At 38.9% G+C, this 57,671-nt stretch carries 45 protein-coding genes, 1 pseudogene and 1 riboswitch (1 of these 47 running past the window's edge); of the genes and pseudogenes, 11 read left to right on the top strand and 35 right to left on the bottom strand.

The annotated features are described in order from the left end of the window. The 10 genes from guaA to AC1ECF_RS15430 all read right to left on the bottom strand — a co-directional run. Positions 1 to 1,140: the 5' portion of a glutamine-hydrolyzing GMP synthase gene (gene guaA / locus AC1ECF_RS15475; protein ID WP_480390327.1), read on the bottom strand. 414 nt of this gene lie to the left of the window's left edge; only the first 1,140 of its 1,554 coding nucleotides appear in the window; it begins with the start codon at positions 1,138 to 1,140; its stop codon lies off the left edge, out of view. Positions 1,141 to 1,264: 124 nt separating this feature from the next. Beyond that, positions 1,265 to 1,366: riboswitch (purine riboswitch) on the bottom strand. A 35-nt stretch (positions 1,367 to 1,401) separates the two neighbouring features. Beyond that, the gene (locus tag AC1ECF_RS15470) at positions 1,402 to 3,600 is read right to left on the bottom strand and encodes a transglutaminase-like domain-containing protein (protein WP_480390326.1); all 2,199 of its coding nucleotides are present in this window, start codon (positions 3,598 to 3,600) and stop codon (positions 1,402 to 1,404) included. Further along, a complete protein-coding gene (locus AC1ECF_RS15465; protein ID WP_480390325.1) occupies positions 3,601 to 4,803 on the bottom strand; it encodes a DUF58 domain-containing protein in 1,203 nt (400 codons plus the stop codon). Next, positions 4,804 to 5,733 (bottom strand): AAA family ATPase, encoded by a 930-nt coding sequence (locus AC1ECF_RS15460; protein ID WP_480390339.1) that lies wholly within the window; start codon positions 5,731 to 5,733, stop codon positions 4,804 to 4,806. 138 nt (positions 5,734 to 5,871) lie between these two features. Further along, positions 5,872 to 6,699: an ammonia-dependent NAD(+) synthetase gene (gene nadE / locus AC1ECF_RS15455; RefSeq protein WP_480390324.1), complete on the bottom strand. Its 828-nt coding sequence runs from the start codon at positions 6,697 to 6,699 to the stop codon at positions 5,872 to 5,874. After that, on the bottom strand, positions 6,699 to 8,183 hold the full coding sequence (locus tag AC1ECF_RS15450; protein WP_480390323.1) for a nicotinate phosphoribosyltransferase: 1,485 nt from the start codon (positions 8,181 to 8,183) through the stop codon (positions 6,699 to 6,701). Before AC1ECF_RS15450 ends, nadE begins: the two co-directional genes overlap by 1 nt. A 384-nt stretch (positions 8,184 to 8,567) precedes the next feature. After that, entirely contained in the window at positions 8,568 to 9,848 is a 1,281-nt protein-coding gene (locus tag AC1ECF_RS15445) for an aminotransferase class I/II-fold pyridoxal phosphate-dependent enzyme (RefSeq protein ID WP_480390322.1), read from the bottom strand. 106 nt (positions 9,849 to 9,954) lie between these two features. Then, entirely contained in the window at positions 9,955 to 10,713 is a 759-nt protein-coding gene (locus AC1ECF_RS15440) for an exodeoxyribonuclease III (protein WP_480390321.1), read from the bottom strand. Positions 10,714 to 10,887: 174 nt separating this feature from the next. Next, on the bottom strand, positions 10,888 to 11,820 hold the full coding sequence (locus tag AC1ECF_RS15435) for an ATP-grasp domain-containing protein (RefSeq protein WP_480390320.1): 933 nt from the start codon (positions 11,818 to 11,820) through the stop codon (positions 10,888 to 10,890). Positions 11,821 to 12,324: 504 nt separating this feature from the next. Continuing rightward, positions 12,325 to 12,882 (bottom strand): hypothetical protein, encoded by a 558-nt coding sequence (locus AC1ECF_RS15430; RefSeq protein ID WP_480390319.1) that lies wholly within the window; start codon positions 12,880 to 12,882, stop codon positions 12,325 to 12,327. 205 nt (positions 12,883 to 13,087) lie between these two features. Here AC1ECF_RS15430 and tatA point away from each other — a divergent pair, with 205 nt between their 5' ends. Beyond that, entirely contained in the window at positions 13,088 to 13,285 is a 198-nt protein-coding gene (tatA, locus tag AC1ECF_RS15425) for a twin-arginine translocase TatA/TatE family subunit (protein WP_480390338.1), read from the top strand. Positions 13,286 to 13,423: 138 nt separating this feature from the next. Here the strand turns inward: tatA and AC1ECF_RS15420 are convergent, their stop codons facing one another. From AC1ECF_RS15420 to AC1ECF_RS15360, 13 genes are all read right to left on the bottom strand, one after another. Continuing rightward, positions 13,424 to 14,812, bottom strand: a complete 1,389-nt coding sequence (locus tag AC1ECF_RS15420; protein ID WP_480390318.1) for a protoporphyrinogen oxidase — start codon at positions 14,810 to 14,812, stop codon at positions 13,424 to 13,426. 283 nt (positions 14,813 to 15,095) lie between these two features. After that, positions 15,096 to 15,719, bottom strand: a complete 624-nt coding sequence (gene kynB, locus AC1ECF_RS15415) for an arylformamidase (protein ID WP_480390317.1) — start codon at positions 15,717 to 15,719, stop codon at positions 15,096 to 15,098. A gap of 9 nt (positions 15,720 to 15,728) precedes the next feature. Then, positions 15,729 to 16,571, bottom strand: a complete 843-nt coding sequence (gene kynA, locus AC1ECF_RS15410; RefSeq protein ID WP_480390316.1) for a tryptophan 2,3-dioxygenase — start codon at positions 16,569 to 16,571, stop codon at positions 15,729 to 15,731. Positions 16,572 to 16,582: 11 nt separating this feature from the next. Next, the gene (gene kynU, locus AC1ECF_RS15405) at positions 16,583 to 17,851 is read right to left on the bottom strand and encodes a kynureninase (protein WP_480390337.1); all 1,269 of its coding nucleotides are present in this window, start codon (positions 17,849 to 17,851) and stop codon (positions 16,583 to 16,585) included. Between the two features lie 135 nt (positions 17,852 to 17,986). Continuing rightward, positions 17,987 to 19,609, bottom strand: coding sequence for an S-layer homology domain-containing protein (locus AC1ECF_RS15400; protein ID WP_480390315.1), 1,623 nt, complete (start codon positions 19,607 to 19,609; stop codon positions 17,987 to 17,989). A 126-nt stretch (positions 19,610 to 19,735) separates the two neighbouring features. Then, positions 19,736 to 19,978, bottom strand: a complete 243-nt coding sequence (locus AC1ECF_RS15395; RefSeq protein ID WP_480390314.1) for a transcriptional regulator — start codon at positions 19,976 to 19,978, stop codon at positions 19,736 to 19,738. 210 nt (positions 19,979 to 20,188) lie between these two features. Further along, positions 20,189 to 20,473 carry a DUF1292 domain-containing protein gene (locus AC1ECF_RS15390; protein ID WP_480390313.1) on the bottom strand — a complete coding sequence of 95 codons (285 nt, stop codon included), beginning with the start codon at positions 20,471 to 20,473 and terminating at the stop codon, positions 20,189 to 20,191. 61 nt (positions 20,474 to 20,534) lie between these two features. Continuing rightward, positions 20,535 to 22,235, bottom strand: a complete 1,701-nt coding sequence (ptsP, locus tag AC1ECF_RS15385; RefSeq protein WP_480390312.1) for a phosphoenolpyruvate--protein phosphotransferase — start codon at positions 22,233 to 22,235, stop codon at positions 20,535 to 20,537. Then, positions 22,223 to 22,498 carry an HPr family phosphocarrier protein gene (locus AC1ECF_RS15380; protein WP_480390311.1) on the bottom strand — a complete coding sequence of 92 codons (276 nt, stop codon included), beginning with the start codon at positions 22,496 to 22,498 and terminating at the stop codon, positions 22,223 to 22,225. Before AC1ECF_RS15380 ends, ptsP begins: the two co-directional genes overlap by 13 nt. A 183-nt stretch (positions 22,499 to 22,681) precedes the next feature. Further along, positions 22,682 to 24,115 (bottom strand): N-acetylglucosamine-specific PTS transporter subunit IIBC, encoded by a 1,434-nt coding sequence (gene nagE, locus AC1ECF_RS15375; protein ID WP_480390310.1) that lies wholly within the window; start codon positions 24,113 to 24,115, stop codon positions 22,682 to 22,684. Positions 24,116 to 24,281: 166 nt separating this feature from the next. After that, positions 24,282 to 24,761, bottom strand: coding sequence for a PTS sugar transporter subunit IIA (locus AC1ECF_RS15370; protein ID WP_480390309.1), 480 nt, complete (start codon positions 24,759 to 24,761; stop codon positions 24,282 to 24,284). A gap of 235 nt (positions 24,762 to 24,996) precedes the next feature. After that, a complete protein-coding gene (locus AC1ECF_RS15365) occupies positions 24,997 to 27,225 on the bottom strand; it encodes a YcdB/YcdC domain-containing protein (protein WP_480390308.1) in 2,229 nt (742 codons plus the stop codon). Between the two features lie 675 nt (positions 27,226 to 27,900). After that, positions 27,901 to 28,296 carry a hypothetical protein gene (locus tag AC1ECF_RS15360; RefSeq protein WP_480390307.1) on the bottom strand — a complete coding sequence of 132 codons (396 nt, stop codon included), beginning with the start codon at positions 28,294 to 28,296 and terminating at the stop codon, positions 27,901 to 27,903. Between the two features lie 161 nt (positions 28,297 to 28,457). Between AC1ECF_RS15360 and nhaC the strand changes: the two genes are divergently transcribed. From nhaC to AC1ECF_RS15345, 3 genes are all read left to right on the top strand, one after another. Further along, entirely contained in the window at positions 28,458 to 29,897 is a 1,440-nt protein-coding gene (nhaC, locus tag AC1ECF_RS15355; protein WP_480390306.1) for a Na+/H+ antiporter NhaC, read from the top strand. 246 nt (positions 29,898 to 30,143) lie between these two features. Then, positions 30,144 to 30,962 carry an SDR family NAD(P)-dependent oxidoreductase gene (locus AC1ECF_RS15350; RefSeq protein ID WP_480390305.1) on the top strand — a complete coding sequence of 273 codons (819 nt, stop codon included), beginning with the start codon at positions 30,144 to 30,146 and terminating at the stop codon, positions 30,960 to 30,962. A gap of 22 nt (positions 30,963 to 30,984) precedes the next feature. Further along, entirely contained in the window at positions 30,985 to 32,499 is a 1,515-nt protein-coding gene (locus tag AC1ECF_RS15345) for an AMP-binding protein (RefSeq protein ID WP_480390304.1), read from the top strand. A 47-nt stretch (positions 32,500 to 32,546) separates the two neighbouring features. Here AC1ECF_RS15345 and AC1ECF_RS15340 read toward each other — a convergent pair whose 3' ends face one another. Further along, positions 32,547 to 32,993, bottom strand: coding sequence for a DUF2512 family protein (locus AC1ECF_RS15340; protein WP_480390303.1), 447 nt, complete (start codon positions 32,991 to 32,993; stop codon positions 32,547 to 32,549). A gap of 140 nt (positions 32,994 to 33,133) precedes the next feature. Then, positions 33,134 to 34,627, bottom strand: a complete 1,494-nt coding sequence (locus AC1ECF_RS15335) for a DHA2 family efflux MFS transporter permease subunit (RefSeq protein WP_480390302.1) — start codon at positions 34,625 to 34,627, stop codon at positions 33,134 to 33,136. Between the two features lie 165 nt (positions 34,628 to 34,792). Here AC1ECF_RS15335 and AC1ECF_RS15330 point away from each other — a divergent pair, with 165 nt between their 5' ends. Beyond that, complete coding sequence (locus AC1ECF_RS15330) at positions 34,793 to 35,665, top strand: TetR/AcrR family transcriptional regulator (RefSeq protein WP_480390301.1); 873 nt, start codon at positions 34,793 to 34,795, stop codon at positions 35,663 to 35,665. A 394-nt stretch (positions 35,666 to 36,059) separates the two neighbouring features. Here the strand turns inward: AC1ECF_RS15330 and AC1ECF_RS15325 are convergent, their stop codons facing one another. The 3 genes and pseudogenes from AC1ECF_RS15325 to AC1ECF_RS15315 form a co-directional block, all read right to left on the bottom strand. After that, the gene (locus AC1ECF_RS15325; protein WP_480390336.1) at positions 36,060 to 36,908 is read right to left on the bottom strand and encodes a transglutaminase family protein; all 849 of its coding nucleotides are present in this window, start codon (positions 36,906 to 36,908) and stop codon (positions 36,060 to 36,062) included. A gap of 147 nt (positions 36,909 to 37,055) precedes the next feature. Continuing rightward, positions 37,056 to 37,904 (bottom strand): annotated as a pseudogene (locus tag AC1ECF_RS15320) (alpha-E domain-containing protein); the annotation flags it as partial. A 26-nt stretch (positions 37,905 to 37,930) separates the two neighbouring features. Beyond that, positions 37,931 to 39,382, bottom strand: a complete 1,452-nt coding sequence (locus AC1ECF_RS15315) for a circularly permuted type 2 ATP-grasp protein (RefSeq protein ID WP_480390335.1) — start codon at positions 39,380 to 39,382, stop codon at positions 37,931 to 37,933. Between the two features lie 628 nt (positions 39,383 to 40,010). On the opposite strand from AC1ECF_RS15315, the gene AC1ECF_RS15310 reads away from it, so the two are divergent. Then, positions 40,011 to 40,934 (top strand): DUF1672 family protein, encoded by a 924-nt coding sequence (locus AC1ECF_RS15310; protein WP_480390300.1) that lies wholly within the window; start codon positions 40,011 to 40,013, stop codon positions 40,932 to 40,934. Between the two features lie 12 nt (positions 40,935 to 40,946). After that, entirely contained in the window at positions 40,947 to 43,037 is a 2,091-nt protein-coding gene (locus AC1ECF_RS15305; RefSeq protein WP_480390299.1) for an SA1320 family protein, read from the top strand. A 78-nt stretch (positions 43,038 to 43,115) separates the two neighbouring features. Here the strand turns inward: AC1ECF_RS15305 and AC1ECF_RS15300 are convergent, their stop codons facing one another. After that, positions 43,116 to 43,952: a hypothetical protein gene (locus AC1ECF_RS15300; protein WP_480390298.1), complete on the bottom strand. Its 837-nt coding sequence runs from the start codon at positions 43,950 to 43,952 to the stop codon at positions 43,116 to 43,118. A gap of 238 nt (positions 43,953 to 44,190) precedes the next feature. Here AC1ECF_RS15300 and AC1ECF_RS15295 point away from each other — a divergent pair, with 238 nt between their 5' ends. Further along, the gene (locus AC1ECF_RS15295; RefSeq protein WP_480390297.1) at positions 44,191 to 45,588 is read left to right on the top strand and encodes a helix-turn-helix transcriptional regulator; all 1,398 of its coding nucleotides are present in this window, start codon (positions 44,191 to 44,193) and stop codon (positions 45,586 to 45,588) included. Positions 45,589 to 45,795: 207 nt separating this feature from the next. Beyond that, positions 45,796 to 46,566, top strand: a complete 771-nt coding sequence (locus AC1ECF_RS15290; RefSeq protein ID WP_480390296.1) for a Cna B-type domain-containing protein — start codon at positions 45,796 to 45,798, stop codon at positions 46,564 to 46,566. 591 nt (positions 46,567 to 47,157) lie between these two features. Here the strand turns inward: AC1ECF_RS15290 and AC1ECF_RS15285 are convergent. The 5 genes from AC1ECF_RS15285 to groES all read right to left on the bottom strand — a co-directional run bounded on the left by AC1ECF_RS15285 (position 47,158) and on the right by groES (position 53,818). Continuing rightward, the gene (locus tag AC1ECF_RS15285) at positions 47,158 to 47,481 is read right to left on the bottom strand and encodes an ATPase (RefSeq protein WP_480390295.1); all 324 of its coding nucleotides are present in this window, start codon (positions 47,479 to 47,481) and stop codon (positions 47,158 to 47,160) included. Positions 47,482 to 47,491: 10 nt separating this feature from the next. Next, complete coding sequence (locus AC1ECF_RS15280; RefSeq protein WP_480390294.1) at positions 47,492 to 47,815, bottom strand: hypothetical protein; 324 nt, start codon at positions 47,813 to 47,815, stop codon at positions 47,492 to 47,494. A 310-nt stretch (positions 47,816 to 48,125) separates the two neighbouring features. Then, positions 48,126 to 51,002 carry an endo-1,4-beta-xylanase gene (locus tag AC1ECF_RS15275; RefSeq protein ID WP_480390293.1) on the bottom strand — a complete coding sequence of 959 codons (2,877 nt, stop codon included), beginning with the start codon at positions 51,000 to 51,002 and terminating at the stop codon, positions 48,126 to 48,128. Positions 51,003 to 51,877: 875 nt separating this feature from the next. Next, positions 51,878 to 53,503, bottom strand: coding sequence for a chaperonin GroEL (gene groL / locus AC1ECF_RS15270; protein ID WP_480390292.1), 1,626 nt, complete (start codon positions 53,501 to 53,503; stop codon positions 51,878 to 51,880). A gap of 30 nt (positions 53,504 to 53,533) precedes the next feature. Then, complete coding sequence (gene groES, locus AC1ECF_RS15265) at positions 53,534 to 53,818, bottom strand: co-chaperone GroES (RefSeq protein ID WP_480390291.1); 285 nt, start codon at positions 53,816 to 53,818, stop codon at positions 53,534 to 53,536. A 201-nt stretch (positions 53,819 to 54,019) separates the two neighbouring features. On the opposite strand from groES, the gene AC1ECF_RS15260 reads away from it, so the two are divergent. Beyond that, a complete protein-coding gene (locus tag AC1ECF_RS15260; RefSeq protein WP_480390290.1) occupies positions 54,020 to 54,733 on the top strand; it encodes a CPBP family intramembrane glutamic endopeptidase in 714 nt (237 codons plus the stop codon). A gap of 132 nt (positions 54,734 to 54,865) precedes the next feature. On the opposite strand, the gene AC1ECF_RS15255 is transcribed toward AC1ECF_RS15260, so the two are convergent. After that, the gene (locus AC1ECF_RS15255; protein ID WP_480390289.1) at positions 54,866 to 55,507 is read right to left on the bottom strand and encodes a redox-sensing transcriptional repressor Rex; all 642 of its coding nucleotides are present in this window, start codon (positions 55,505 to 55,507) and stop codon (positions 54,866 to 54,868) included. Between the two features lie 119 nt (positions 55,508 to 55,626). Here AC1ECF_RS15255 and AC1ECF_RS15250 point away from each other — a divergent pair, with 119 nt between their 5' ends. Continuing rightward, positions 55,627 to 57,561, top strand: coding sequence for an ABC-F family ATP-binding cassette domain-containing protein (locus AC1ECF_RS15250; protein WP_480390288.1), 1,935 nt, complete (start codon positions 55,627 to 55,629; stop codon positions 57,559 to 57,561). The last annotated feature ends 110 nt before the right edge of the window (positions 57,562 to 57,671 follow it).

Raw genomic sequence — 57,671 nt, 5'->3', positions numbered from 1 at the left:
ACCAAGCTCGCGAACCTCGTCCTTGAATAATGTTTTTAGCGGTTCGATCAGCTTAAACTGCATGTCCTCTGGTAGTCCGCCAACGTTATGGTGAGATTTGATTGTTTGCGCTGTCGCAGTACCACTTTCAATGATATCTGTGTAAAGTGTTCCTTGTGCCAAGAAGTCCATGCCCTCTAGCTTGGAAGCTTCATCGTCAAATACATAGATGAATTCGTTACCGATGATTTTGCGTTTCTTCTCCGGATCAGAAACTCCAGCTAGCTTGCTCATGAAGCGTTCGCGAGCATCGATTTTAATCACGTTCATATGGAAGCCTTCAGAGAAGGTTTTCATCACGCTCTCTGCTTCGCCTTTACGAAGTAAGTTGTGATCGACAAACATACAAGTCAATTGGTCACCAATTGCTTTATGTATTAATACAGCAACAACAGAAGAGTCAACTCCTCCGCTTAGTGCGCATAATACTTTTTTATCTCCTACTACTTCACGAATTTTTTCGATTTCCATTTCAATGAAGCTTTCCATTGTCCAGTCGCCTTTTGCTTTACATACATCGAATACAAATTGACGAAGTAATTCGATTCCGTAGATAGAGTGACGTACCTCTGGGTGAAACTGAACTGCATAAAGACCCTTTTCTACATTTGCCATTGCAGCCACTTCACAGGATGGGCTCGTCGCGATTACCTCGAAGCCTTCAGGTGCAGCTGTCACATGGTCTCCGTGACTCATCCATACGACATGGTTTTTCGGAAGATCGCCGAATAGCGCTGTTGGATTCTTTACATCGATTTCTGCTTTCCCATATTCACGGAAAGATGCTTTTTCTACTTTTCCGCCATAGAAGTGAGCCATTAATTGCATTCCATAGCAAATTCCTAGGATTGGAATATTTAATTCAAAAATAGCTGGGTCGATGTGAAAAGCATTTTTATCATACACAGAATTTGGACCACCTGAAAAAATGATACCGGTAGCATTCATTTTCTTCACATCTTCAGCAGTTACTGTGTGTGGGTGAAGCTCACTATATACGCCAAATTCACGGATACGGCGAGTGATTAGCTGATTGTACTGACTTCCGAAATCTAGAACAACAATCTTTTCTTGCTCTTTCAACAAAGGAGTTGAAGACATTTTATCCACCTCTTCTAAATAGTTTCCAAACCGTACCGTATAATAAAAACGCGTACGAAAGTATTTCCTCTTTCTACGCGTTTATGATCTCTACTGGAAAAAGGCGAATGCACCGCAAAAAATGCATGGGAGCATTCACCTTCATAGTCAAGTCATTTTCGGTAACTTGGTAGAGACATCCGAACCATATTATCGGACATATACGAGGGCAACTTTGGTCAATTTAATTTCCTTCAAGTTTACAGGTACTTAGATGTAAAATCAACTGCCTAACTGATTGATTAAATTTTCCCAACTTTCTCTCAACAATTGAAAGTTTAACTCGTTTTTATTATTACCATAGAAGCCTTTTTGATATTCTTTCGTTAATCGTTTCATATGGTTTTCACCAAAACTCTCATCTACTGACTTTGCAAAGTCCATGAGAGTTTGTCCTTGGCTTCTCTTATAGCCGTAACTCGCCAGTTGCTTCAATAGCTGATGATACATCTTTTCAAAGGTTTTCCAATCCTTTGCTCTTATACGATAAGAAGGAATCAATATCTTTGCGATCCACTTTCTTCGATAATGATAGAAGATCAAGGCTAACAGAATTAATCCAACGATTGACCAGATAACAGCAGCCTTATGATTATCTATCCAATCTACTACACTTTCCATGCGCTCTGTGAAAGTCTTAGAAGTGGCTTTTTGCTGATTAGTAGCTTCTTCTGGTCTTTCCGGTGCTTGTTCCGGCTTTTCCATAACAGGAGAAGTTACTTCTGTTTGTCTTTCCACATCATAATCGATATTTGCATAGTTCGTAAATCCGATTGTTGGCTCAAATGGCATCCAACCGATTCCTGGTAGATACGCCTCTACCCATGAATGGGCATTGTTATTTGTAACCTGATAAACAGTCATGTCTCCTGTTTTTTCAAAGTCCTCTCCAGGAGCAAAGCCTTTTACCCATCTTGCTGGCACTCCGATAGACCGGAGCATTACAACCATAGAAGTAGAGAAGTTATCACAATAACCAATCTTTGTATCAAAAAGGAATTGGTCTACATAATCAATGTCACCAGTCGGGATAGCTGCTTCGTTTTGATTGTAAGAGAAGCCATTTTGTCTGAAGTATCGCTCAATACGCTTAGCTCTCTCATACAGATTATCCTCTGTAGAAGTTACTTGCTCTGCAAGATCTCTCACTCGCTGTGGCAGAGTATCAGGCAATTGAAGATAGCGATCTAGGTCTTCCCCTAATTCCTCCATCCCATCTAAAGTGGTAGCTCGCAATTCAGTTAAGCTGTATTCCGGCTCACTAAATTCAATTTCATATTGCTTTGGTAAGGAAGTAGCTCGTCCATCCTCAGGACCTATTTGCTGATTAAATGCTGTCAGACTATAATACGCTTCAGACCCGGTATGAATTTTGCTGATACCATATGGCTGAACAACATGAGAAAAGTCTCGAATCATATTAATAGAGGCAATCTCTGTTTTTTCTATTGGACCTGGAGTTACATCTTGAATAAAAGAAGATCCTGCTGGAATAGTAATGGAATCATACGGAGGCTCTTCAGAATTTATCCATCCCTTTGATGTATAAGTATCCTTTGTCTCTACCTTCCAATATTGTCTAGAAGAAGACACTGCCTGAAATACTAATGTGTCATCACTTGCAAATGCCCCACCTAGCTTTTCATCATTATCTCCATACCCTACCTTTCTAAGTGTTCCACCATTCCCTCCTCTTCCAACTGCATCTAAATTAGAGGATGTAAAGAAGGGCACTGGATCAGGCCATACAGGTGCTGCCTTAGGTAAGAGGTAAGCTACCCCTCCACTGAGCCCCAATACCAGAAAGAGGCTTGTAACAACAGAAAAGAGAAATTTCCCCTTATTCTCTAGACCATGCTCTTCCATAAGCTTTTTGGCATATAGCAATCCCATGATCATAAAACCAGAGGTCAATGTAATAATTATTCCCGTTTTTCCATTGTAAGGACTAAAGGTATCCAGGATTGTTACGAATAAAACAGTTAGCACAAAAAACAATAACAGGCTTTTTCGAATCATAATCCAATAGTTAATCAGATAAGCTGCCATCCAGAGAAGTACATAAAAAAGTGCAGTCCGAAAAGGATCCGTGATAGCTGTCCATTCTCCCCTCATGACAGCTTCTATGTTCTTCATGAATACTTGTCCCAAAAAGCTCCAGCCTTCTCTAGAAAAAAAGGATACATCGGCATATATATAGACAACAATCCAGCCTATCAGCAGCATCTTAATCGGAATACCTATTTTCCAGCTGAGGCCAATAAAATAAAATAAAAAGGATATCCCTATAAATAGTAGAAATAGTCCCATATAATTCGTGTCAGTCAGCACAATGACCGGCTTCAGCCACTCTCTTAATAACATAAAGACAAATACGTAGATGATAAATGTTAGTAATCTATTTTGATTAGACGCAGACATTTAGCGTTTCACCTCCATAAAGGCTTGAGCAAATCGATCCTTTGAAATTGTATGAACATGAATGCCTCTGCTCCTTGCATACTGATAAATAGAAGTTTCCTCTTTTGATAATTTTTCATCTTTACTTTTTACCACGAAGCATCTACATGCCCTCATACCACCTGCAGCCTTTTGAATACTATCAATCCATTCATAAGTTAGGGAACTCGTGATATATAAAATAGAGGTTGCCTGCGCAATGGCAGGATCCCCTACTACCACCTGCTCCATCGGCTTTGTTAAGTCCGGCTGAACCCTGGTCAAGTGATACAGCGATTGCTGCAATTGTCCTTCGTTTTCTACTGATTGGAAAAACACACGATCTTCTCCTATAGAAAGAAAGGCGCTAGAGGCTTGATGGCGTACAACTGACTGGAGAATAGAAGCCGTAAAATCTACAACATCCTCAAACAACGGAGAGGGAGATCTGTCCATTAGGATAAATAAATCCTGAGATTGCCTGTCTTCAAATTCCTTTGTCTTCAATGTCTGTGTTCTAGCAAAAGATTTCCAGTGAATCCAAGAAACACGATCTCCTGGCTGATAAGATCTTACCCCAGTTGCCATAGTTGTATCTTTATTTACCTGAATCCTAGACGCAGCTGCTCCTTGGTCATACCTAGTTTCTATTGGTATATACACCATATCCGTTAAATTAGGAAAGACTAATATTTTCTTTTTATTAGCGATAAATTTCTCTTTTTTTACCCAACCAAATAAATCGCTAACTTGGATTGTTACTCCGTTAAACTCATGCTCCCCACGTGGGATACGATCTATTTCATATTTCCAAGTGAACTCCTTTTTCATTCCCCAAAATACGAGCTGCCTTCTCGGTAATCTGTTTTTTAGTGAGGAGCTAACCTCCTCTTGAAACCATACAAATAGAAGAGGAAAACCATTCTCCCTTGTTACTTTCACAGTAGCCGCAAATTTCCCTCCACTATGAACCTTTCCCGTCTCAATCGTCCGTTCTACCTCTAGGTTGGATAAAGGATATAAAAATAGTAGTAGGGAATACAAAGAAAGCGGAACTACCAGATAAAAAAGAAACCAACTGACAAATCCCCCCTGGAACATCGCATACACAAATGCTACAACCAGGAGAAATAACACTCCCATAAATCCCTTCCATTTTTTCATTCCAACTAATCTTGCAAGCATCTAATTGACCTTCCTTTTAATAGGAACAGGAGCCCTCTTCACGATTCTTCCTAACACTTCTTCTGATGAGATACCGTCATACCTTGCCTCTGGACGAAGAATCACCCGATGTCCAAAAACAAATGGAAGAAGGTATTGAACGTCATCAGGCAACACATAGTCTCTTCCATTTAATAAAGCAATCGACTGGGAAGCTCTCATGAGTGCTATAGAGGCACGTGGACTAACGCCTAAATAAATATAAGTGTCATTTCTTGTACGAGCTGCCAAGTCTACGATATATGCTTTAAGAGTAGCGTCTACGTTTACTTCACGCGCTTTCCTTTGTAAAGCAACCAGCTCTTCAAGAGTAATGACAGGCTCTAAGGTCTCAAGCGGAGAATCATGCTCTAAGCGATTTAATATTTCTATTTCCTCTGTTGCGCTAGGATAACCCATTCTTACCTTCATCAAGAAGCGGTCTAACTGTGCCTCTGGAAGCGGGTAGGTCCCTTCATGCTCAATCGGATTTTGGGTTGCCATTACAAAGAATGGTTTTGGAAGGGGCATCGTCACACCATCGATTGTTACCGATGCTTCCTCCATCCCTTCTAGCAGGGCAGACTGTGTTTTAGGAGATGTTCTATTGATCTCATCCGCTAAAACAATGTTCCCTAATATAGGTCCTGGGCGAAACTCAAATTCTAGTTCCTTAGGGTTATAGATAGAAACCCCTAGCACGTCCGATGGTAATAAGTCTGGGGTAAATTGAATTCTTTTAAAATCTGCACCGATCGACTTTGCTAATGCACGTACCATCATTGTTTTCCCTACCCCTGGCACATCCTCTAGGAGAATATGACCTTCTGCTAGTAATGCTACCACTGCAAGCTCGGCAATGTCTCTTTTCCCAATCATCACCTTTTCTATATTTGAAATAATTAATTGCATTTTATTGTAATCTACCACTAATGTTTCCCCCCTGCTTTCTATTAATTGACTAATCTGATAATTCGATGTGCAATGAGACTAAAAAAAATTAACCCACATACTCTTTATTATAGAGTTTGTGGGTCTAGTTGAATATATTTATTTCCAAAATTCATCAAATATAGTAATTGGCATATGACGTTTATGCATAGAACGATTGTAAAATCCTTCTATTTTTTCCTGTACCTCTGGTGATACTTGTTTACCTTCTAGATAATCGTCGATATTATCGTAAGTCACTCCCAGTGCTACCTCATCTGGTAAGGCTGGGCGTTCCTCTTCTAAATCTGCAGTCGGAACCTTGGTATACAAATGCTCAGGTGCACCTAGATACTTTAGGAGCTGCTTCCCTTGTCTCTTGTTTAGTCGGAATATAGGAGTTAAATCGACACCGCCATCTCCATATTTCGTATAAAATCCTGTCACTGCCTCTGCTGCATGATCTGTTCCCAGGACGATACCATTATTCATAGCGGCTATGGAATATTGTGCCTTCATACGTTCTCTAGCCTTTTCATTCCCTTTCGCAAAGTCGCTCAAAGTGATTCCAGCTTCCACTAAGGCACGAGCACTTGCATCTACCGCTTCTTTAATATTAATCGTTAGACGTTTACTTGGCTGTATAAAGTCTAACGCGTCTTGGCGATCATGCTCATCGAATTGTACACCATAAGGAAGGCTTACCGCGATAAAGGAATACTTATTCTCACCTAGCTCCTCATTTAATTCATTTACCGCTAGTTGAGCTAGTTTTCCTACTAAAGTAGAATCCTGACCACCAGATATGCCTAGTACCATGCTTTCTAAAAAAGGATGTTTCTTTAAATACGCCTTCAGAAAGTCAATGCTTAATCGAACCTCTTCTTCCACGTCAATGACTGGTTTTACCTTTAATGCTTCAATAATTTCTCTTTGTTTATCAGACATTAATAAGCCCCTCCATTTTGTGCAATAAATTGTTGTTCCATTTCCTTCGTTTCTTGAATGTTACGCATTTTGTTATCCCAGCATTTTTGGCTTAAATCAACTGGATATTCCTCTGGATTTAAAGAGCGTTTATATTCATCCCATAGAAGTTCAAGATTCTCCTCTGCATAACGACGAATCTCTTCTAAGGACGGATTGTTATAGATAATCTGGCCATTTTCTATAACCTTTACATGCAAATCCTTCGCTTCAAAGTTTGTAACAAACTTCGAAACAAATGTATGAATTGGATGGAACATCTTCAATCTTTCCTCTTGTGATGGGTCCTCATCATGCATGGTGATATAGTCACCCTGAGATTTTCTATTCCCTTTATCAATAATTCGATAAAGTTTCTTTTGCCCAGGGGTAGTAACTTTTTCTGCAGTGGAGGAGATTTTAATCGTATCTTCCATTTCTCCTTGCTCGTTTTCGATGGAGACAATTTTATATACTGCTCCAAGTGCTGGTTGGTCATAGGCTGTGATCAGCTTTGTTCCGATTCCCCAGCTATCCACTCTTGCTCCTTGGGCTTTAAGGTTCAGTATCGTATATTCATCCAAATCATTCGAAACAATTATTTTTGCATCATGGAAGCCTGCAGCATCTAGCATCTTCCTTGCTTCCTTAGACAAGAAGGCGATATCCCCAGAATCTAAGCGAATGCCAATGAAGTTAATTTTATCCCCTAGCTCCTTCGCCACTTTAATAGCAGTTGGTACTCCAGTTTTCAACGTATTGTAAGTATCAACAAGGAACACACAATCCCTATGTCTCTTTGCATATGAATGAAAAGCTTCGTATTCGTTCTTATAAGCTTGAACAAGTGAATGAGCATGGGTTCCTGCTACCGGGATTCCAAAAAGCTTTCCTGCTCGTACGTTACTTGTAGCTTCAAAGCCACCGATAAATGCAGCTCTTGTTCCCCATATAGCCGCATCCATTTCCTGTGCTCGTCTGGAACCAAACTCCATCGCCACCTCTTCTTTTACTACTTGTTTAATACGAGAGGCCTTTGTAGCGATAAGTGTTTGATAATTAACGATATTTAGCAGTGCAGTTTCTACCAGCTGCGCTTCTGCCAACTTTGCTTCTATACGGATAATTGGTTCGTTTGGAAACACTAATTCCCCTTCAACCATCGAGTAAACATCTCCAGTAAATCGAAGTGTACGTAAATAATCTACAAAGTCTTCTCGGTAGCCGAGATCATGTTGCAGGTATTCTAAATCACTTTCGCTAAAACGAAAATCTCGTAAGTAATCAAGACACCTCTCTAATCCAGCAAAGACAGCATAGCCATTTCCAAAGGGAAGCTTCCGAAAAAAGAGTTCAAACACTGCTTTTCTCTCGTGCATATTGTCTGCCCAATACGCCTCCGCCATATTTATTTGATAAAGATCTGTATGTAACATTAAACTGTCATCTGGATAATTTTTTTTCATTAGAATAAAATCTCCTTCTCGTCACTATTAGACTAATTATACACCATTTACCCTTTTACTTTGCAATTAATCCGTCACCACTATACACGCAGACATCTGTCTTAAATGGAAAGAGGAGACGAGCGAATACCAGGCGGGAAGAATAATTATTCTTTTGTCCGAAGATGTCTAACTGTGCAATTCTCTTTTCGACAAAATAAAACCAGCCACCCTAAAGAGCGACTGGTAAAGATTGGTTACCCATATAATATATTTACTCAAAGATATAAAAATCGTCAAGAAAAATAAGTAAATTACTGAATGTTATTTTAATAAAACACCTTTAACAAAACGCTTAATCGAAAACATACCAGCTTAACTGTACATTTATCATAATCGCTATTTTTATTTAGATAAGTCTACACAGCCCTGATAGATTAACTCAAATAATTCTTCAATATCCTCTTCCTCCACGCAAGAAAACGCTACACGAATGTCGGTTGAATTACTCGCGATGACTCCAACCCCATATTCATCTAACAAATGAAGACGAAGAGTTTCTGCATCAAGCTCCTTTAACTTCAAACACATAAAATAACCTGAATTAAACGGGTAGTATGTCCAATAAGCATTGAATTTTTCGTTAGCAAGCACTTCTTTTGTTTTTATTGCACGGCCCTGCATAATTTCAAGTTTTTCCTTTTTCTCCACTTGGAATTCAGGAGATGTTAAGGACTCTAAAATAATTGTCTGAGAAACGTGAGAACCACTAGAGATTGTTCCTCTAATAAGTCCCTTCGTTTTTTGCTCTAAAGCATCCAGTACATCTGCTCCAGCTGCATATGTGATAAAGCCAACTCGAAGTCCCCACACATAGTTTTCCTTCGTTGCCCCATCTACCTTTACAGGTAAAATATTTGGGTGAATGCCAGCAAGCAAGCCGAAAAGAGATTCCTTAATAGAATCCTCGTAGAATAAACCGAAATACGCGTCATCTAGTACTACTACTAAATTAAGTCCTTTATCTGCAGCTTCCTTTAAAGCAAGCACAATTTCTTCTGCTTCTTTTACGGACGGAGTATACCCGGTTGGATTGTTCGGGAAGTTCAACAGAACGATTGCCTTGCCTGTTTGTTTTTGAAGCGTTTCACGGAAAGAATCTATATGGAATCCACCTGCTTCATTGAACAGAGAGAAGGTTTCCACTTTACCTCCTCTTCTAATTTGAAACACTGTATTATAATTTCCCCAGTATTGGTCAGGGGTGATAATTACATCACCAGCATTCACAAACAAATCTGCCACTATACTTAGACCGTGAGTTAGAGCATTCGTCACTATTGGCTTCCCAAAGGATTTATCTCTCATAGAAGGATTGTCTTCCAGAATTTTTTCTCTCCAAGCAGTTCTTAGCTCTTCTTTCCCTTGAGGTGGTGCATATGGATAAATATCCTTTGGGCTATAGCCTAACTTTTCTTGGATGTGTTGAAAGTGCATCGGCAATCCATTTTCTGTTGCTATCCCAATGGTAGCGTTAAAACGATGAGCTTTTTTACTAGCCTCTGCACTTTGGCTTAAAATTCCCTTTGGATAATAAAGGCTAAGTCCTAAATCCGATAACATATGAAAGATTGCTGGATTTTCGTTTTTTATCTTATCATTTAATTGTACAGCCAAAGCATTCATCTATTGGACCCTCCAGAATTTCTATTTTGTACATATTGTACTTCATTTCATTACAGGTTTGTATCCTTTACCGCAATATATTGACTACCGTACAGATTGGACACGACTATTCTGCCAATAGCTCTAAGGTGATCGGACAATGGTCGCTCCCCATAACATGCGCATCGATAGAAGCATCCTTTAGCTTGGGAGCAAGCCTTTCGGAAGCGATAAAGTAGTCAATTCTCCATCCGATATTTCGCTCACGAACCTTACTCATATAGCTCCACCAAGTGTAAGCACCCTCTTGGTCGGGATAAAAATAGCGAAATGTATCAATAAAACCCTCTTCTAGCAAAGCTGTCATTTTACCACATTCCTCTAGGGTAAAGCCAGAATTTCCTCTATTCGATTTGGCATTCCGTAAATCTATGGGACGATGAGAAACGTTTAAATCCCCACACATGATAACTGGTTTCACCTGATCCAATTGCTTCAAGTACTCCCGCATTTCATCCTCCCATTCAAGTCGATAAGCGAGCCTCGAAAGATCTCGTTTGGCATTGGGAGTATAAACATTCACTAAATAGAAATCTTCGAATTCTAACGTAATAATGCGTCCCTCCTCTTCCATTTCCTTATCTCCAACTCCATAGCGTACAGAGAGTGGCTTGATTCTAGTGAAAACAGCTGTACCGGAATACCCTTTCTTCTGCGCATAATTCCAATACTGCTCATACCCATCCAGCTGTAAATCTATCTGACCGGCTTGCAGCTTTGTTTCCTGCAAACAAATAATATCTGCATCCTTTTCATGAAAATATTCTAAAAACCCCTTCTGCACACAGGCTCTTAGCCCATTTACATTCCAAGAAACTAACTTCATTTTATTTCCCCCTCATAAAAAAAGGCTGTCTAATGCACGTGTAGCCATCTATGTATCTATTCATTATATCACGTAAGTTTAGGCATATAGGGTAGTCCATCTCCTGCATGCTTGCAGTTTGTCATACACAATAAAAAACTACCTCCATTGTATCAAGAGATAGTCTGATCACACTTATTTTTCTAGAGCAGCTCCTAAAAACTTTGCAAGCTCCAGCATGCCATATTTCCCTGCCTTCGCTTCTGCATCTGCGTTGTAATTCGTATTCGTGTTCACATCGTACGTATAAACTTCTCCATTCGCATCTTGAATAAACTCGATCCCCGCAACATCAATATGACTAGCCTTTAGAAATGCTTCATAACGAGAAATCAATTCCTCACTTAAGTCTTCTGTAATCTCAAACTTGGGTCGCTGAATCGGCTCCTCCCCAACAGGGCAGTAGGCATCCCCGATTTGACATGCATCAGCAGGACACAATTCGAATCCCTCCGATGTGTCCACTCTTACCGCATAGACATACTTGCCTCCTATAAACTCTGCTCTTGTAATATACGACTCTGGGGATTGGATGTATGCTTGAATCAATGTAATGCCATCTACTGGCTCTTCAAATGTTGGACCGTAAACGTATTCCTTTAATGCATCTATCGTTTGAAACAGCTGTACTCCCAATCCTTTTCCAGCTCTATTATGCTTCGTAATAAACGGAGTAGCTCCTAGCTTTTCTGCAGCTAGTAAAATCTCTTCCTTCCCGACCGCAGCAATTGTTTTTGGCGTTCGAATCCCATTTGCAGATAATGCTGTATATTGGTTGATTTTGCTAAGCTCCAAACTGAGCGCCTTTGTCCCATTAAACACTGTACGACCGTGAAGCTCTAGCCAAGAAAGCACACCACCAGCAAGCTCAGGAGCATACCGATGTCCACGCGTATGAGAGGAAGCGCTCATCCGATTATAAAATACTCCCTCTGGCGGAGTAGCTGTAAGATCCACTATTCCCTTATCAAGATGCCAAGACTCATATGGCAACTGTAACTCTTCAAGACGCTTCGTTAAATGAACTGTCCACTCATCATTTTCATGGATTATATAAATCTTTCGCATCGCGTATTCTCCTTTTAATCCCTATTATTCTTATTGGTATTATTATTCTATAAAGCCCAACAGAAAACAATAGATTTGTTTCGAAGAATAAAGAGAAGCCATCCATTAAGAATACCCAAGCCTATCCCCAGCGGTCGCTGGCCATGCCCTCCCCCCATTCCTAACCGAGAGTAAAGTTGGGCTATCCAAGAATAAATCCCGACCGAACGAGAGTAAATCGGCTAAATGAGAATAAAGTTGGGCTATCCGAGAGAGAATCCCAGCTATCCGAGAGTAAGCTCTCATTGAACGAAAATAAATTCCCCTCGAACGAGAGTAAAGCACCCACCTATCCCAAGTGGACTTGGACCATGCCCTTCCACCATTCTAACCGAGAGTAAAATTTGGCTATCCGAGAGTAAAGCCCCCAATCAGGATTACGACCCTGGCGATAGTTACTTCTATCCCTCGTTTTGTCAGCTAGAACGAAGATCGACCACCTCTACCAATGAAAATCAGGATATTCTACATCTGGATAATAACCCCCTCCGGTAGACCGTACCATTCATTCGTATACTGTTGTAAACTTCCAGTATAAATAAGCTGGAGTCCTTCAATCTGTGCAAGATCGGCTGGGGTAGTTAAGCAAGGCTCCTTCTCTATTCTCAATTCTTTCGATTCTAATAAAATGGTTGAGACAAATTGAGAGCAAAACAATTTAGATTTTCTTTCCCATCGTTTATTGAAAAGAACACCAAATAATCCAAGGAAGTTATAGGAATATGACTCACATTCTTTTCTTATTTCCAGAGCTCTATCTCTCATTTTTCCGTAGCTGCTTAATGAAACCTCACATTTATATATTTCACAGCTCGCCTCTTTAAATAGACCTCCCCGAGCATCCTCCATAACAAAACCACCGATAAATGGATTTCGTTTATGCTTCCTTCCAAAGCTATACATTTCCCTCAGGTCTTCATCAAAAGCAATTGACACATGATTATATTCTTCCTTCGTAAACATTTTTATAAGCTTGGAAAGCCATGTGCCCGTATCACTAAATACTAGATAAATTTCCTTCAACTTAACCACCTCTACATATGACAATCGTTCACCTTTTCTTTTATTATCGTCGCAACAATTGTATAGAAGGAGTGTCTCAAGATTGATTCTCCCTAAGGCTTAAGCCGTATTTATCAAAAAAATCTGTAAAACACCTCCAATTTATTAACTTTTAGGCGTTGGTATGTTATAGTAATCGTGAAATGGTTTCCTAAAAGGAGGGAATATAATGCAAAGTATAGGCATTCCTGGCTTAATACTTATCTTAATAATTGCCCTAGTCATTTTTGGTCCTTCTAAGCTCCCTCAATTGGGAAAAGCGGTCGGGCAAACTCTAAGAGAATTCAAAAGCTCTGCGCGTGAGAGTGTAATAGATGATGAGAAAAAAATCGAAACGACAAATGATTCAGATACAAAAAAATAAGCGCTTATGTCTGCCCTGCAAACATATGGAGGACATCAAGTTGGAACTTGACCACCATTTGACCTCAAGGGACGCAGCGCTGAAACCGAACAAATAAAAAAAGCGGAAAAGGAGGCTATCTCCTATTTCCGCTTTTTTCTATTTCACCGCTTTTGCAATTTTCTCCGCAGTTTCTTTTCCATTTTTGATACAAGGCCCAATGCCAACCCCATAATAATAGCATCCTGCTAGAAAAACATTCGGATGACTTTCTTTCATTTTATCGGTTAAGGATTGAATTGCCTTGGCATGTTCTAGTGTATAAACGGGCATCAAATCATTCCACTTGGTTACCTCGACAACCTTAGGATTTCCTTGGAGATGTAAGCTTTTTTGAATATCCGCAAGCGCAACCTCTAACAATTCACTTTCTGTCATATCCTTCATGCTTTCAAAATGAGGATTCGAATTTTTATAAAACATTCTAACGAGTAGCTGACTGTTCTTGGAGGTATGTTTCCACTTTCGACTTGTCCAAGTACATGCATTACATTTCACCTCTGAGTTTTCAGAAACAATGTACCCTGTTCCTTCAGCCGGAAGCTTGTTATCTGGGATATCGAACCCGAGATAGATACTAATAAGAGAGGAATTTTTCAATTTGTTGAAGTCCTCATTCAGTTCCTTGTTTTGAAGTATCTGTTGAGTCACCTGATGCGGCGTACTTAAAACCACATAATCTGCCTCTACTACCTCTCCATTTGAAAGAGATAACACATACCCATTTGCTGTTTTTTCTAAGCCTGTTGTTTGGACGCCCTTTAAGATTGAATGCTCGCTAAGCTCCTTCTCGATTCCGTCTATCAACGTAGATAGTCCTTCATCAAAGGAAATGAATTTTTTATTGGCCGCTTTTTGGAATTGCTCTTTATTCTCTCCAAGACCTTTGATAATACTACCGTAATTATTTTTATAGTCAATTAAGTAAGGTAGCGTAGATGCTAGAGTGAGCTTATCAAGACTTCCTGAATATACACCAGATAGGACAGGTGCTACCTGCTTTTCTACTAGTTCTTTTCCTAAAAAATATTCAAGAAATTCTCCAATGGAGCTTTCCTTTGTAAAACGATCATTTGGCAGCTCAAAATCTCTTAATGCTTCCTTTTTTCCTTGTTCGGAAACCAACGTACTGCTGTTCAAGGATTCTATACTAGTAGGTATTCCAAACACTGCATCTGCTGGAATGGCATGCAATTCGTTGTTTGTATATAAATAAGAAATTCCTGTAGCATTATAGACCAGCTTTTCTTCAAGCCCCAGCTCTTTCACGAGAGGCATGACTGATTCATGACGGGCAACGATAGAATCTGCTCCTACCTCCATAATAAAATCATCCTTTTGTACAGAATGAATTTTACCTCCTAAATAGTCATTGGCTTCTACAAGCGACAGCTGTACATCTAAGGAATGCTCTTCTTTTAGTCTGTGCAAGTAGTGCATTGCGGAAAGCCCCGTAATCCCTCCACCTATTACAATTACTTTTTTCATCACGTTCACTCCTAATATTCCTAAAGTTCCATCATTAGTATAACCTCTCTAAATAACATCGAATATGATTTCTATCACTCTCATTACTAGTTTACACGCTTTGTTTACAGGATTGTCAAAATTATCAGCGGATATCCAAAAAAGCGAAAACTCTCTCGCGTTTCTCCAAACAAGCAATGAAGAGCGTATTCATTATAGCCGAATCCCATTGACATTAAGGAGCAAGGCGTGGAGCTGGAAATCAAAGAACCCCCCTATCTATCTTTAGGAGGGTACTGCGTCTTTATATTTTTCTTATGACGGCACGAACTGGACTTCCATCCGCCCCTTCAATTCGCAAAGGTAGCGCAATCAGATCATACTCTCCTTCTTCGACGTTATCCAATAAAAGATTCTCTAGAATATATACGCCATGCTGGTAGAGAGTGTGGTGGATAGGGAGCTCCTTGCTAGTTATTTGATCCACTGATGGGATATCAAGGCCAAGTAAAAAGATCCCCTTCTCCTTTAGAAATGAACCGATATCTTCTCTGAGCAATGGAATCTCCTTCGGAAATTCCAAAATATTCGATTGGTTCTTCGTCTTCAATAGGAGTCTTTCTGCTCCATCAAGGTCATAGGATTGCAGCTCTTCTCCCCCTATATATTCACGACCCGTCACATCTATTATTCTTGCTCTTCCTATATATATATTGACATCAAGCTGGTCGATTGTAGCAGCACCGCTATTAAAATGAAAGGGAGCGTCTACATGTGTGCCAGTATGAACGCTAGCGGTTAATTTCCCAATATTCACAGAGCCAGTCTGTTCCTTTGTACTTGCAAGCTCAAACTGAAAAGGGGTGTCTCCTGGCCAAACAGCTATTTTATTGGACAAAGGGTTTGTAATATCAATCCATTTATTCATATTTCACCTCTATAAAGTTGTTCGCAAATCCCATAGCTCAGGGAAAAAACGATGATCTAATACGTTCCGTAAATATTGTACACCAGCAGAGCCTCCGGTTCCCGTTTTGAAGCCTATTATTCTCTCTACCGTCTTCATATGACGGAAACGCCACTGCTGAAGACAATCTTCAATATCTATCAGCTTTTCAGCAAGCTGATAGAGCTCCCAATGCTTATTAACATCTAAATATATTTCCTTCCAGGCAGCTGCCACAGTTGGATCGCCTTTATATGTTATCGAAAAATCACGATTCAGTAGCTCAGGATTTATTGGGAATCCGGCTCTATGCAACGCCCTGATGGAAGCATCATAGATGCTAGGAGCGGAAGAGGCAATGGTCAGCTTCTCGTGAAGCTCCTTGTCTTTTTCGTATATTTTTAGAATATGCTTTGTCTTATAGCCTAATAAGAATTCTATTTGCCGATATTGGAACGATTGAAAGCCTGATGATTTACCAAGCTGATCACGAAATTCTAAGTACTCAGCTGGGGTTAACGTAGAGAGAACATCCCAGGCCTGAATAAGCTGAGACTGTATTTTCGTCACTCTTGCTAGCATCTTAAAGGATTCCTGTAGGCGATCCTCTTCAATTGCTTGGATGGCACTTCCTAGTTCATGAAGAATAAGCTTCATCCAAAGCTCATTTACCTGGTGAATAATGATAAACAAAAGCTCATCATGGTGACTAGTAAGCTGCTTTTGACTAGCTAATACAGTATCAAGCGATAAATAATCTCCATACGTCATGTCCTCTTGAAAATCCGTATGAATCCCCTTTTCCTCTGGAAAACCTTCTTCTACTCTTGTCAAACAGACACCTCCTAGGCAATTACCTCTCTTTTATTCTCATATTTCATGTATTCATGTTGAAGCATAATTTCCTTTAGGCAATTGATAGCTATCCAAACATCCTCGAAGCTATTATATAAAGCCACTGGTGCTAACCGAATACCATTAGGCGCACGAAAATCTGGAATCACCTTTCTCTCCTTCAATGCTTTACATATCCTTGCTGCTTCTTCATGAACAATAAAAACATGTCCTCCACGCTCAGTTGCTTCCCTTGGGCTCACAATTGAAAAAGAAAACTGGCTTAGCTCTTCGTCTATTAAATCCATCATATAATCAGTTAGCTGAAGAGATTTTTGACGAATTCGTTCCATTCCTGCTTCTTGAAACATTTCTAGTGAACCATAAAGAGGAGCAGCACTTAAAATATGAGGGGTACCAATCTGAAAGGCTCCTGCAGTTAATGCTGGAGTCATATAAATATCCAAATCGAATTGCTTTTCTTTATTTGATCCAAACCATCCAGCCAGACCCGGCTTTTTGGAAAGATGTCTTTCATGAACAAACAAGCCTGCCACAGAACCAGGTCCCCCATTCAAGTGCTTATATGTACACCAGAAGGCAAAGTCTACATCCCACTCCTTTAGTTTGTGAGGAATTGCCCCAATGGAATGACATAAGTCAAAGCCGATCAGAATATTTCGTTCCCGGGCTGCTCTTGTTAACTCTTCCATAGCTAAAATTTGGCCACTTCGATAAAGTACGCCCGGCAAAATAATTACCGCCACATCGTCTGACATAGCTTCGATAATATCTTCCTTTTCTAATGTGTGTCCGTTTCTACTTTTGACAATCTTCATATGCTCATCCGTTATTCCATGAAGTGCTAGGTGACTTCTCACAGCATATAAATCGGAAGGAAAGTTTAATTCGTCTACTAAGATTTTCGTTTTCTTTTCAGTAGGTTTATAAAAGGTGGATAGCAGCTGATGAAGATTGGAGGTGGTTGAGCCAGTAATCATGACTTCCTCCTTTGACGCTCCCACTAAATGTGCGCACATTTCTCCCAGCTTTTCCGATAAGTAGTACCAAGGCTGCTCTCCTTGAGTCCATCCATCTATCCCTTGGTTTTTCCACATTCCTAAAACAGTTAATAATGATTGCTCCGCTCTTTTAGATAAGATACCGAGCGAATTACCATCCATGTAAACTGTCTGAGGTATTAGGTAAAACTCATCTCGGTAGGCACGCAATATATCTTTTCTATCCATTTCCTTCGCATATTCTAACGAATTATTCATCAATTCATTTACACCCCTTCCGCCTAACAGAATTTTCTATCTATTCAAAGCATATCCTACTATTTTTATTCATGTCAAAAATCTTTCACTTTATAATAAAGGAGAGATTGCCGTAAAGGGCCTCTCTCCTTCCCATTATTTTAATAGTTGTAATGCCTTTACAAACATCTTCGCTGCCTGTGCACGAGTGGCAGTGTCATTTGGCATAAATCTTCCGTCTTTTCCTACTGCAATATCAAATGTATATACCATGTTGATAGCATTTTTTGTTTCTTGGTGATATTGGCTGATATCTGTAAATGGTGATGCTTGTGTCGGGATGTATGATTTTTGTGTCGCAAGCTCGTAGGAACGCATAAGCATAAGAGCTAGCTGCCCTCTAGTAACAGGCTTACCTGGATTAAATAGCCCCTTATCTCCTTTGACAATCCCAAATTGGTATGCAGTCGCAATAGCTTCTTGTGTTTCTTTTGAATAACCTTGTATATCAGTAAATGGTGCTGTTTGTGTCGCATTCAAGTCTAGTGCTTTCACGATAATGGAAGCTGCTTGTGCACGAGTTAGATCGTTATTTGGCTTAAATGTCCCGTCCTCATATCCACCAACTATCCCTGCCATCGCTGCTTGTTCAATAAATTCCCTTGAGCCATGTTTTTCAATATCTTTAAACGTAAGGCTCGAACTAGTCGACACGGTTACAGATGGAGCATCTTTACTGACATTTCCTTCTTCATCTATAGCCTTAAGAGAAAATATGAAAGATTCATTGAAACCTATATTTTTTACTTGGTAAGATGTTATATCCCCTGCAACCTCTGCAATCTTCGAAGCTCCGTTATACAGCGTGTAACCAGTTACTTTTTTGTCATCGACAGCGGGCTTCCATGTTAAGGTTGCCACTGAATTTTGTACTCTGGCTTTCAATATATCCGTAGCTATCCAAGGCTGATCCTTAAAAATTTGCTCCTTAAAGAGGCTTGCTACCACTTTATATCCGGATTCACTTAAATGGATATTCTGTGGGTTAGGCAAATAATCGGTAGCTTTTTCTGCTATTTGATTTTGCGTAGAAATATACGTTGCCGATGACCCAGCCATAGCTTTTTGAATCGTACCGTTTAAATTAGCAAGTAATTGTTCGGCTTGTTTCTGATGTTCACTAGATAAAAAAGGAAAAGGATTATAATACCCCATCACATAAACTTTCACATCAGGATTAAGAGCATATATCTCTTTTAGTATTGCTTGTGTGTTAGTCCCCACCTGTTGGAGACCAGCACCAATTTTAAATAGATCATAAGAAAGAGCCCCCGTTGAGCTATCAACTTTAATAGCAGGAAGAACATCGTTTGCTCCAGCTGAAAGTGTAATAATGTCGGCTTCTTTAATAGAGGTTTTTAATGAAGCAGTCTTTGTCGTATTGCCAGCTCCAACTATAGGCTTCGTGATGTCATTCTTAATGTCATCCAACAAATTTTGTGTAGTATATCCCGGATATGTAAATCCTTTAGTAAATAATTGTAATACCCCTTCCCCCTTAAGCTCAGCTGCAATAAAATCCGTGTAGCCATTTCCAAGCTCATTTTGTGGGGTAACCCCCGCTGCTAAAGAATCCCCTAGCGCTAAATAATTTACCGGGCTAGCCCATGATGGTCTTCCCTCTTCAGAATCTGCAAGCGTATAAAAAGGGTATCCAACCACTTGAAACAGTAATGCCAAAACGAAAAGTAATCGAGCTCTTTTCCATAAACGTTTCATTTCTTTCCTCCTATCATCCCTATGTTATTTTTGAACAAACACATTTATTCCAACAACAGAATAAAAAAAGAGACCTGGCATTTACATATCTGCAAGGTCTCGGTAGTTGTGTTTGTTGGATTGATTTTAGCATACTTTCCCATATAAATACTGAGAATTTTTTGAGGATTGTTTTTGAGGTGAGAGAGCAAGAACGTTCGTTATAGCGAATGTCCTTTTACTTTTCCGAAGAAAGCAGTATGCCAGAAACGTTGTAGGACTGACATGTAAAATTTCCACGGTTCGCTTACTTATTTCTCCATTGTCTTTCATATAAATCATTTCGGCAATTTGAGCATGCTTCCATACTTTTAGAATCTGTTCACGCACGTTCGTTCCCCCTTTTTCTCTATTATACAGAACAAACGTTCGTGATTCTACTAATATTTTTCTGGAAAACAAACAAAATTCTGCTCACTACCGGTGACCTTGTTTTACCAATTAACATGGATTTGACGCAGCCTCTTCCATCAACGCTTCTACTAAAGAACTAAACTTACTTACAAAAAAGAGCTATCCATGGGGATAGCTCAAGGAATATTATTCTACTGCTTCTTCTGCCTCCATAAATGCAGAGGAAACCTTGTCAAACTCTTCATCACTTTCTATAATGGAGAATTCTTCTCCTTCTTCTACTCGTAAAAAGAAGACGTCCATTTCTTCCTCAGAATCTTCGTCTTGCGTATCCTCTGCAAATCCTACTGCAGCATAATCTACGCCGTCGATGGTCAAGAGACCTAGTACTTCAATTTCTTGTTCCTGGTCATCTTCTCCAAGTAATGCGAAGATGTCCCCAACCTCAATCTTTCCTTTGTTCTCTTCCATTTCTAATTCCTCCTTTTAACGAGTACTTGTTACTCCTCCATTATCTCCTAGCAATCTACTTTTAGCAAAGAATACGAGAGGTTAGATACCCCTTTACTTCCTCAGAGGAAGCTAATGATAATAAATGATTGATATGAGCCTTCCATTCCTCACCTGACAATTCATGTAGGAGATACTTTGCTTCTGGAATAAATCCTGCATGAACAGATATCTCATCAATTTGTAATCCTACCATTAGAGGTAATGCTAGAGGGTCTGAAGCCATTTCTCCACAAATACCTACCCATTTGTTATGCTTATGTGCAGCAGCTACAACCATTTGAATTTGCTTGAGAATTACCGGGTGATAAGGCTGATACAAGTAAGAGACATGCTCGTTCATACGATCAGCTGCAAAAGTGTACTGCACTAAATCATTCGTACCAATTGAGAAAAAGTCGACGGCTTTTGCAAAGACCTCAGCATGCATAGCGGCAGCAGGAGTTTCTACCATCATGCCCACCTCTATTTTACCGACCATAATCCCCTCATCTAACAGCTTTTCTTTTTCTTCAAGAAGCACGGCCTTTGCCTGCTGTAGCTCCTCCATCATGCAAATCATCGGGAACATAATTTTTAAGTGTCCAAAAGCACTCGCTCTTAACAGGGCACGAAGCTGCGTACGAAACGTTTCTTGTGAGCTCAAACATAAACGAATAGCACGTTTTCCCAAAAAAGGGTTTTCCTCTTGCTCTAGGTTTAGATACGGAACGTTTTTATCACCGCCAATATCAATTGTACGAATAACGACGGGCTTATCACCAAATAATTCAAGGATTCTTTTATAGAAATGGAACTGCTCCTCCTCGGAAGGCGCACTCTCTCTATTTACATATAAAAATTCTGTTCTAAATAACCCTATTCCTTCCCCACCAGATCCTCGAACACGTTCAGCATCCTCTATACTGCCAATATTACCGAATACTTTTATCTGTTGCCGATCTTTCGTATAAGTAGGCATATCGTTGTACACATTTAGTTGCCTTTCATTCATCTGTACAATTTTTTGATGATACATTTGCAAAACATCTTCTGAAGGTTCTAATAAAACCTTTCCACTTGTTCCATCCATAATAATTACTTCATTTTTTATCTCAGTAGAGGCGTTCTTTACTCCTACTATTGCAGGGATACCCATAGCTCTTGCCAGAATCGCTGCATGAGAGGTTACACTTCCCTTGTAGAGAATGATTCCTTTTATCCATCGGCGGTCTAATTGAATAGTGAGAGAAGGAGAAAGATCCTCTGCGACAAGAATTACCTCCTGTTGAAGAGAAGAGAGCTCTTCTTCCTTGCCATGTACCAGTTCTCTAATCAGTCTTTCTGTTACATCCCGGATATCCGCAGCTCTTTCCTTCATATATTCATTTGATAGTTCTTCAAACATCTTTATATAAATGGCAGCAACTTCTCGTACAGCAAACTCTGCATTTACGCCATCTTCAATCTTGTTACAAATAGCCGACAAGAGTACTGGATCCTCTAGGACTAGCAGATGTGCTGCAAAGACCTCACCCTGCTCTTGTCCTAATTGATTACCTGCTTTTTCTCTTAACAGCTGAAGCTTCTCTTTTACTTTCTCGATAGCCATCTTAAAACGGCTTATTTCTCCTTCAATTTCCTCTGTGATAATTTTTTCAATTACTGTAGGGGAAGCCTTGTAATGAAAGGCATTTCCTATCACAATTCCTGGAGATACAGCTAACCCTACTATTTCTCGCATATTTCACCTAGATCCTGCTCGATAAGGAATTGCTCTAAATACTTCAACGCTGCCTCCGCATCATCTCCACTCGCACATAGCTCAATGGAAGCCTTTGAAGGAATGGAAAGCGCCATTACAGAAAGAATAGATTTTAAGTTTGCTTCTTGTCCCTCATAAGAAATGATTATGTCAGAATTGAAGCTGACTGCCGCGTTTACCAAAAGAGCAGCTGGTCTTGCATGAATACCATCAGGGGCTGTGATAATAAAGGTTTTCTTCATTTTAAACACCTTCCTTTATTTAAATAGAGAAAAGGGGCCGTCTGAAAAGTCATTTTGAAAGGGCCCCTTTGCGACGAGGATGGTGGCATTTTTAATGCGACCACCGCAGGAGCAATGCTTCATAGCAGATAGGAATGGGTGTCCCATAAGTTTTCTACTTATGGGACACCCCCTCTAAACCGACTACCTCAGTTTATCTATTTCATCTGCTACAAACTGTACACTCGTTCCTACAATTACGTGAATGTGATTTGCCCCTATAACATTGAGACCCAAGACACCGGTTCCCTTTATCTTTTGTTGATCTACTTTCTCCATATCACGCACATCCACTCTCAATCTCGTTGCACAGTACTCTAAAGATGCCACGTTCTCTTTACCGCCAAGTCCATCCAATATATTTTGAGCAAGTCTCTTAAATGGAGTATCTGTAGAACTAGTTTCGACCTCTTCTACTTGCTCATCATCTTCTCTACCAGGTGTTTTCAGGTTAAATTTAACGATGAGGAAGCGGAATAAGAAGTAATAAATTACTCCAAAAACGAGTCCCTGTACTAGTAGCATGTACTGGTTGTTCGCCATGGGCAGTCTGCTACTTAAGAAGAAATCAACAAAGCCTGCACTGAAAGTAAAGCCTGCCGTCCATTGGAAACTAGCTGCAATGAATAAGCTGAGCCCCGTCAAGGCTGCATGAACTACATATAAAGCAGGTGCTAAAAACATAAATGCAAATTCTAACGGCTCTGTGATCCCAGTAAAGAAGGAAGCAAAGCTCGCAGCAATCATAAGAGAAGCTGCCTGTTTTTTACGCTTTGTTTTTGCAGTATGATACATTGCAAGCCCTGCAGCTGGTAGCCCAAACATCATAATCGGGAAGAACCCAGCTAAATACATACCAGTGACCCCTTTAACGCCAGATCCATCCCAAAACTTTCCGATGTCATCAATCCCAATAGTGTCGAACCAAAATACTGCATTTAAAGCATGATGGAGTCCTGTGGGAATAAGCAAGCGATTAAAGAATCCAAATAATCCTGCTCCTGCAGCTCCTAGTTCACTCAGCATTTCCCCAAAGTTGAACAATGCTCCATAAATTATTGGCCAGATGAAAAATAATAAAGCAGAGACCACTAACATAACTACAGAAGTAATAATCGGCACTAACCGTTTACCGCTAAAAAAGGCTAGAAAATCTGGAAGCTTCACATGACTAAATCGATTATAGAGATATGCTGCAATTCCTCCAGATAGAATTCCTATAAATGCGTTTGCAATTTTTTCGAAAGACGGATCTACTTCAGCTACATCGACTCCTTGAAGCAATGCAACCGTTTTTGTAGAAAGCATGGTTGTTGCAACTAAGTAAGCTACTAAACCACTTAAAGCAGCTGAGCCATCTCGATCCTTCGCCAGTCCTACCGCTACCCCTACAGCGAATAAGATGGGAAGATTATCAATGATTGATCCCCCTGCCTTGATGAAGAAAGCTGCAATTGCATTTCCTGCCGCCCCGTTTGGATCAATCCAATGCCCAATACCCATTAATACCGCAGCTGCTGGGAGTACTGCTACCGGCAGCATTAATGAACGACCGAGTCGTTGTATACGTCTCATCATGTAATCCATACTCCTATCATTTTTTATTAACATCAAAACCCTATGCTTGCCGAATTAGAGGGAAGGACGGAAGGCAACCCCTTCTCCTCAACCGGACTTCTAATCTCATAAAATAGAAATGATTGCAAAATCCATAATTGCCTTCCTTACTTTCCTGTTCACCTCCTTATTTCTTGGTAACGATCATAATGACCGTTTTTCCAGCCGTACAGTTGGTAATCTTCTTAGGAGTTATCTCTCGGACAGCGCTATTGGTGATAACAATAGGAGTGATTATGCTTTTGGCATTCTCTCCTACATAATCCAAATCTACTTCTACTAAAATATGGCCTGCTTTGACATCCATACCTTGCTTGACGAAGTGGCGAAATCCTCTCCCTTTTAGAGAAACTGTTTCAAGGCCGATATGAATTAGCAACTCTGTACCATCGCGTGTTCGGAGCCCAATCGCATGCTTCGTTGCAGGTAAATAAGTAATTTCTGCATCCACCGGCGAATAGATTTTTCCTTCCGTTGGCATAATGGCGATTCCTTCTCCTAACATTTTTTTACTGAAAGCTGGATCAGGCACTTCCTCTAAAGAGATCAATTGACCCGTGACAGGGGCGATAACCTGTAATTTTCTTTTTAAAAGTTTACCTAGCAAATCCAAACTCCTTTCCAACAAAATTACTCGTTAGTCATGTATACTGTTTAGACGAGTATTAAAGAACATAAAAAGGGACCGTCTGAAAAGTCATTTTGAGATGGTCCCTTTGCGACAAGGATGGTGACATTTTACAATCTTATTAGGCAAATAAAAAATTTCGCATTAAATGATTGAATGAAAATATATATATCCAATAAAAAAACCTTTCGCACTTAGCGAAAGGCTGCTCATCTTAATAATACATATTAATCCCTTTATTTTTCTGAGAAACAGCATGAGCTAATTTAATAGTAGAAACAGCAATTTCTGCATAAGTCACTTCTTTTGTTGGATTGAATTGTCCTTTTTCTGCAGTTAGCAATCCTAATGAATCTGCTAATGCTACGTATCCTGTATATTCGGGTTTAATGTTCGCTGCATCTGTAAACTCGTTTTTATAAATCTTGCTATTTTTAGCTGCTGCATCTAATCCCATTGCCTTGATGGACCAAGCTGCTAATTCCTCTCTTGTCACTTTTCCATCTACGTCAAACGTTTTAGAATCAACTGAAATAATACCAGTCTCCACTGCACGCTGAACTACTTGATAGAGTGGATGCTTAGAATTGATATTTTCAAAAGCTTGATTAGGATTTTCTTCTCCATAATACCCTCCATAAATAGAAGTAAGTGAGTTGATCATTGTCTTTAATGCTTCTCCTTTTGAGACAGCAGCATCCCCATTAAATTTCTTGGCATCTTTTACTTCTAGGGTACCTGTGCTAATTAAATAATTTAACTCTTCCTCAGCCCAACTATGTGTTACCTGAGTTGTATTTTCATCTCCATAGTAGCTAATCCATTTACCTGTCTGCGCATTCAATGTATTGTAAGAGTTATCATTATAAACTGGTGTATATAATAAATCATAGTGCTTCTTCTCACTAGAATACTGTTTCATATAAACAAGCTTCACATCTAACGCTTTCGTGTATATTTCTTTTGCTTCCTTGGCAGTGATCACTTGCTTAATAGATGGCCATTCACTTATTTGCTGATGGCTAGTATAAAGACTATATAATTTGCCGTCTGCTGAAATACTTACACTTATTTGATCACCGGATACCTTAAGCCCGTTCACTATTCGAGGGAAGTTAAAATGATATGTCCCAGATTGTTCGTCATGGTAAGCATCTTCTGATGGCTTTGCAAAATCATGTAGAATAGATGGTGTCCACTCCTTTAAATACGCCATCGCTTTCGTTAACGCATCTTTCTCCGTAATAGGCTTCTTCACCTCTACCTTTTCCCCAAGCTCTTGAAGAATATGTGGGAGCCCACTAGAGAAGCTAACTAGCTCGCCTGTTTGTTTATCAATTTCAAAGGAACTGCCGTACCCATTTCTACCATTTTTCGTGGTGTAGGAATAAGAAATACTAATAACACTTCTTCCGTTGTAATTTTCTATTTCATCGACAGATTGAATATTAAAAGTAACTTTATCACTATTTGGCTTCAGCATCTTTTCCGCTATTTTTTTCGCCTGCTCCACTGTAATCCCCTTTTGCTTGGCAGGCAGTGCCTTCTCTACGATTTTTTCTAGCTTCTTCGCTTTTGGATAAGTATTTAGGAATTCCTGGCCATCATACCATTTTCCGTTTAATGCATGATTACCAACCAGATTAGGGTTTGGTTGATACACCAAGTTTACCTTTGGCTTTCCAGTTCTATAATCGTAATCAATTCTATATTGTAGCTCGACTGAAAGATTCTCCTTCCAGCTTTTTAAAATAGCGTTTTTGTCCTTCACATTCTTCACTGAATCAAATGTATGCTTTTCTACTTTGGTAGGATAACGGTATAAGCTAGTGACATCCCCATTTCCTAAAATACTTACATCCACTCGCTGATCAGAAAGTGGGATGCCATTCTCTGTCTTAGAGAACGAAAATGAATAAGAAATAGGCTCTGTTAGAATTCTTGTTGGGTAATAATTGTATTGATTTGTATCTAGCTGATAATTTTCATTCTTAAAGAATTTCTTTACAAAATCAACCGCTTTTTGCTGTGCTTCCTCTTTTGAATATTTAGCTGGGAATAATGAGTCAGCAGTAGTTGGCGGAGAATAGGAAAAATGCTCAATTTCTAGATCCGAACCGTAGAAGCTTACGTTTCCATGATATCTCTTTCCATCAATCGTTTGAGTAAAAGAGAGATTATACCTGGTAATACCATCCTCCGGATAATAGGTTCCACTATGCATAGTAAATTCACTTTCTTTTACCGATGCAAAATCTGGGAAAAGAGAGCGGAACTTTTTAATGAGGTCCGCCTTCGAAAACGTCGATTGGGCAACAGCCACTTGATTAAGTACTTTTTCCGATTGTCCTAGTACCGAAGTTGCGCTTGCTGGTGTCATAAACATTCCAATAGATAATGCTGAGGCCGTCACTAAAATTCCTATCTTTTTTGGTTTTAACATATAAATCCCCCTATATATTTTTCTCTTACCATTTGAATCTCTTTTTATGATTGCTCAGTTTCCCTATTCTTTTTTCGATAAAGAGCAATCATTAAGTAACACAGTTTCCCCTCCACCCTCTCTTTGAAAAAACATATCTATCATATATATGCATTCAAATTCTAAAATATTCCGATTATTGTAAATGTTTTTCTCGTAAAGTGAGTCTATCTTCTGACTAGCCCTCTTCACCGTTTCTTGTAGTATGGACGTCCAATGGAAGATATAGCAGCTGACAGAAATCAATAAACGGAAGACTTGCAAGAGAGTTTGTTGTTGGTAAAGGAATATATAAGTATGGATGGCCGATTTTATATGTGGATGCAGATAGATAAAGGATGAAAGAAATATTATTAGTAGATGTTTTAGAAGGAATAAGATATGTAGACGATTATGCAACAGAGAAAGGATTAAAAAAATATCAAAATGAAGTAGATTCTATCCTCAAACATATCGAGCTACTATGAATGGTGTTAAAGTTGGATGAGCGCACAGAAATAAAAATATGAGAAACTATGGAAGCACTAGTACTTATTATTTATTACAGGTAGACTCCAAAATAGTGAGAACCAGCATGAGAAGAGAGCATTTACGTTGTTATATAGTAAATGCTTTTTATGCTTTCTCCATATCTTTTTATGAGGTGACTTCTAGCTTTTGATAATACTCTTCTACAATCGGATAGATATCTGGTTCAGAATCATAGTAGACGCCGTCTATTTCACTCAGCGTAAAATCGAACTCATTCAATTGCTCGAACAACCTGATACGATAACGCCACCCGACCCGACCATCCTGGTTTTCTTGTGGAATATATTCTATATCTTTAATTAAAGATAAAAACTCTTCTATTTGTTCCGGGTCCTGTAAGGTCTTAGCTTCCCCAGTGGAACCGTCTTGAATAATGACTCGGTCTATTTCTGTGAGACCTTGTTCTTCTATAAAAGCCTCTAATGTCTGTGTTTTTGGTGTGACGGGGTTACAGGCAGAAACTAAACATAGCAGACTAGTGAGTAATAGGTAATTTTTCATGTACTTCCTCCTCTGTAGCCCTTCTAGATATACTTGTAGAATTAGACTCCTCTACCATCCAATCAGTTACAATAATTTTTAGATTTTTCATGTTTTTTATATTCGAAAAAGGGTATTTAATGATAACCCTTTGTCCCCTATCAAATTAGAGGAGTGATTATATGAATAAAGAAATAAGAAAACCATCCTTGTCGTATTCCCTCTTTATCCTGCTCTTAATGGTCTTCATCATCTCTGTCGGTCTTATAGCATTTAAAGCATCGATACAAATCATGCTGCTTCTAGCCTTATTTACACTCATACCGTTTATGTTTAGGCTTGGCTTTACCTATAAAGAAGTTGAGAAAACAATGTTTACCTCCATGTTAAAAGCCCTTCAGCCCTCTCTTATCTTAATCACTGTTGGTATACTAATCGGAGCCTGGATGGCAGCCGGTACCGTTCCAGCTTTAATCTATTATGGAATACAGGCAATCTCCCCACAGTTTTTCCTAGTTACCGCATTATTGTTTTGTTCCGTTGTATCGATGGCTACAGGTTCCTCTTGGGCAACGCTTGGAACTGCTGGAATTGCAATGATTGGTGTCGGTCATAGTCTTGGAGTGCCAATTGCAATGACAGCTGGTGCTATAGTCAGTGGTGCATATTTTGGTGATAAGTTATCTCCGCTTTCGGATACCACAAATCTTGCAGCTGCTGTAGTAGGAATTGATGTGTTCACGCACGTAAAACACATGCTATGGACGACGATTCCAGCCTATATCGTAACAGCCATTATTTTTACAGTCATTGGTCTGAACATACAGGTAGCAACCGTCAGCTCTGAGGAAGTTACTCTCCTAACCAATTATTTATATAATAACTTCGGACTAGGAATCTTTGCTTTTTTACCGGCAATTGTCTTATTTATTCTATTAATTACAAAGCGTCCAGCTATACCTTCTGTTTTAATAGGTGGATTGGTTGGGGCAGTAGTAGCCGTAGTTTACCAGGGAGTGTCTCTTACTTCTATTTTTGAAATTTTATATACTGGTTTCTTTGTAGAATCTGGGATTGAAGCAGTAGACACACTTCTTCAAAGAGGTGGACTAGTTAGTATGCTGCCCATGGTTGCTATCTTTTTATTTGCTCTTGGTCTTGGGGGACTCCTGAATGCCTCTGGAGTATTAGTCACGATCATCAATTCAATCGTTGGTGCTATTAGAAGTAGAGGGATTTTAGTTTTTGTAACCATGATTATGTCCTATTTCACCCTGGGTCTCGGAGGTACGTTTTCCTTTGCCGGTGTTATGACAGGCACTTTTATGAGACCGTTATATGACAAATTTAATTTAAAGCCTGAAAACCTATCCAGGACCATGGAAGATTGTGCAACTCAAGGCTGTGCTTTATTACCATGGACGGCAAGTGGAGTCTTTACAGCTACTACCTTAGGGGTCCCTACTTTAACCTACTTACCTTTTTGCTTCCTAGCTATGATTACTCCGTTATTCAATCTTCTATACGGAATTACCGGTATTTCCATGAAGGAGTATACAAAGGAAGAACAAGAAGAACAAGAAGAACAATTTAGGATAGACAAACGAATAGTCGAAGCATAAAATGAATGGCTAACGTGATAGAAAGGGGCCGTCTGAAAAGTCATTTTGAGACGGTTCCTTGTGACGAGGATGGCGGCATTTTGATGCGACCACCACAGGAGCAATGTTACAGAGCAGTTATTTGTCAAAGTAAGAAGAGGTGTCCATAAGTTTTTTACTTATGAGACACCTCCTTTTCGTTTTGACGAACTTTTTCAAATACCAAAACTATGATAAACTAGATAAAAATTGGAAGGATTAAACGACATGCATACATATCGTTTTTTAGAGAGAATACTGTTCCCTTCAACACGTATCCAAGCAGACAAGCTACATAAAGCGATTAACGGAAAAACCATCCTTATAACAGGGGCAAGCTCAGGAATTGGAAGAGAGCTCGCATATCTCTTAGCAGAATATCCGGTTAAACTGATTCTAATAGCTCGTCGGGAGCACCTGCTCGTTCAAATAAAAGAAGAGATGAAGGAATACCCTTCTACCATTGAAGTAATTTCTGCAGATTTAAGAAAAGAAGAAGAGATGGAAAGGACGTTAAAGGTGCTCGAAAAGCAGCCTATTCACGTCTTTGTTAGTAATGCAGGGTTATCAATTAACAGAGCAATATTCGACTCGTTAGATCGGACTCATGATTTTACCAGAACAATGGCCATTAATTACTTTGCGCCCGTACAGCTATTACTTTCCATTTTGCCTAAGCTCGAAAAGGAAGAAGGACATATAGTCAATGTCTCAACTATTAACGCTCTACTGCTCCCCTTCCCTAATTGGGCGGCTTACCAAGCCTCTAAAGGAGCATTTGATACTTGGTTCCGGGCTAGTTCACCAGAGCTTAATAGGAAGGGAATTACTACATCATCTCTTTACTTACCCTTAGTTAAAACTCCTATGATTGAGCCGACAGATTCTTATCGGAATACCCCAGCGATGAGACCAGATCATGTTGCGAAAATTATAGCTAGTATGTTATATACCAAAAAAAGAATTTACAAGCCTTGGTGGTCCATTTTTGGAGAGATTGGCTCTCTTGTTTTTAGAGGATTAATTGAAAGAAAATTAGCCAAATAAGGAAAAAAGGAGAAAGATACCCATGCTAACAAGCCTTCTAAAAGCTCTACGTAATATGCGTATTCTTTCACCGAAAGGGATAGCTAGCACTCTTTCTTATCTCTATAAACATGGAGTCAACCTTACGCTTCTCCTCTATTTAGCAAATAAGATGCGTGGAGACCAAGTAGCTCTCGTAGATGACCAGGAGAAGCTTACTTATAGTGACTTATATGAGCAAAGTCATTCTCTGGCTGCCTATTTAAAGGTACAATTCAATCTTCAAGAAAAACAAAAAGTGGCATTCCTTTGTAATAATCACGCTTCATTTATTCGCTATCTTTTTGCTGCTTCTCGACTTGGAGCTACCATCTATTTATTAAATACAGCAATGAGCGCTAAACAATTTAACCAACAGAATAGTATACATAAGTTTGACCTGTTCATCTACGACCCAGAGTTTACCTATCTGGTGGAGGAAGCTCGCTTCTCTAATAAAAAAATTATAAGCACACAGCCTGTTCAACAGGAGATTCTGTCACTCTCACTACCGAAATCATCAAGCAGTAGAATTGTTCTCCTCACAGGTGGAACAACTGGTGCGCCAAAGGAAGTGGTACACCAGCCTTCTGTCACTAATTTTCTTCCGCCTTTTCTTGCATTAATAGAACGCCTAAAGCTCCCTTCCTACCATACGGCCTATATTGCTACACCTATTTTTCATGGCTATGGCATCGCCATCTTATTAGTGTTCTTTGCATTAGGTAAGAAGATTGTTATTACTAAAAAATTTCATCCTAAAGAAGCCTGTCAGCTTATAAAAACTCATCAAGTACAAGTCATCACCGTAGTACCTCTTATGGTATACAGATTGCTTGATACAAATGAACAAGCATTAGCTCCCCTCCGCTGTATAGCTTCAGGGGGAGCAAAGCTTTCACCCATTTTAATAGAAAGAACAAAGAAAGCACTCGGAGATGTACTGTACAACCTATATGGCACCTCTGAGGCAGGTCTAAATCTAATAGCAACACCGAAGGATTTAGCTCTTTCTCCCGAAACAATAGGAAGACCTATTAAAGGAACAACGATTAAAATAGTGGATGAAGAAGGGGCGGAGCTACCTGATGGAAGTCTTGGACAGCTATGCTTTCAAAACAAATGGTCGATGAAAAATAAAACAAATGGGCTTATTCAAACTGGCGACTTAGGATATAAGGATAAGAATGGTCTCTTCTATCTAAAGGGAAGACAGGATGAAATGGTCATATCAGCTGGGCAAAACATCTTTCCTTCCGAAATAGAACATGTTATTCTTACCCATCCATCTATAGAAGACGTAGCGGTAGTTGGAATGGAAGACGAGGAATATGGGCAGAAGCTGGTAGCGTATATCCAACCAACCATGGAGAATAGTATGTCTACCACGGAGCTGAAGGAATGGTTAAAGCCAAGACTTGCTAAGTTTCAATTACCGAGGGAAATTATATTCGTCAAAGAGCTGCCCTATAGCTCCGTCGGCAAATTACAAAAAAGAAAATTACCAATGCACCTATAAATAAAAGCAGCTGAAACCTTTTCTATAAGATCCAGCTGCCTTTTCTATTAAAGTTTATTGTGATCTACTATATCAGGGGCTTTTGCTGAAACTTCATCAACTTTATCACCAACCGGGTCTCTCCCTTTAAATACATACTTATCTAAGTATAAATGGAAGACCCATTCTCCTGCTCCAATGGCTATTGCAGAAATGAGTGATGCTAATGCTAGATTTTCATTTGCATCAGTTAAAGCCACAAGCATAAACCAAATCGTTAGAAATGCTATCACAACGTCACCAATTGTAGCAATCAGATTACGTATTGTTTGACCTGATCGATTTGCGGCCATTCGAAATAGAAGTAAATCGCCTAGTACATAAGCGAAAAATGTTAGGACGAGCGCTGTCCAAATAGAGTCCATGATCTCAACATTAAAGAATAGTGTCAAAACAACAAGTAGTACTATAGCCAGCATGAAAAACTTTAGAATAATTGCCTTTAAGTGATTCATAGATGCATCCTCCTCATTTATAATGGTCTATTCTCCTTTACCCCTTCCCATTCTTTTCAACCCTATAATTTGAACATTATTAATAGAAAGAAAACATAAAAAACCTCCTAGCTCTGCGCTAAGAGGTTTTCATCCTTGTATTATTTTTTTGCTGGATTTTCTTCTTCTATTCTTCGAAGAGCCTCGGGGCTAACATCTACTCGCTTTAAGAAGAAGGCAAGGATCAATGCAATGACATTCATCGCTAAGGCAATCAAGAAAGAATATTGGATTCCTGATAGCAATGCTTGTTGTCCTAGCAAAGCCGTTGTCTGTTCAGTTAATGTAGTAGGATCTACTTTAGAAAACAAGCTTGTAGCCTCATTTTCCGTCACCGTATTCATCACTGTTACTAGCACTGCAGTACCAATCGCACCAGCTACTTGCTGAGTTGTATTGTTTACAGCAGTACCATGTGGATTAAGACGATTTGGCAGCTGGTTTAATCCATTCGTCATAATTGGCATCATTACTAGTGACATACCAAGCATACGCGTTGTATATATGGAGACTATATATGCATATGAGGAATCTAATTGTAATTTTGACAATGCATAAGTAGAAATAGCAGTAATAATCAATCCAGTTATACCTAGTATCTTGGGACCTATTTTATCAAACAGCCTTCCCGTTATCGGGGACATGATCCCCATCAAAATAGCTCCTGGAAGCATCATTAAACCAGAGTCTAATGGTGATATTCCCCGCACATTTTGTACATAGGCAGGAGTTAAAATCATTCCTGAGAACATTGCTACTGAGTTAACAATTGCAATAACAGAAGCTAAGGCAAACATCGGATATTTATATACACGTAAGTCCATTAGTGGATCATTAATTTTTAACTGGCGAACAATAAATGTACCTAAGCTAATTACTCCAACGATTAAAGTAGTGAGTACCAATGGATCTGTCCAACCAGTAGTACTTACAGAGCTGACTCCGTACAAAATCCCACCAAAACCTAATGTGGATAAAATAACAGACAGATAATCAATATGCGCATTTTTGTCTGTATCCATCACATTACGCATTTTCCAAACTGATAAAATCAAGCTGATTACAGAAAGAGGCAGAATCATTTGGAAAAGCAGACGCCAATCGTAATACTCCACGATATATCCAGATAGAGTCGGACCGATTGCAGGAGCCGTAATCATAACTAAACCAAAAATCCCCATAGCCGTTCCGCGTTTCTCACGTGGAAAAGTAACAAGCATTACATTCATAAGCAACGGTCCCATAACCGATGAACCAGCAGCCTGAACCATTCGACCAGCTAATAGCACACCAAAGTTAGGGGCAAACGCAGCTATCGCTGTACCAATTGTAAAAATAGCCATGGAGGTAATATATAATCCCCGGTTGGAGAATCTTCTAATTAAAAATGCAGAGGCTGGTATTAATACCCCACTTACAAGCATATAGCCTGTAGCTAGCCACTGAACTGTAGAATAGTCTTTATTTAAATCAGCCATGATGGATGGAAGTGCAACATTTAATAACGAGTTATTCAAAAAGGAAACAAATGCACCAACGAATAAAACCGTAATCATCAACATGGCAGACTTTTTATTTTGATCTTCTGAACCCATTTTCTCTTTTACCCTCTATTCATTTTTATATATTTATTTCTTCACTCGAACTATATTAAACTACAAGTTCATTTAATGCAATGGTTTTGTACTAGTAGTTTAATTCAGTTGAGAAACACCTTCACAACGCTTATACTAAGCTTATCAGGTGTTAGTGGAGGAATTATGAGTAGACGTAAAAGACACGTAGCAGAAGTAGCCTTGAAGCTTTTTGTTGAAAAAGGAATTCAGCAAACTTCTATTCAAGATATTATTGAACAATCAAATATTTCAAAGGGAACTTTTTATAATTATTTCTCTTCTAAAAACGATTGTATTGCAGAGATTTTAGAAGGTCTTCGATATGACGCAAGTCAAAGAAGACTGGAAATGCTAGTCGGCAATGATGAAATGGATAGAGGTATTCTTATAGAACAGATATCTCTATTAATTCAATTAAATGAAGAACGAAAGCTCAGCACACTTTTTGAAGCAATATTAAATTCTAATGAAATTGAGTTAAAGAAATTAGTCATGCACCATCGAATGTATGAAATGGAATGGTTAGCCAATAGATTTACAGAAGTATTCGGAGATCATACGCGGGATTATGCATTTGAATGCTCCGTTTTGTTCCATGGAATGATGCAGTATATTATGTTTAGTATGAAGATTTCTAACACTCGTTTACCTACTTCACAAATTGTAGATGTATTACTTTCTTATATAGAGCAAATCCTACCAACTATGATGGAGGATGATAAGAGACTACTAGACCCTACAGCTATTCACTTATTAAAAATGAACGTGGATCGAAAGCCTATAAGTATTATGGAGCTTTTAGATATGGCTGCTCACTTAAAAGAAGAAAGTAATTTTACAATCGAGCAGCAGGATCTTTATGATGCCATTATAAATGAGCTGCAACAGAAGAGAATTCGAAAATGTGTCATTCAACCATTATTAAAGCCTTTTCTCATAACTTTTAGTAAATCACCAATGGAAAATCAAGCAAAAATCTTTATCAATATGTTATGGTATCACTTAAAATCTCTATAAGATAAAAAAAGCTAGGACGAAATAATGAGAAGCAGTCATGATTCTATTACTATTAGAATCATAACTGCTCTCTTTTTTTGAACCTTAGGTTCTCCGCATCGTCGGACGCTTTCCGCAGGGGCGTGGTAAGCCAGCACCCATCGCTAACGCGCGTGGCTGTGCTGTCTTACCTACCACCTTGCTCCTGCAGGAGTCGCCGACGCTGCTCCGAACCAATTATTGTTACCTACTAAAACTAAAAATTTGATTAATAAAATTTAACAAGATTAGCACCTATGATGAAAGAAAAAGTTTTGTCCCTTCCTCTTTTTAAGAGTGCTTCGAAAATTTTCTTGATAGCTTGGCAATTGTTCCAGACTAATTACTTTCGCCTTTGAGATTAGACTGCGTCTCGTTACTCGATCAAGCTAACCGAAACCTTGACATCCAACTCGTGACTGCCGCCTCGATATACTCCTTGCACTGGACTAACATCTCCGTAATCTCGTCCAACACCAACTCGTATATGATTTTCCAATGCTTCTACATTATTCGTTGGATCCAAACCAACCCATCCAATACCTGGCACCATGACCTCTACCCATGCATGGCTTGCTGCATCCCCAACTAATGCTGAGTTTTCTCCTACATAGAGATAGCCACTTACGTACCGAGCAGGTATGTGCTTAGCACGCAATATTCCAAGCATCACATGACTAATATCCTGACACACACCTTTTTTTAAGTCGAAGGACTCCTGGGCTTTTGTGGAGACATCTGTTTCTGATCCATCATATGTAAAGTAATTGTACAAGTAGCCCATCACATCTATCGCATATTTGATGGGATTAAACATCTCTCCTAATGCAGCATCTACTCTGGCTATTTGTTCGGGAGTCAAGTATGTGTACCCCGTATTACTTAAATAAGAAAGATAATGGCTTTTAAACAAGCTAGAGTGAAAAATTGCATGCATTTCAGGTGAATAATCAATTCGATGAACCCATGGACTTTTTTGGATACTTACAATGGAAGTAGTTTGTACTTCTAGATGATTATGCTTCTCTGCTATATAAAAGGATTCTACCGTATTCCCCCATAGATCCACATGTTCCTTTGTCAGGGTAACAGGGGTAATATCCGTTCGGTAGGATAATAGGCGTTGACACTCATCAGTCCTTGGCTTCAACCTTATAGAATTCATGCTTTGGTCTACCATCGACTCATACTGAAAGATATTCGTATGCACAATTTTGTATTTCAGCGAGGATGCCTTATCCATTAATTTTGTTCTAGCTTCCGTCTGGATAATTTGCTTCTTTCTTTCTTCTTGAGTGGGTTCCACTAAATAATAGGTTTTTGAAAACGTTTCGCCTATCTCGTTACATTTATTTTGAAAACGATTTAAAAACTCTAGCATATCCTCTGAATCTAGTTCTTGTATCGATATTTCATTGAAGTCACGCTGCAGCTCATCTAGAGGGAAATAAAGTTCTGCAGCCTGCGACTCCTTCTGTGCTTTCTCCAAAATCTCCACAGCTCTTCTGACATGATGAATGTTATAGCGAATAGATTTCGGGAACGACTCATCGGTAAGTAAGAAAGTAAGAATGGTCTTTGGATCCATTTTTGGTCTGTTAACCCGCAGATAAGCCTCATAACCATTTAACATCCGTAGAGCAGAAAGCCATGCATAGTAATCCTCATGCTTATAAAGGAGCTGCGTTTCTTTTGTTTGCTCACAGACGACATTTAATATTCTTGCCGTTTTCTCCGCTCTTTCTAGCCAACGACCAATCTTGATGATTTGATATGGTATATTTCTGGTCATCGCTGAATCAATAATCCCATGAGTAGTGAGTGCAGCCATCCGGATACTCCGCAGGAAACCTTTTAAATTTTGACGAGAATATGTTTCCTTCTTTGCATCTCTTGCAAATAAATAAGTATCATTCCAAATTTCAAATAATTCGTTAGGAATATGATCGCGTGTCAGCCTGGCATTTTCTCGTGCAATGCACACACAATTATAAAGAGAATTAGGATTGTTCACATCAAAAGCAAGGTAAGTAAGAAGCTCATCTTCTCCTTTGTCCTCACCCTTTAATCGTTCAAGCTCTTCTTCGGTTGCACAAATATTAAAAATTAATCGCCAATGCTCTTGATTAGCAAGCTCATCACCTGCTGCTTCCACAATTTGCGTTAAATGAACATCTAGTATTCTAGCATTCTGCTGTGCCCTTTCAAAATTTCTAGACATCCAGTACAGTGAGTCTGCAACTCTACTTAGCATTCTTCCATTCCTCCTGACTTCATCACCCATGTATCCTTTCCGCCTCCACCTTGAGAGGAGTTAACAACAAGTGATCCTTTCTTTAATGCCACTCGAGAAAGTCCTCCAGGAAATACATGCGTTTCTTCCCCTCTCATGACGAAAACACGTAAGTCAATATGACAAGGGTAAAATTCGCCGTTTTGATAAGCTGGTGCCCTAGAGAGCTTAATTGCAGGCTGAGCAATATATTGATAAGGAGAAGCTAAAATTTTTCTTTTGAACTTTTCTCTCTCCTCCACAGTGGCATGTGGCCCAATCAACATATCGTATCCACCAGAAGCCCCCACATTTTTGATAACCAGCTCATCTAAATGCTCTAATACCCATTCACGCTGTTTTTTATCATCTAATCTATAGGTCGTTACATTATCGATAACTGGCTCCTCGCCTAAATAATAGCGAATCATATCCGGTACATACGTATAGATTGCCTTGTCATCAGCTACCCCGTTCCCAATCGCATTTAAAATAGACACGTTCCCTAGCCTATACGCTTGGAGAAGCCCCTCTACCCCTAATGTAGAGTCAGCGCGAAACTCAAGAGGATCTAAAAAGTCATCATCTATCCGTCGATAAATAATATCTACTTTTTCAAGACCATGTATCGTCTTCATAAACACAACATCTTCCACTACCACCAAGTCTCTCCCCTCTACTAGCTCTAATCCCATTTGCTGAGCTAAAAAGACATGGTCATAGTAGGCAGAATTATACATACCAGGAGTTAACAGTACGACTTTAGGGTTTTCTACCCCGTCAGGTGCATGCTGAGCGATGGCCTCATATAAATAAGTAACCTGATCTTCCAGCGTTTGCACACAATGGTTTTCAAAAAACTCTGGGTATACCTGTCTCATCACATACCTATTTTGAAAAACATACGAAAGACCAGAAGGATTTCGAAGATTATCCTCCAGTACGAAATATTTTCCTGCCTCATCACGAATCAGGTCAATTCCTGCTAAGAATATATGGTTATTTAAAGGGACATGTACCCCCTTGACTTGCTCATGGAAGTAATAAGGGTTTTTTTCTATTAATTCGATAGGAACAATACCTTCTCTAATAATTCTTTGTTCGTGGTAAATATCATCGAGGAAACAATTCAACGCTTCTGTTCTCTGGATCATGCCACTCTCTATCACCTTCCAGTCTTCAGGAGGAATAATGATAGGAACAAAATCAAACGGCATGGTTCGCTCCGTATCTAAATTGTTATCATACACAGTGAAGGTGATACCTTGTCGAAGAAACGTAAGTTGTGCTGTATCATGCTTTTCCCTAAGCTCTTCATCCGTAAACTGCTGGAGCTTTTTATAAAATTGTTGGTAATGCTCTTTTGGCTCCCCATTTGCATCTAACATTTCATCAAAAAATGGCTTTACTTCATATGTTTTAAACATATTCAACTCTCACTCTCTCTTTTTAATGTGGGTAATATGTAAAATAGCTAACATATAATGTTAAATGCATTATATATATTCTCTGCATACCCCCATAATAAAAAAGTTAGACATGACTTAAGATACATTTTATTTCATATATATACCTATTTTCAAAGTAATAATTACAAAGAATAATTGTTTTTTCCCTGCGTAATCCCTCACTTTTTATGAAGCTCCTCACACCTGATACAACTCTTATTTAGACCTAAAAACCCCATATATAGTAAGCCTATTTTCCTTTTTTATATATACCCGATGGAAACACAAGTTATTAATTCGATTTTCTTCCTTCTTTTATTACAATTTAACATTAAAAATAAGGAGAAATATCTTAGTTTTCAAAAGCTTTCCTTCAAAGTATTTTACAATAACTCTTTAGGAACTTTCTCCCCTCCCCCACCAAATCAAAAGTCCTTTAAGGCAATAAAAGACAAAGCGTTTTTTCACAACCTTCTTACTGTTTTTACGAAACTAGTGGGAAAAGTTCGTTTTTTAATTTGATATGTCTTCATCTTTTAATACAATTAGTAGAAATGGTACAATTTGGAGACTCAGATAGATAATGCTCCATGTAGGAGGATGAGAGATGAAAAAAATAATACCCTTTATTTGCTTAACTATAATTTTAGGAGGATGTAGCATGACTACCAATGGAAATGAGACGGAAGAAAAAGAAGAAAAAGAAATTTTTAGTAAAGCCAACATTAAACTTAAGGCCGAGAATTTCGTTCGAGTTCAAGATTACACTGGAGAAGGCTTTGCTTTAAGAAACAGTGAACGTACTAAGGATTTTATTGTAGGGAAAGAAAAAGAAATTGAAGAAGCAGTGGTTAATTTTTTTCAAAATAAATACAAGACCGAGGTAAAGGTACATGCTATTCATCCAGCAGTCGATGGTGCGGCTGTTTATGTAGAATCGATCGGGGAACCACACTTTTATACATTTGCCGTTGTTCCTATCGATGTACGTAATAAAATACTTAAAACAGATAATGTATTCACTCAGGAAGGAGAAGTTGAAAGAGCTATAGTAACTGCGATGTACGCCATGATATATGAAGAAGAGTTTGCAAACCTAGATGCTTATTTAAAGAAATTAGTTGATGAAAACCCAGTTACCGGACTTAGAATGGAAGCAGTAGAAAGAGTAGGAGGTAATAGGTATTCCACTCCTTACTATTTTGTAGAAACTGACGAGATTAACAAAGAAGCACCACTTAGTTTATATTTGGATAATCCAAACGTTACAAAAGAAGAGATAAAAACAAAGTTGCACGATTACTTCAAGCCAGAGAAAATCACAATAGCTATTACGCTATATATGAGCGAAGACAACCAAGTACCTGATGAAAATATTTACAATAAAATTATTTCAGATATTCAAGCGATGGACAACATACCACCTGGTTCGTATTGGCTTGAGTTACATGATAATTTGATTAACGCAGTAGTTGCCAATGCTACTAAAGCTAACACAATATCATCAAGAGATTCTATTTTAAAAGAATAGGAGAAGGTTCAAATGTCTGCTATCAATATAAATCAAATTTCTAATGTTAATACAACTGATCTAGAATTAGTTGAATTAGCAGGATTCCACGCCTATCAATATCCTGTAAGACATGAAAACATAGAAGTTAACGGAAAATTATTTAAAGTAATAGATACCGATTATGATGGAATATCAGGTCTTGATGCACTTACGGTGAAAAACGAAGAAACAAATGAAATCACTCTCGTCTTCGTAGGAAGTGATCAATTAAAAGAAGACTGGTTACTTACCAACTCCAAGTTAGTTGGAGATGTAACCCCTCAACAGCTAAAGGATGCGCAAGAATACTTTGACTATGTAAATGAGAATTTTGGACCCGTGGCCTCTGTAACAGGTAATTCCCTGGGTGGCGCACTAACAAATGCTGTAGCGGTTGATAATCCTCAGGTGAGAGCAGTCACATTGAATCCAGCCATTCTTCCAGGAGGAATGATTGATCCAAAGGGAGACTATTCTCATATCCATAACTACTACAGTAAATATGATTTCCTTACTAGTACAGAGGAGAGTTTAGGATTAGGCGATAGAATACCTGGTAACAAGTATCACATAAACAATGGCTTACCTGGCTTTGATTATTTTACTAGCAACCATACTGGGTACGTGGAGATGGCAGAAGACGGCAGCTTCAAGGTAGAAGTTGGTGTGAAGGGCCAGCCAGGTCACGGTTTTATTCACGTAGGTGCTGATGATCATGTCGTTACTAGTCTTTGGACTGGGACGCCTCTTTATAGTGGATTTACTCCCAAAATTGAAATCAATGAGGAAAATATGCTTAAGCTGGCTGCAGGTATTCAGAATCAGGTTACCGGTAAAATAACCAACGTACGTGAATATCTAGGAAACTCTGTAGCTATAGTAGAAAATGAAAGTGCAAACTTTTCTAAACGTGTCAATCAATTACAGGATGCGTTCCAGCTATTATTTGATGAGTTAGCAGTTGATCCTGTCTTTAACGGCATTTCGGATACAGGAGCAATTATCAAGGCATTTATTGACGAATTAATCTCCGTGGTAGACGTGGCAGAAGAAAAATGCAGATTTCTAAATGCCGTATTAAATTCAAAGCCTGCGGAACTAATTGAGTATATTACCAATACAGATATCAGTGTAGAAACCTTATTTGCACCAATTAGAAACTTCCTGAATCAAATCAAGGAAAGTATCGATCTATTAACTAGCTTCCTCCATCAGATAGTGTATCAAGATATACCAAAATTATTTCAAGGAGGAACAGATTTTTTCATAGATGCTGTCGTAGATGAGTTTAATGCTCATTACAGCATTATTAACAAGAACAAAGAGGATGTATACAGACAATTAACGGATTATCAAACACAGGTACATGACGTGGCTACCTCCTTCCATACCCAAGACCGTAGACTTGCTAGTGCAATCAGCGGGGGCGGTTCCATGGAATATGCGGTGAATCCTATTCGTAAAACGGATATATTCACGATTGAATCATCTCCTTACTTGAAAATTGGAGCCGCTATAAAGGAGATGCAAGTTGAACTGGCCCATAGTCAAATAAAATCTAGCCTAAACGCTATTGTCCAACCAATCGTGTTATTCCTAAAAACTATTACCGAATCAACAAATCTGGCAGTCAATACGGCTATCATTGCAGTACAGGCCGCAAAAAACGTTGCCATTTATGGAAGCCCAGTAACCCTACTGCTTAGCTTGTTTACCGATTATGAGCAGAGAGTGAAGAAAGCAGCAAACGATGCTTTAGAGCCATTGAAAGAGGCTGAAGAGATAACAGCTAGTCTAAGTCAGGGGCTTGGTAGATTGGGAGATAATATACCTGCAATGATTGAAAACTTTAAGCCTTATATCGATACTGCAATTTTCGAAGAAGGAAATTATCAAAATGTTCGTTTATACAATCTTGCAGCTACAGCCCATCTAGAGGAAATGGAATTAATCTTTGCAGATATCATTAATCAGCTATCTGGTGAAAAAGCAAACGCTATTGAAGAAACTTTAGAAGTCTCTAAAAGTGTAAAAACCAACCTGGAGCTGTTAAGAGAACAAGTAGAGAGATGCACTCTGTAAATAAATATAATCTTCTTTGGTCTTGGGGATATCCAGGCCTTTTCTTTTTGGTTAGACACATTCAATAGGGACTCAAACTCATCTATTCATTCTTTCTACTTCATTATGAAGATCTAATGATCGCATGAGCTCGATAATATAGGAAAAGAACTTCTCTTGGTAGTCTGGAGTAAGTACGACCAGATAGTTTGCATCTCGAATAAAAGCTAGTTTCTCTGCTCTACTAAGCCCCTTTACATAGTCATCTACTTTTTTAAAGTCTTCTTTATCTATCAGTTTATTCATGTCAAATGGGTATTGATTGCTACTCACACGAATCTCATCTTTACCTATTATCCCTAATCCATCTAAGGTAGAAATCAAAATAGTATCAGCGCGTTTTTTCAATGTTCCTTGTAAATAGGTTCCTATATCCACTTGGCTAGTTTGAAACTTGTCTCTGAAACACTCGAAAATCCTATCACATTTCCCCTTCCATTCAGCTGTATCATACTCACCAAACTCCGCTATAACCTTCTGGATATGTTCTTCTTCAGGATTTGTCCATATACTTTCTAATATATCTGCATGCGGAACAGACGAAACCAAATCCAAAAACTCATGCAGATTTTGTGCCATATATCTTATGGGAGGATCATTCGTAGGGCTGACACAGACTATTGGAGCTTCCATTAAATTAGGCGCCTCCCCAAAATCCGTTAAGAAACCAAAGTGAGTGCCACCCCCTCCTGTATGTGCAAAAGGAATTAAATCAGGAGGGGTAATCGAGTAAGAAAAATTGTGAAAACAAGGTTGAAATCCTATACTATCAAGTGTTAAATCCATGCTGTTTAGTTCTCTCTCTAAATCAAATAGCTGATAAACTTCATCTGGTACCTCATAAGCTCCATATCTTTCTCTTAAACTGTCATCCATCTTCTTTACACCCCTTTAAATATCTGTGTAGAAATAAAATTCCACACGGTTCTACCTATCCCCTTTTTTTCTAGAAAAAGAGTAATGCTTCCTTTCTTCTCCTTATCAAACTCTCTACTTAATATCTCATTGAGAACATTTTCATTCCTATCATTTACCATGGACGTATTTTGGCTATTGCAATAAAATATATATGGACTTTTTTAGCCTTTTCAATATTTGCTTAGAAGGTGAGCACATGAATATGTCATTCTTTTCATTCCAAAAGGAGAAACAGCTGACTCTACAAATATTGCTATTTTTCCTATTTTACTTCGGATTTCATATAGTAAACGAACAATTAATTGCTCATATTGGTAATCCTTATGGGGAGAAGATGCTGTATCCTCTAGCGCTAATCTGTATCGCTATTGGTTATCTACTATTTCCCTTTGTATTCAAAATATGCACGAACGAAGACAGCAGACGAATTATATTTATGATAGTTTGTTTTCTATTTCTAATCTTATATACGATTATAGCTTTTAATTCCCAATCTTCTATTTCTTTATTAAGCTGTTATGCAGCTACCATTTCATATGGATACATTGGAGGCTCGATACACTACTCCACTGCGTTGGCTTTTTCCGGAAATCCTTTTGCAGGAAGAATTGTTGGAGCAGTTACCTGCATAGCGGTCTTTTTCAAGTATTTTATAAGGCAATATGATGAATTGGATATAATCAACCATTTTTGTATTTTAGCTTTGATATTTCTTTCTCTATATCTGTCTTTCAAACCAACGTATAAATCGACGAACAGGGTTGCCTCGTCACCGATACAACAAACTACGCAATCATATATAGCAATTGAACTAATCGTTTCCACGGTCTTAATGTTATTCATTATCAGTCTTAATTTTAGTATTATTGCACGGCAATCGGTCGACGACGTAAAAGGTATTCCATTTTCAGCTCAAATCTTTTTTGCTATTGGGCTTTTTTGTGCAGGAATCTTAGCTGATATAAAGAAACGTCGGCATTTTACAGCAATTACAAGTTATGCGTTAATCTTTATGACTATTATGATTACAGCATCTACTATTCCAGAGCTGTATTCTGTTCGCTTTTTTATCTTATACTTTTTTGCTGGTTTCTTTGTAGTTTATTTGTTTGTAGCTTTTTTAGACTACGCTCCAAATGCTCTAAATCGTTTTGGTCCCCCGCTTTTTTCTTCCCTTGGAAGGGTTATTCAATGCATTGGTGCTGCTGGGGTGATTATATTCTTACAAATATGGAAACCTGGTGAAACCACTGTCATTCTTACATTTAGTTTCCTACTTGCCCTTTGTATTTTGATATTATTTCTAGTAGGAAATAAATCAAATCGTTCAGCTCAATCACAAACCACCACCGTCGCTACAGATGTACCAGAAGATGTTGCTCTACAAAACTTTGCAGAAAGCAATCATTTCACAGATCGAGAGACGGAAGTATTCATAATTCTGGTGACGTCAGAAAAAACAGTACAAGAAATTGCAGATAATTTATATATATCTAGAAGAGTCTTACAACGATATATATCTTCTATTTACAAAAAAACGGATACAAAAACACGCATTGGCTTACTTCAGCTATATCACAATTCAAAGGAATAATATTCAAACACAAAAACACCGTTCTACCCAACAGAACGGTGTTTTTGTGTCTTTTTTACTAGATGGCGCACTTGTGCCCCCCTCTATTTAGGTTATTGTACACACTTGTGAACCCGTTTTGGCACGTTTGTGTCCTACAAAACAAATTGTCTATTGTATATATTTTAACCGTAGCAATAACAAAATATTAAATAGGAGGGCTAGATTTTGAGGTTCTTTAAAAAGTCAAACATCATAGCATTTGCCATTATTCTAATAATAGCAATCTTAATGCATCCATCTCTTTTTAAAGCCAATGATGACATGGTAGACATACCAGTATCCGTTACCTGGGATCACGGGGACAATCCAAGCGGTAAACAACCATCAGAAATTAAAGTCGATTTGAAAGTAAATGATTCCGTAATCAAGACTCTTTTATTAACAGAGGACAATGATTGGAAAGGAACATTTGAAAATGTTCCCAGGCGAGATAGTAAGGGAAACATCATCGATTATAAAATTGAGGCTACCACTGTAGGAGAATATAAGACGGAAGTAATTAGCCAGCCGCAAGTCAGTAGCCTAGAGATAAATAACTGGTCTGAAAAGATATCTCCAGCTGGTAACCTGACATATGACATGGGTACTGCCTCGATTCTTTTAGCTAATAAAGGCGGGCATTATTATATATGGTCACATAGTAAGTTAAATGATACACAGAAAAGTGAAGTGATGTGCGCTATTAATGAAGCCGAATTCGAAGGCTGTGAAAAAGAGCTTACTTCCAAGAATACTGAATTCTTCAGCGGATCCTCTGCGACTATTCTTGGTGACAAGAAAGGTGAAATTAGAATAGAGATAGTCGATGGTAAAAGACAGATTACCTTTGAAGATCCTCATGTATGGAGTCTGTTCTGGACTGGTAATCTTTCCATTTTAGAAACAAAAGAAGCAGCTGTTAAAGGAACATTTACTGGTACAGTAAATCCAGAATAACCGGATTACCCGGAGTTTGATTTAGATATGGGTTTGATTTTACTGAATCTCAAAGCGGCATTCCTTTTTTAGAAGCTGATTCTACAAATGATGGTTTTATTTATCTCCTTTATGGCCATCATGCTGGCATGTTTGCAGCCATCACACAGTATGCAGATACTGATTCTTTTGAGCAGCACTCAGGTATAACATTTGATACCTTGTATGAAGAAGGTCAATATCAGGTATTAGCCTTTAATCACGCGTCTACTATACAAATGAAAAGAATGTATTTCGATTCTATCAGTATACAGACTTAAGTGATCCTACCGTTTTCAATGAATACTTAGAACAAGTAAAGGCTGCCTCTCTATATGAAACAGATATGGAAATAAGCTACGGAGACACTCTCCTAACTTTAGCAACCTGCAATTACCATACAGAAAATGGTCGTTTTGTGGTTGTTGCAAAGAAATTAGATTAACAAAGAGGTTAAACGGCAATTAGGGATGATAGCCTTTAACCGATAAAGACTCTGATTTGCATTAAAAATAACGGAAGTGATGAAGTGATAAAAATATCACTCATTACTTCCGTTTTATTATTTGTATATTATTTAAGAGTTGGTTGCTCTGTACTCTTCCATTTATAGTAGTTATAAAAAGCTTGTAGGATGAATCCTACAATGATAAGTAGACAAAAAGTGAAATATAGAGGGAATGGCCATTCCACAGTGGAATAAATGAAAACAAGCCCCGCAAGAATGAGTGGCACGCTGTAAATGGTACGCATCAGCTTTCTTCTATAGGATAAACGATAATAATTGATAGCCATTCCTTTATCGACCTTTTCCTTTCCTCTGTATAAGAAGTAAGAAATAGAAGAGACAACACCTAAAACAATAACAGCAATCAGTAAGCTAGTTATAATTTGCATAGTTACCCCCCTAAATGAAATATGGATAGTACTCGTAGACTGAAATAGCGAAGGTAATGATTAGAAATAATAGCATTCCTAATCTGACAGGACCTATTTTAAACTCAAATAAACGAATTTCTCCACTACTCACTCCGGTATACCCTTTATCCGTTGCATGTAGCTCATTGCGCAGTTGAGTAGTATTCCAGCTATAAAGCCATACAGCTCCGAAAATCGCTAGTGCCCCTAAAAATAAAATATCAATAAATGCCCAGTTAAATAAATAAGAGACCCCACCTATCAAAGCGACCTCGACAAGCATGGTAACAAGAACAATAATTAGCTTCTTCATTTCCTTCCCCCATTTTATAGTAGTTGTCCTTACTAATAATTACGTGTATAAATGGTAAAAGTTTCAAAATATTCAACTGCTATATTCTCTATTATTATAAATGCCTCTCACTAGTAGGATTCCTAGATAAAGCATATGACTTTCAGTAATAAAAAAATAGGACGAACCATTGTTTCAGCTCGACCCACCAAAATTATAATCTTTTCAAACTTATTCCTCTTATTAGATCAATCACAGGTATAGCGTGTTATATGATTACAGAGAAAGCATCCCTGCTTTCTTCTTCATTTTATTGCTTGTCAGGTGCTAGTTAATCCCACACAATATAGCACTCACGAATTTGATCGTTACCTTTTGTGTTCACATAGACCTTATATGGACCCACCTGATAAACATCAGCCGAGTTGTTCCCAATCAGTATCTCTCTAGTAAAAGCCTCCTCTGACGAACGATCAGAGTATGTTTCTCTAACGATAACTGTCAGTTTGTTCTGATTACCCTTTAGTCTCTCAACAGTAGCAGAAGGTGTCACGCTATCGACAGTAACTACCGATAGTATTGTTACACCAAGCACTTCGTCACCATAGTAGACAACAACTGCATAATTTGCCTCAGCGTTAACATCACTACCTTTTACACTAATCGTCGCTTGACCGTTTACAAATATAGCAGAAGCCACTGAAACGCCGTCCTTTATCAACAGAGCCATGGAACCATCAGCTACATCCGCCGTGACAGGTATATTAGCTTCACGTCCATTCACCAAACGATCCACTGGTGAGTGGTTTATATCTACACCAATGCTCGTTAATTCTTCAGATAAATAGTCAGAAACGTATTCATACAGCTTAACTCGAAGGGACGCATCATTATCTGGAGAATCAACTCTTTTGGTAATGTAACCGTATTCATTTCCATTCAGAGCATAAGTGTAACCACTAGAACCAGTATGTGAAAATATAGTAGTCTCTCCCGTATTAGGATCTATGCCTGTGTTAAACCATACCGCTCTATCTAATGCATTATCCGCAATAGTTGAGTCTGATCGTAAAGCGGCAGTATCGTCATTACTCAAATCTCGATACATAATAGATGGTGCTACAAGACCCCCGTGAACAAGACTTAACATAGTGTATCCAGTATATCCATTAGCGGGTGTATATTGACCTGGATCGGGACTGGTCTGCTCATTAAAGATAAATCTTGTATTGTCTTGAATGAGCTTAGGCTCTATTATAATGTCGTCTTCTATGGTTACAGGAGTACCTGCAAGCCCTCGTTTGCCAGTTGCTGGCACAGATTCGACGTTCATATTGGTCAGTGCCAAACCTGCGGTATTGGAAACAACCAAATAAGTATTACCTGATTTAATAGCTTTTGCCAACCTATAATAATTTTCTGGTTTTTTCAAGTCTGTAACACGAGTTGGAATAATCGGTTCCCATTTTTGATTCCATAGAGATTTTTTCAATGTCACCGTTTTCAAATAATCATTGTCAATACTGCTATCTGTATTAATAGTTAACGTACCACTTGTATGTTTTGGCAAGGGCTGAAATGACTTACTGTTAAATAGCGCTAGTTTACCGTCATTCGTGTTATGGAATGCCTGAAACAGTTTGGGTGCAGTTTTCCCATCGCTGAAACGGATATTGACAGATGATCGGTAACCCGTATCCGGATAATTTATGTCATTTTCCCACTGGGCAGTCATATGTCCGAAGTTAATCTTATATGTCGTTGATATATTCGGAGATTCCCTCCAAGCTATTTTTACTGTCGCCACAACAGGCTCCTCTGGATTCATCGAACCACTTTCTGGATTGATTATAACGCTGACCTCGACACTACTGTCTAGATATTCATGCTCTATATTTTTGGTAGAGAAGTCAATGTTTGACACGTCCATTGGCACATTAACATCAAATTCGTTTTCACCCATTACGTTGAAATTATCCCCTCCGTAGTTAAACGCCTTTAGCTTTGGCGGTGACTCAGTAATTCCAAGATATGCCTCTGGATTTATTATGGCCCAATACGCTTCTTTTGGTGCAAGATTAGAATCAAATGGTAGTGGGTAACCCGTTCTGCGCCAACTGTTATTATCGCTCACACCCCAGAAAGTAACGCGTTCTATATAATTGGAGTACTTCTTATATAGTAGAAACAATTTGGCATACACAGTCGCTTGCTCCTTTAGTTGTGCCTCAGTTGGGGGAACACTCGCTGTAGTACCATTATGTTGTACATCAAGCTCAGTTATGCTAATCTTACTTCCGGTTTCACTGTATATCTTTAAAACTTCCTCTAAATTATCTATATTGAGTCTTGTGTTGTAATGCCCCTGTATACCAATGCCCTCAATCAGTTTTCTGCCATTTGCTCCAGGATGTTCATTGGCATATCTTTCATTAAGCTCCTTCACCATTGAGGCAATCGCGATTGCTTTATTAGGGAGTTCCTCATCATTAAAGTCGTTGTAATAGAGAGTTGCATCTGGTGCTGCCTCACGTGCGAACAAGAAGGAATCATAGATATAATCCCATCCATTTCCACCCCTAGAGTAAGCTTCATACCATCTGGACGGCCGTTCCATTGGATTGATTCCAGATCGAAGTGCGTTTCGCCAGTTGGTCGGATTTTCCGGATTATCCCTAAATGCTTCGTTAACAACATCCCAGGCGTCTAACTTGTTATTACCTTCTCTAAAGTGTCCAGCGACTGTTGAAATATATCTTTCTAGGCTTTCCCTCGCAGCTTCATAGTTCAGACCACTTGGCGGCCAGCCAGCAGACTGATTATGCCAAGCCAGTGCATGTCCTATTGTATAAAAACCATCATCATTGACTCGATTTATCATGTTGTCTGCTGAGTTGAAATTCGGTTCTCCAGTGGAATCTGGCCATAAGGAGTCCGGCTTTGTAGCATTTTCGGGTGTAAGTGCATTATAGTGGAATTTCATGAAATCATATTTCGCTGCATTGTTTATGTCTGAGGGGTTTACTACATTTCCAATCATGAAATAGTCCTTATAGACTTCTTTTAGTGACACAATCTCACCTGATGAAATATTAACATCCTCTGCCGATGCAGCATGGACGTCTGACATTGCAGTATCGGCTAACAAAACCAGTATAAAAAGGAGCATTAAAAAATATGTGAAAAGACTTCTAGCATTTTTCTTCAATAGAATTCATTCCTTTCATCACTTTGATTTATTCACAGGTTGGGATTTTTAAAGAAGATTACTTATTGATAAAATAACTAATTCCAAGGTTTCAATCATATTTTAATTACGCAACTAAACTTGTTATTCATCCAATCTAAGCTAGCTGGATTACTTTATACTATTGTACTCATTCACCCCGTCTCTAAAAAATATACTTCTGGTATCAGCCACCGGAGATTTATACACCGCCTTTCTTTTGTTTTTAAAATTAAATGGAACCTTATATTAATAGCTTTCACCAGTTAATCCTTTAACTTGTCTTTAAAAATAATCAAGGGTATTTGCTACAATTCTCTCACTACGTAAACCTCAGGACTTCACTTTCCTATACTAGAACCTCCGATTTTACCATCTTAAGATATTAATTTTTAAAATATATCGTTCTTCCCTGCTTTTAAATCTTTCTTGTAATATTCATTATTAAAAGGAGAATACCTTCTTTTTTAAAAATTTCGACAACTTTAATAAAAATCCATTTTATCCCATTTTAAATAATTAGTTAACCTCAACGTATATGGCTGGACCATAGCTATCCAAAATAATGGAAAATATTCTTCTAACCACAAATAGATAAACAGAACCAATATTTGATTATCTACTATTCAATTTTTACTTTATTTATAGTTTCAATATCTGAATTACGCAGGACATCTATCTCTCCCCCTAAAAAAAGAAGCCTCTCACAAGTTTTCACAACTCATGAGAAGCCTCTAAATTATCCTCTATGTTAGCATAATCGCTTTGACCTTAGATACAAACCTTTATATATCAAGCCATTTTAAGGAACGCGGACTAAACCCGCCACGTCCGTATGACCAACTTCTTGTTGGTCCTTACATCATTCCACCCATGCCGCCCATGTCAGGCATGCCTGGTGCTGATGGTTCTGGGATGTCTGCTACTACTGCTTCTGTTGTTAAGAATAGTGCAGCTACAGATGCAGCGTTTTGTAATGCAGAGCGAGTTACTTTAGTTGGGTCCACGATACCAGCTTCGATCATGTTTACCCATTCGCCAGTTGCAGCGTTGAAACCGATACCGATTTCTTCGCGTTTTAGACGGTCTACTACGATAGATCCTTCTAAACCAGCGTTGTTTGCGATTTGACGAACTGGCTCTTCTAGTGCACGAAGTACAATTTTTACTCCAGTTGCTACGTCGCCTTCGTTCGCTTCCGCTACTTCCGCTACTTTTTTGTATACGTTTACTAGGGCTGTACCACCACCAGATACGATACCTTCTTCTACTGCAGCGCGAGTTGCGTTTAATGCATCCTCGATACGTAGTTTACGTTCTTTTAGTTCTGTTTCAGTAGCTGCTCCAACTTTTACTACCGCTACACCGCCAGCAAGTTTTGCTAAGCGCTCTTGTAATTTTTCTTTATCAAACTCAGAAGTTGTTTCTTCTACTTGCGCACGGATTTGTGCTACGCGACCTGCGATGCGGTCAGCATCACCGTTTCCTTCCACGATTGTTGTGTTGTCTTTAGAAACAACAACTTTAGAAGCGCGTCCAAGCTGAGTAATATTTGTAGATTTTAAATCTAAGCCAAGATCTTCTGTAATCACTTCTCCACCAGTTAGGATAGCGATATCTTCAAGCATTGCTTTACGACGATCACCGAATCCTGGAGCTTTTACTGCTACTGCATTGAATGTTCCGCGAAGCTTGTTCACAACTAGTGTTGCAAGAGCTTCCCCTTCTACATCCTCAGAGATCAGTAATAATGGTTTTCCTTGTTGTACCACTTGCTCAAGCACTGGAAGGATTTCTTGGATGCTAGAGATTTTTTTGTCTGTAATTAAGATATATGGGTTTTCTAGAACAGCTTCCATTTTATCAGAATCAGTTACCATATACGGAGATGCATATCCACGGTCGAATTGCATACCTTCTACTACGTCAAGCTCAGTAGTGAAACCGCGAGATTCTTCGATTGTGATAACACCGTCGTTTCCTACGCGTTCCATAGCTTCTGCAATTAATTCTCCAACTTCTGTATCACCAGAGGAAATAGCAGCAACCTGTGCAATTGATTCTTTTCCTTCGATTGGTTTAGAGATATCTTTTAACTCTGTAATAGCAGCTGCTACCGCTAGGTCAATACCTTTACGAATCCCCACTGGGTTTGCACCAGCAGTAACGTTTTTCAGTCCTTCACGAATCATAGATTGTGCTAGAACGGTTGCAGTTGTTGTACCGTCACCAGCGATATCGTTTGTTTTAGATGCAACCTCTGCTACAAGCTTAGCACCCATGTTTTCAAAGGAATCCTCTAGCTCGATGTCTTTTGCAATTGTAACACCATCATTTGTGATTAATGGAGAACCAAATTTTTTCTCAAGTACTACGTTACGTCCTTTTGGTCCTAACGTTACTTTAACAGCATCTGCTAGTTTATCTACCCCACGAAGCATTGCACTACGTGCGTCTTCACTGAATTTGATTTCTTTCGCCATGTTCTATAGACCTCCTATATTTTCGATTTATTAGCCAATTACAGCAAGAATATCGCTTTCGCGTAAAATTAAATATTCATTTCCTTCATATTTTACTTCTGTCCCTGCGTATTTAGAGAAGATGATACGGTCTCCTTCTTTCACGTCTAACTCAACGCGATTACCGTTATCAAGTACTCGCCCAGAACCTACAGCAACTACTTTCCCCTCTGATGGTTTTTCTTTAGCAGAGTCTGGAAGTACGATGCCAGATGCTGTTTTTTCCTCAGCTTCGATTAATTCGATAATGATGCGATCACCTAATGGTCTTAACAAGTGAAACTACCTCCCTAAAATAGTAAAATAATTGATTTTATTAGCACTCACACCCTATGAGTGCTAACACACTTATTATAATAATGAAACCCAAAACATTTTGCAAGCATGAACCTTATCTATTTTTAAATTTTTTCTTTTATTTCTATTTTCTATTACAATAGAAGAAATGGTATTTCTATAGAGAGGATTATGTAATACATGAAACAAAGACAAACAGGCTTATATATACTGATTATCTACGTGCTTATGCAGCTTTCTGGAGCCATTTTTGCACCTCTTCTGTTCCTTTTGTTTAAAGGAATGGGGATGAAAAATGCAGAAATGTTGGCCTCAGGCTGGTGGATGTTTATCAGCTTTGCCTTAGCCACTATAATCACTTTGCTTATTATTCGAAAGGATAGACATTTTATACGCCCGCTAAAGGGACAAGCGGCAAATACTCCCACAGTGATTGGTTGGGGAATTATAGGTTTCTTTATGGTTTTTCTGGGCCAGACGCTTGCAGCAAACATTGAAATTAGACTTGGAATTGAACCAGGCTCTCAAAATACAGCAGACTTTATCACCTTGGCAACCGAGGTTCCACTGGTTATTTTTTCAATCGTCGTGTTTGCTCCCATCTTAGAAGAGCTCATTTTCCGCCGCCTTATATTTGGTGCATTATTGCCAAAGACGAATTTTTTTGTAGCCGCACTCGTCAGCTCATTAACCTTTGCGGTCATCCACCTAGAGTTTGTACACATACTAATATATGCTACGTCCGGGTTCATATTCGCCTTTCTTTATTACAAGACAAAACGAATCCTTACCTCTATTATCGCTCATATGCTCTTGAACGGATATGTAGTAGTGGTTAACATGAATTATGATAAAATCGTTCGCTTTTTAGAGAAATATGTAGAGATTCAGTAGAGAACAGTGTAAGCCTCGGAATACTAACCATTCCCTAATTAGAATAAAGCTAAACGAACAGCACTTACGGCTTATACGTCCGTAAGTGCTGTTATGTTTGGAATCACTTTTCCTATGTAAGAGCGATATTTGTTACTCAACATGTTCATTTCTTATTAAATAGATAAGCGTTTGAAGCTCTACAGAGAGGTCAATTGTATGTACACGTATTTCATCAGGAGTAGTTAGCCTGACGGGCGTAAAGTTCAAGATTCCCTTGATGCCTGACCCTACTAGCTCGTCTGCTACCCCCTGCGCCACACGACTCGGGATCGTGAAGATGACAAGTTCAATGTCAAACTCCTTTAGCTTTTCTAACATTACACTAGAATGGAACACTGGAATGTCACTAATTATGGTTCCTTCTACAGGTGCCTTTGTATCAAATGCCACGACAATCTTGGTGTTATGGTTCTTTTGAAAGTTATATTTTAAAAATGCGGTACCCAAGCTTCCAACACCGATGAGTGCAACATTTGCAGCCTCGTCCTGATCAAGTGTTTTGCGGAAGAATGCCAGAAGATTCGGAACATCATACCCATAACCTTTCTTCCCTAGAGCTCCAAAGTGAGAGAAGTCTCGTCTAATTGTTGCGGAATCTATTTTCATTGCTTCACTTAATTCCTGGGAGGATACTCGTTTATGTCCAGCGTTATGAAAGCTTTGTAAAAACCTATAATATAAAGGAAGCCTTTTCGTAGTCGCTTGAGGTATTTTTGGTACGTCAGGTTTCATGGTAACCCTCCACTTCTATATACAATTTTTTTCAATTCCCTATCTTTCATTGTAAGGCTAGAGCATTGCAACGACAAGTCCTATCTATTACACTAAGGATAGAATTGAGGTGCTAGAACGTGATTGTTTTACAAGTGAATCAACTAACAAAATCCTTTAACGGTGAAGATATATTAACGAATGTAAAGCTAGAGGTACAGGACCGTGACCGAGTAGCCTTAGTCGGAAGAAACGGTGCCGGGAAATCTACGCTACTTAAAATAATCGCTGGGGAGATGTCTTATGACTCAGGCGATATTATCATGCCTAAAAATATACGACTTGGATATCTAGAACAGCATGCAGGCCTCGAATCAAAGCTATCCATTTGGGAAGAAATGAAATCTATCTTCTCTCACTTAATTGATTCTGAAAAAGAGCTCCGTTCGCTCGAAGTACAAATGGCCGATCCTGTGGTATATGAAAATCCAGAAGCCTATGCACGAGTGGCAGCTGCCTATGATGAGCTTCAGCTTGCTTTCAATGAGGCTGGGGGCTATCGATATGAATCTGATATCCGTTCTATCTTACATGGCATGCAGTTCTATCCAGAGGATTATGACAAGCCTGTCCAAGCCCTATCCGGGGGACAAAAAACAAGGCTTGCATTAGCAAAGATGCTGCTCAGTAAACCAGATCTTTTAATACTAGATGAGCCGACGAACCATTTAGATATCCAAACACTTAGCTTTCTCGAGAACTATTTAAAGAATTATCAGGGAGCTATTTTGATCGTATCACATGATAGGTATTTCTTAGATCAAGTGGTGACACTTGTGTATGAGGTTTCTAGACATAACGTCACGCGCTACGTCGGAAATTATAGCAAGTATCTAGAGCAAAAGGCAAAAAATTATGAGCTAGATAAAAAGAAATTCGAAAAACAACAAGAAGAAAAAGCAAAGCTAGAGGAGTTTGTGGCTAAAAATCTTGCACGTGCCTCTACCACGAAGATGGCTCAGTCCCGCCGCAAGGTTTTGGAGAAAACAGACTGGATGGATGCTCCTGATGGAGACGAAAAATCTGCTTCCTTTGGTTTTACGATTGACCGCCCGAGCGGGAATGATGTGCTTCGCTTAGAAGGTGTGGCGGTGGGCTATACAAATAAAACCGTATCCTCCGACATCTCCTTTAGTGTGTATAAGCAGGATCGTATCGCATTAGTTGGCCCTAATGGTGTCGGCAAATCCACACTGTTAAAGACAATCATGAAGCAGCTGCCACTTGCTAACGGAAACATTCAATACGGTACAAATGTCCAATTTGGCTATTATGATCAGGAGCAAGCAGCTCTCACTGGCAATAAAACCGTTTTGAAGGAGCTTTGGGATGAATGGCCGCTTATGAATGAGAAAGAGGTGCGAACGGTACTTGGGCGCTTCCTATTCTCGGGTGATGATGTGTCAAAGACGGTGTCTACCTTATCAGGTGGAGAAAAGGCACGACTTGCCCTTGCTAAGCTGATGCTACTTAAAGCCAATACATTAGTGCTCGATGAGCCTACCAACCACCTTGACTTAGACAGTAAAGAGGTTTTAGAGAATGCTCTCCTTGACTTCCCTGGAACGATTGTCTTTGTATCTCACGACAGATACTTTATCAATCGAATTGCCACGAAGGTAATTGAACTATCCTCTGATGGTGCTGCCCTATATCTTGGTGATTACGATTATTACCTAGAGAAGAAGGAAGAACTAGAAGAGATAGCTATGGAAAATGCCGTGACAGAGAAGACCATCGTACCGAAGGTCAACACTTCTACCATTGACAAGGAAGCTAAAAAGAAGGAACGTCAGCTTCGTCGCCAAGTGGAGGAAATAGAAGACAAAATGCCACAGATTGATCAAGCAATTGTATTAATAGAAGAAAAGCTGTGCGATCCAGAAATATTCCAAAATCATGAAGCCGTACAAAAGCTGCAAACAGAGCTAGAACAATTAAAAGAAGAACAAGACAATCTTTCTAACAGCTGGCTGGAGCTTCAAGAACAATTAGAAGAAATCAGTGGATCCTAACCCCCATATTTGGGGGTTTTTCTTTTTAGCAAATTTATCCCGCATTAAGGGACAGTAAGACTCCCACTTCAAGATGGCAAAAGAAAGGAGACAGCTAAGTGGGAGATCAA

It is taken from the genome of Psychrobacillus sp. Z3-81 (assembly GCF_056620325.1).
This window is presented reverse-complemented; position numbering and strand designations above follow the sequence as displayed.

Excerpts from the sequence above, each read along its gene's own strand:
- AC1ECF_RS15470 (WP_480390326.1), bottom strand. The coding sequence starts at position 3,600 with ATGTCTGCGTCTAATCAAAATAGATTACTAACATTTATCATCTACGTA.
- AC1ECF_RS15465 (WP_480390325.1), bottom strand. The coding sequence starts at position 4,803 with ATGCTTGCAAGATTAGTTGGAATGAAAAAATGGAAGGGATTTATGGGA.
- AC1ECF_RS15460 (WP_480390339.1), bottom strand. The coding sequence starts at position 5,733 with ATGCAATTAATTATTTCAAATATAGAAAAGGTGATGATTGGGAAAAGA.
- nadE (WP_480390324.1), bottom strand. The coding sequence starts at position 6,699 with ATGTCTGATAAACAAAGAGAAATTATTGAAGCATTAAAGGTAAAACCA.
- AC1ECF_RS15450 (WP_480390323.1), bottom strand. The coding sequence starts at position 8,183 with ATGAAAAAAAATTATCCAGATGACAGTTTAATGTTACATACAGATCTT.
- AC1ECF_RS15445 (WP_480390322.1), bottom strand. The coding sequence starts at position 9,848 with ATGAATGCTTTGGCTGTACAATTAAATGATAAGATAAAAAACGAAAAT.
- AC1ECF_RS15440 (WP_480390321.1), bottom strand. The coding sequence starts at position 10,713 with ATGAAGTTAGTTTCTTGGAATGTAAATGGGCTAAGAGCCTGTGTGCAG.
- AC1ECF_RS15435 (WP_480390320.1), bottom strand. The coding sequence starts at position 11,820 with ATGCGAAAGATTTATATAATCCATGAAAATGATGAGTGGACAGTTCAT.
- AC1ECF_RS15420 (WP_480390318.1), bottom strand. The coding sequence starts at position 14,812 with ATGAAAAAAGTAATTGTAATAGGTGGAGGGATTACGGGGCTTTCCGCA.
- kynB (WP_480390317.1), bottom strand. The coding sequence starts at position 15,719 with ATGAATAAATGGATTGATATTACAAACCCTTTGTCCAATAAAATAGCT.
- kynU (WP_480390337.1), bottom strand. The coding sequence starts at position 17,851 with ATGAATAATTCGTTAGAATATGCGAAGGAAATGGATAGAAAAGATATA.
- AC1ECF_RS15400 (WP_480390315.1), bottom strand. The coding sequence starts at position 19,609 with ATGAAACGTTTATGGAAAAGAGCTCGATTACTTTTCGTTTTGGCATTA.
- AC1ECF_RS15390 (WP_480390313.1), bottom strand. The coding sequence starts at position 20,473 with ATGGAAGAGAACAAAGGAAAGATTGAGGTTGGGGACATCTTCGCATTA.
- ptsP (WP_480390312.1), bottom strand. The coding sequence starts at position 22,235 with ATGCGAGAAATAGTAGGGTTAGCTGTATCTCCAGGAATTGTGATAGGA.
- AC1ECF_RS15380 (WP_480390311.1), bottom strand. The coding sequence starts at position 22,498 with ATGAAGAAAACCTTTATTATCACAGCCCCTGATGGTATTCATGCAAGA.
- nagE (WP_480390310.1), bottom strand. The coding sequence starts at position 24,115 with ATGATGAGACGTATACAACGACTCGGTCGTTCATTAATGCTGCCGGTA.
- AC1ECF_RS15365 (WP_480390308.1), bottom strand. The coding sequence starts at position 27,225 with ATGTTAAAACCAAAAAAGATAGGAATTTTAGTGACGGCCTCAGCATTA.
- AC1ECF_RS15360 (WP_480390307.1), bottom strand. The coding sequence starts at position 28,296 with ATGAAAAATTACCTATTACTCACTAGTCTGCTATGTTTAGTTTCTGCC.
- nhaC (WP_480390306.1), top strand. The coding sequence starts at position 28,458 with ATGAATAAAGAAATAAGAAAACCATCCTTGTCGTATTCCCTCTTTATC.
- AC1ECF_RS15350 (WP_480390305.1), top strand. The coding sequence starts at position 30,144 with ATGCATACATATCGTTTTTTAGAGAGAATACTGTTCCCTTCAACACGT.
- AC1ECF_RS15345 (WP_480390304.1), top strand. The coding sequence starts at position 30,985 with ATGCTAACAAGCCTTCTAAAAGCTCTACGTAATATGCGTATTCTTTCA.
- AC1ECF_RS15340 (WP_480390303.1), bottom strand. The coding sequence starts at position 32,993 with ATGAATCACTTAAAGGCAATTATTCTAAAGTTTTTCATGCTGGCTATA.
- AC1ECF_RS15335 (WP_480390302.1), bottom strand. The coding sequence starts at position 34,627 with ATGGGTTCAGAAGATCAAAATAAAAAGTCTGCCATGTTGATGATTACG.
- AC1ECF_RS15330 (WP_480390301.1), top strand. The coding sequence starts at position 34,793 with ATGAGTAGACGTAAAAGACACGTAGCAGAAGTAGCCTTGAAGCTTTTT.
- AC1ECF_RS15315 (WP_480390335.1), bottom strand. The coding sequence starts at position 39,382 with ATGTTTAAAACATATGAAGTAAAGCCATTTTTTGATGAAATGTTAGAT.
- AC1ECF_RS15310 (WP_480390300.1), top strand. The coding sequence starts at position 40,011 with ATGAAAAAAATAATACCCTTTATTTGCTTAACTATAATTTTAGGAGGA.
- AC1ECF_RS15305 (WP_480390299.1), top strand. The coding sequence starts at position 40,947 with ATGTCTGCTATCAATATAAATCAAATTTCTAATGTTAATACAACTGAT.
- AC1ECF_RS15300 (WP_480390298.1), bottom strand. The coding sequence starts at position 43,952 with ATGGATGACAGTTTAAGAGAAAGATATGGAGCTTATGAGGTACCAGAT.
- AC1ECF_RS15295 (WP_480390297.1), top strand. The coding sequence starts at position 44,191 with ATGAATATGTCATTCTTTTCATTCCAAAAGGAGAAACAGCTGACTCTA.
- AC1ECF_RS15285 (WP_480390295.1), bottom strand. The coding sequence starts at position 47,481 with ATGCAAATTATAACTAGCTTACTGATTGCTGTTATTGTTTTAGGTGTT.
- AC1ECF_RS15280 (WP_480390294.1), bottom strand. The coding sequence starts at position 47,815 with ATGAAGAAGCTAATTATTGTTCTTGTTACCATGCTTGTCGAGGTCGCT.
- groL (WP_480390292.1), bottom strand. The coding sequence starts at position 53,503 with ATGGCGAAAGAAATCAAATTCAGTGAAGACGCACGTAGTGCAATGCTT.
- AC1ECF_RS15260 (WP_480390290.1), top strand. The coding sequence starts at position 54,020 with ATGAAACAAAGACAAACAGGCTTATATATACTGATTATCTACGTGCTT.
- AC1ECF_RS15255 (WP_480390289.1), bottom strand. The coding sequence starts at position 55,507 with ATGAAACCTGACGTACCAAAAATACCTCAAGCGACTACGAAAAGGCTT.